At 33.9% G+C, this 57,671-nt stretch carries 50 protein-coding genes and 3 tRNA genes (1 of these 53 running past the window's edge); 24 read left to right on the top strand and 29 right to left on the bottom strand.

The window, feature by feature from the left end:
* Nucleotides 1-269: 269 nt before the first annotated feature.
* Nucleotides 270-848: a DinB family protein gene (locus AC07N0_RS09770; RefSeq protein WP_494589021.1), complete on the bottom strand. Its 579-nt coding sequence runs from the start codon at nucleotides 846-848 to the stop codon at nucleotides 270-272.
* A gap of 293 nt (nucleotides 849-1,141) precedes the next feature.
* On the opposite strand from AC07N0_RS09770, the gene AC07N0_RS09765 reads away from it, so the two are divergent.
* From AC07N0_RS09765 to AC07N0_RS09750, 4 genes are all read left to right on the top strand, one after another.
* Nucleotides 1,142-1,870 carry a hypothetical protein gene (locus tag AC07N0_RS09765; protein WP_494589020.1) on the top strand — a complete coding sequence of 243 codons (729 nt, stop codon included), beginning with the start codon at nucleotides 1,142-1,144 and terminating at the stop codon, nucleotides 1,868-1,870.
* Between the two features lie 252 nt (nucleotides 1,871-2,122).
* Nucleotides 2,123-4,387, top strand: a complete 2,265-nt coding sequence (locus tag AC07N0_RS09760; protein ID WP_494589019.1) for a peptidylprolyl isomerase — start codon at nucleotides 2,123-2,125, stop codon at nucleotides 4,385-4,387.
* Between the two features lie 209 nt (nucleotides 4,388-4,596).
* Nucleotides 4,597-5,946, top strand: coding sequence for a peptidylprolyl isomerase (locus AC07N0_RS09755; protein ID WP_494589018.1), 1,350 nt, complete (start codon nucleotides 4,597-4,599; stop codon nucleotides 5,944-5,946).
* Nucleotides 5,947-6,109: 163 nt separating this feature from the next.
* Nucleotides 6,110-7,075, top strand: a complete 966-nt coding sequence (locus AC07N0_RS09750) for an AAA family ATPase (protein WP_492802595.1) — start codon at nucleotides 6,110-6,112, stop codon at nucleotides 7,073-7,075.
* Between the two features lie 79 nt (nucleotides 7,076-7,154).
* On the opposite strand, the gene AC07N0_RS09745 is transcribed toward AC07N0_RS09750, so the two are convergent.
* The 9 genes from AC07N0_RS09745 to AC07N0_RS09705 form a co-directional block, all read right to left on the bottom strand.
* Nucleotides 7,155-7,733, bottom strand: a complete 579-nt coding sequence (locus AC07N0_RS09745; RefSeq protein WP_492802593.1) for an OmpH/Skp family outer membrane protein — start codon at nucleotides 7,731-7,733, stop codon at nucleotides 7,155-7,157.
* Nucleotides 7,734-7,757: 24 nt separating this feature from the next.
* Nucleotides 7,758-8,402, bottom strand: coding sequence for an OmpH/Skp family outer membrane protein (locus AC07N0_RS09740; protein ID WP_494589017.1), 645 nt, complete (start codon nucleotides 8,400-8,402; stop codon nucleotides 7,758-7,760).
* 144 nt (nucleotides 8,403-8,546) lie between these two features.
* Nucleotides 8,547-11,159 carry an outer membrane protein assembly factor BamA gene (gene bamA / locus AC07N0_RS09735; RefSeq protein ID WP_492803668.1) on the bottom strand — a complete coding sequence of 871 codons (2,613 nt, stop codon included), beginning with the start codon at nucleotides 11,157-11,159 and terminating at the stop codon, nucleotides 8,547-8,549.
* A 46-nt stretch (nucleotides 11,160-11,205) separates the two neighbouring features.
* A complete protein-coding gene (gene uppS / locus AC07N0_RS09730; protein ID WP_494589095.1) occupies nucleotides 11,206-11,982 on the bottom strand; it encodes an undecaprenyl pyrophosphate synthase in 777 nt (258 codons plus the stop codon).
* A 307-nt stretch (nucleotides 11,983-12,289) separates the two neighbouring features.
* The gene (gene porG / locus AC07N0_RS09725) at nucleotides 12,290-12,961 is read right to left on the bottom strand and encodes a type IX secretion system protein PorG (protein WP_494589016.1); all 672 of its coding nucleotides are present in this window, start codon (nucleotides 12,959-12,961) and stop codon (nucleotides 12,290-12,292) included.
* Between the two features lie 63 nt (nucleotides 12,962-13,024).
* Entirely contained in the window at nucleotides 13,025-14,068 is a 1,044-nt protein-coding gene (locus AC07N0_RS09720; protein ID WP_494589015.1) for a DUF6089 family protein, read from the bottom strand.
* A 190-nt stretch (nucleotides 14,069-14,258) separates the two neighbouring features.
* The gene (locus AC07N0_RS09715; protein WP_494589014.1) at nucleotides 14,259-15,149 is read right to left on the bottom strand and encodes an NAD kinase; all 891 of its coding nucleotides are present in this window, start codon (nucleotides 15,147-15,149) and stop codon (nucleotides 14,259-14,261) included.
* Nucleotides 15,150-15,391: 242 nt separating this feature from the next.
* Complete coding sequence (locus AC07N0_RS09710) at nucleotides 15,392-16,057, bottom strand: CBS domain-containing protein (protein WP_309912013.1); 666 nt, start codon at nucleotides 16,055-16,057, stop codon at nucleotides 15,392-15,394.
* A gap of 72 nt (nucleotides 16,058-16,129) precedes the next feature.
* Nucleotides 16,130-16,909 (bottom strand): alpha/beta fold hydrolase, encoded by a 780-nt coding sequence (locus AC07N0_RS09705; RefSeq protein WP_492802586.1) that lies wholly within the window; start codon nucleotides 16,907-16,909, stop codon nucleotides 16,130-16,132.
* 832 nt (nucleotides 16,910-17,741) lie between these two features.
* On the opposite strand from AC07N0_RS09705, the gene AC07N0_RS09700 reads away from it, so the two are divergent.
* The 11 genes from AC07N0_RS09700 (at nucleotide 17,742) to AC07N0_RS09650 (ending at nucleotide 31,205) form a co-directional block, all read left to right on the top strand.
* Nucleotides 17,742-19,061, top strand: coding sequence for a vanadium-dependent haloperoxidase (locus AC07N0_RS09700; RefSeq protein WP_494589013.1), 1,320 nt, complete (start codon nucleotides 17,742-17,744; stop codon nucleotides 19,059-19,061).
* A gap of 93 nt (nucleotides 19,062-19,154) precedes the next feature.
* Nucleotides 19,155-20,504 carry a methyltransferase RsmF C-terminal domain-like protein gene (locus AC07N0_RS09695; protein ID WP_494589012.1) on the top strand — a complete coding sequence of 450 codons (1,350 nt, stop codon included), beginning with the start codon at nucleotides 19,155-19,157 and terminating at the stop codon, nucleotides 20,502-20,504.
* A gap of 314 nt (nucleotides 20,505-20,818) precedes the next feature.
* Nucleotides 20,819-22,810 carry a DUF349 domain-containing protein gene (locus AC07N0_RS09690; protein ID WP_494589011.1) on the top strand — a complete coding sequence of 664 codons (1,992 nt, stop codon included), beginning with the start codon at nucleotides 20,819-20,821 and terminating at the stop codon, nucleotides 22,808-22,810.
* Between the two features lie 205 nt (nucleotides 22,811-23,015).
* Nucleotides 23,016-23,091: transfer RNA gene (locus AC07N0_RS09685), tRNA-Thr, on the top strand.
* Nucleotides 23,092-23,539: 448 nt separating this feature from the next.
* A complete protein-coding gene (locus AC07N0_RS09680) occupies nucleotides 23,540-24,136 on the top strand; it encodes a protein NO VEIN domain-containing protein (protein WP_494589010.1) in 597 nt (198 codons plus the stop codon).
* A complete protein-coding gene (locus tag AC07N0_RS09675) occupies nucleotides 24,130-24,393 on the top strand; it encodes a hypothetical protein (RefSeq protein WP_494589009.1) in 264 nt (87 codons plus the stop codon). The genes AC07N0_RS09680 and AC07N0_RS09675 overlap by 7 nt, the downstream gene beginning before the upstream one ends.
* A 151-nt stretch (nucleotides 24,394-24,544) precedes the next feature.
* On the top strand, nucleotides 24,545-24,847 hold the full coding sequence (locus AC07N0_RS09670; RefSeq protein WP_494589008.1) for a hypothetical protein: 303 nt from the start codon (nucleotides 24,545-24,547) through the stop codon (nucleotides 24,845-24,847).
* Between the two features lie 24 nt (nucleotides 24,848-24,871).
* Nucleotides 24,872-26,884 (top strand): NAD(+) synthase, encoded by a 2,013-nt coding sequence (gene nadE / locus AC07N0_RS09665; protein ID WP_494589007.1) that lies wholly within the window; start codon nucleotides 24,872-24,874, stop codon nucleotides 26,882-26,884.
* Nucleotides 26,885-26,938: 54 nt separating this feature from the next.
* A complete protein-coding gene (locus tag AC07N0_RS09660) occupies nucleotides 26,939-27,562 on the top strand; it encodes an HAD family hydrolase (RefSeq protein ID WP_494589006.1) in 624 nt (207 codons plus the stop codon).
* Between the two features lie 64 nt (nucleotides 27,563-27,626).
* Entirely contained in the window at nucleotides 27,627-28,391 is a 765-nt protein-coding gene (locus tag AC07N0_RS09655) for a type III pantothenate kinase (RefSeq protein ID WP_494589005.1), read from the top strand.
* Between the two features lie 327 nt (nucleotides 28,392-28,718).
* Nucleotides 28,719-31,205 carry a TonB-dependent receptor gene (locus AC07N0_RS09650; RefSeq protein WP_494589004.1) on the top strand — a complete coding sequence of 829 codons (2,487 nt, stop codon included), beginning with the start codon at nucleotides 28,719-28,721 and terminating at the stop codon, nucleotides 31,203-31,205.
* A gap of 104 nt (nucleotides 31,206-31,309) precedes the next feature.
* Here the strand turns inward: AC07N0_RS09650 and AC07N0_RS09645 are convergent, their stop codons facing one another.
* Both AC07N0_RS09645 and pgeF read right to left on the bottom strand, forming a co-directional pair.
* Entirely contained in the window at nucleotides 31,310-31,474 is a 165-nt protein-coding gene (locus AC07N0_RS09645; RefSeq protein WP_492802575.1) for a hypothetical protein, read from the bottom strand.
* A 198-nt stretch (nucleotides 31,475-31,672) separates the two neighbouring features.
* Entirely contained in the window at nucleotides 31,673-32,422 is a 750-nt protein-coding gene (pgeF, locus tag AC07N0_RS09640) for a peptidoglycan editing factor PgeF (protein WP_494589003.1), read from the bottom strand.
* A gap of 137 nt (nucleotides 32,423-32,559) precedes the next feature.
* Here pgeF and AC07N0_RS09635 point away from each other — a divergent pair, with 137 nt between their 5' ends.
* A complete protein-coding gene (locus tag AC07N0_RS09635) occupies nucleotides 32,560-33,345 on the top strand; it encodes a polysaccharide deacetylase family protein (RefSeq protein ID WP_494589002.1) in 786 nt (261 codons plus the stop codon).
* A gap of 37 nt (nucleotides 33,346-33,382) precedes the next feature.
* Nucleotides 33,383-34,753: a M20/M25/M40 family metallo-hydrolase gene (locus tag AC07N0_RS09630; RefSeq protein ID WP_494589001.1), complete on the top strand. Its 1,371-nt coding sequence runs from the start codon at nucleotides 33,383-33,385 to the stop codon at nucleotides 34,751-34,753.
* Nucleotides 34,754-35,120: 367 nt separating this feature from the next.
* On the opposite strand, the gene AC07N0_RS09625 is transcribed toward AC07N0_RS09630, so the two are convergent.
* The 7 genes from AC07N0_RS09625 to AC07N0_RS09595 all read right to left on the bottom strand — a co-directional run bounded on the left by AC07N0_RS09625 (nucleotide 35,121) and on the right by AC07N0_RS09595 (nucleotide 42,816).
* A complete protein-coding gene (locus tag AC07N0_RS09625; protein WP_494589000.1) occupies nucleotides 35,121-36,098 on the bottom strand; it encodes an acyl-ACP desaturase in 978 nt (325 codons plus the stop codon).
* A gap of 163 nt (nucleotides 36,099-36,261) precedes the next feature.
* Nucleotides 36,262-37,146, bottom strand: coding sequence for a carbon-nitrogen hydrolase (locus AC07N0_RS09620; RefSeq protein ID WP_494588999.1), 885 nt, complete (start codon nucleotides 37,144-37,146; stop codon nucleotides 36,262-36,264).
* Between the two features lie 152 nt (nucleotides 37,147-37,298).
* Complete coding sequence (locus tag AC07N0_RS09615; protein WP_494588998.1) at nucleotides 37,299-38,255, bottom strand: glycosyltransferase family 9 protein; 957 nt, start codon at nucleotides 38,253-38,255, stop codon at nucleotides 37,299-37,301.
* A complete protein-coding gene (gene vapC, locus AC07N0_RS09610) occupies nucleotides 38,252-38,662 on the bottom strand; it encodes a type II toxin-antitoxin system VapC family toxin (RefSeq protein WP_492802565.1) in 411 nt (136 codons plus the stop codon). Before vapC ends, AC07N0_RS09615 begins: the two co-directional genes overlap by 4 nt.
* The gene (locus AC07N0_RS09605) at nucleotides 38,659-38,853 is read right to left on the bottom strand and encodes a type II toxin-antitoxin system VapB family antitoxin (RefSeq protein ID WP_492802563.1); all 195 of its coding nucleotides are present in this window, start codon (nucleotides 38,851-38,853) and stop codon (nucleotides 38,659-38,661) included. The genes vapC and AC07N0_RS09605 overlap by 4 nt, the downstream gene beginning before the upstream one ends.
* A gap of 110 nt (nucleotides 38,854-38,963) precedes the next feature.
* Entirely contained in the window at nucleotides 38,964-40,865 is a 1,902-nt protein-coding gene (locus AC07N0_RS09600) for a hypothetical protein (RefSeq protein ID WP_494588997.1), read from the bottom strand.
* 55 nt (nucleotides 40,866-40,920) lie between these two features.
* Nucleotides 40,921-42,816: an outer membrane protein assembly factor BamB family protein gene (locus AC07N0_RS09595; RefSeq protein WP_494588996.1), complete on the bottom strand. Its 1,896-nt coding sequence runs from the start codon at nucleotides 42,814-42,816 to the stop codon at nucleotides 40,921-40,923.
* A 303-nt stretch (nucleotides 42,817-43,119) separates the two neighbouring features.
* Here AC07N0_RS09595 and AC07N0_RS09590 point away from each other — a divergent pair, with 303 nt between their 5' ends.
* Complete coding sequence (locus AC07N0_RS09590) at nucleotides 43,120-44,616, top strand: glycine--tRNA ligase (RefSeq protein ID WP_492802557.1); 1,497 nt, start codon at nucleotides 43,120-43,122, stop codon at nucleotides 44,614-44,616.
* 289 nt (nucleotides 44,617-44,905) lie between these two features.
* Nucleotides 44,906-45,802 carry a YitT family protein gene (locus AC07N0_RS09585; RefSeq protein ID WP_492802555.1) on the top strand — a complete coding sequence of 299 codons (897 nt, stop codon included), beginning with the start codon at nucleotides 44,906-44,908 and terminating at the stop codon, nucleotides 45,800-45,802.
* Nucleotides 45,803-45,935: 133 nt separating this feature from the next.
* On the opposite strand, the gene AC07N0_RS09580 is transcribed toward AC07N0_RS09585, so the two are convergent.
* The 5 genes from AC07N0_RS09580 to AC07N0_RS09560 all read right to left on the bottom strand — a co-directional run bounded on the left by AC07N0_RS09580 (nucleotide 45,936) and on the right by AC07N0_RS09560 (nucleotide 49,883).
* Entirely contained in the window at nucleotides 45,936-46,706 is a 771-nt protein-coding gene (locus AC07N0_RS09580) for a class I SAM-dependent DNA methyltransferase (RefSeq protein ID WP_494588995.1), read from the bottom strand.
* Nucleotides 46,696-47,598: a glycosyltransferase family 2 protein gene (locus tag AC07N0_RS09575; protein WP_492802552.1), complete on the bottom strand. Its 903-nt coding sequence runs from the start codon at nucleotides 47,596-47,598 to the stop codon at nucleotides 46,696-46,698. Before AC07N0_RS09575 ends, AC07N0_RS09580 begins: the two co-directional genes overlap by 11 nt.
* A gap of 13 nt (nucleotides 47,599-47,611) precedes the next feature.
* Nucleotides 47,612-48,700, bottom strand: coding sequence for a DegT/DnrJ/EryC1/StrS family aminotransferase (locus AC07N0_RS09570; protein WP_494588994.1), 1,089 nt, complete (start codon nucleotides 48,698-48,700; stop codon nucleotides 47,612-47,614).
* Complete coding sequence (locus AC07N0_RS09565; protein ID WP_492802549.1) at nucleotides 48,681-49,079, bottom strand: sugar 3,4-ketoisomerase; 399 nt, start codon at nucleotides 49,077-49,079, stop codon at nucleotides 48,681-48,683. Before AC07N0_RS09565 ends, AC07N0_RS09570 begins: the two co-directional genes overlap by 20 nt.
* Nucleotides 49,080-49,517: 438 nt before the next feature.
* Nucleotides 49,518-49,883 (bottom strand): LytR/AlgR family response regulator transcription factor, encoded by a 366-nt coding sequence (locus AC07N0_RS09560; RefSeq protein ID WP_492802547.1) that lies wholly within the window; start codon nucleotides 49,881-49,883, stop codon nucleotides 49,518-49,520.
* A 213-nt stretch (nucleotides 49,884-50,096) separates the two neighbouring features.
* Between AC07N0_RS09560 and gldG the strand changes: the two genes are divergently transcribed.
* The 3 genes from gldG to AC07N0_RS09545 all read left to right on the top strand — a co-directional run bounded on the left by gldG (nucleotide 50,097) and on the right by AC07N0_RS09545 (nucleotide 53,699).
* On the top strand, nucleotides 50,097-51,761 hold the full coding sequence (gldG, locus tag AC07N0_RS09555) for a gliding motility-associated ABC transporter substrate-binding protein GldG (RefSeq protein WP_492802546.1): 1,665 nt from the start codon (nucleotides 50,097-50,099) through the stop codon (nucleotides 51,759-51,761).
* A gap of 177 nt (nucleotides 51,762-51,938) precedes the next feature.
* Complete coding sequence (dnaN, locus tag AC07N0_RS09550) at nucleotides 51,939-53,063, top strand: DNA polymerase III subunit beta (protein ID WP_492802544.1); 1,125 nt, start codon at nucleotides 51,939-51,941, stop codon at nucleotides 53,061-53,063.
* Between the two features lie 180 nt (nucleotides 53,064-53,243).
* Complete coding sequence (locus tag AC07N0_RS09545; protein ID WP_492802542.1) at nucleotides 53,244-53,699, top strand: thioredoxin family protein; 456 nt, start codon at nucleotides 53,244-53,246, stop codon at nucleotides 53,697-53,699.
* 311 nt (nucleotides 53,700-54,010) lie between these two features.
* On the opposite strand, the gene AC07N0_RS09540 is transcribed toward AC07N0_RS09545, so the two are convergent.
* Complete coding sequence (locus tag AC07N0_RS09540) at nucleotides 54,011-54,784, bottom strand: TerC family protein (RefSeq protein WP_492802540.1); 774 nt, start codon at nucleotides 54,782-54,784, stop codon at nucleotides 54,011-54,013.
* Nucleotides 54,785-55,130: 346 nt separating this feature from the next.
* Between AC07N0_RS09540 and AC07N0_RS09535 the strand changes: the two genes are divergently transcribed.
* Nucleotides 55,131-55,208: transfer RNA gene (locus AC07N0_RS09535), tRNA-Val, on the top strand.
* A gap of 18 nt (nucleotides 55,209-55,226) precedes the next feature.
* Nucleotides 55,227-55,304 (top strand) — tRNA-Val (locus AC07N0_RS09530).
* A 150-nt stretch (nucleotides 55,305-55,454) separates the two neighbouring features.
* On the opposite strand, the gene ffh is transcribed toward AC07N0_RS09530, so the two are convergent.
* From ffh to pheT, 4 genes are all read right to left on the bottom strand, one after another.
* Nucleotides 55,455-56,789: a signal recognition particle protein gene (ffh, locus tag AC07N0_RS09525; RefSeq protein ID WP_492802538.1), complete on the bottom strand. Its 1,335-nt coding sequence runs from the start codon at nucleotides 56,787-56,789 to the stop codon at nucleotides 55,455-55,457.
* Nucleotides 56,790-56,858: 69 nt separating this feature from the next.
* Nucleotides 56,859-57,125 carry a type II toxin-antitoxin system RelE family toxin gene (locus AC07N0_RS09520; RefSeq protein WP_492802536.1) on the bottom strand — a complete coding sequence of 89 codons (267 nt, stop codon included), beginning with the start codon at nucleotides 57,123-57,125 and terminating at the stop codon, nucleotides 56,859-56,861.
* The gene (locus AC07N0_RS09515) at nucleotides 57,122-57,322 is read right to left on the bottom strand and encodes a hypothetical protein (protein ID WP_492802534.1); all 201 of its coding nucleotides are present in this window, start codon (nucleotides 57,320-57,322) and stop codon (nucleotides 57,122-57,124) included. Before AC07N0_RS09515 ends, AC07N0_RS09520 begins: the two co-directional genes overlap by 4 nt.
* A gap of 178 nt (nucleotides 57,323-57,500) precedes the next feature.
* Nucleotides 57,501-57,671 carry the end of a phenylalanine--tRNA ligase subunit beta gene (gene pheT / locus AC07N0_RS09510; protein ID WP_494588993.1) on the bottom strand. The gene runs 2,256 nt beyond the window's last position, so only the last 171 of its 2,427 coding nucleotides appear in the window; its start codon lies beyond the right edge, outside the window; it ends in the stop codon at nucleotides 57,501-57,503.

Below are 57,671 nucleotides of genomic sequence, written 5' to 3'. Positions count from 1 at the left end.
GAATTTAAAAATCATAAAAAAGCAGTCAAAATTAGGGTTTCGACTGCTTTTTTATGATTGAGGAACAACGAATTCCTACTGTTTGAGCGAAGCGAGTTTAGGAATTCTTGATTTTTTTGTTACTTTTTGCATCAAGGCAAAAAGTAAGGACGGGAATAGAACGCAAATCTTATATACTTGATATTTTACGCTAAAAAACATGAGTCATCATGAATTTTAGCGTATTTACACGCTCATATATTAAATAAGATTTAGAGGATACTGAAATTTTAGTCTTCTACAGGCTGATTGTAACTAATGTATAAATTACGTTTGGCTTGTAAAATATGGCGGTGATTATGAGCAATTAAAAATTGAAATACATCTCCTAACCTCAATCGTATAAATTTTGCAATTGAAATTGGTATACGGATGGCATTCATATCTACTTCAATACTTTGTTTTAGTAAGCTCAAAAGTTCTTCTTGTTGCGCAATGAACTCGGCTACTACGGCATAGGGGTCTAAGTCAGTTGCTGGGCTATGGTTTTTGGTAGCTTTCATTTTTATCATCTTTTCTTTTGGCTCCATCAATTGCGTAAAGTATGCTCCTAACATAGAACTCTTAAATACTAAATTGGGATGATTAGATTGTTGCGTACTCAATCCATTTTTAATACCAGGTAAATAATAGTGTCCATAACTATTTAGGTGTTCAAGGCATTGAGCAATACTCCAACCACCATTACTCGCAGGGTGTAGTAAAACACTCTCATGAAGGTTCTGAAAAAGCTCAATGCTTTCTTTTAAATGAAGCTCTATCCTATTTTCTAATTGTTCTATCAGTTGCTTATTAGCTATGCCTTTCATATCGTTATTCTTTTTGGAGGTTAAAATTATATTGCAAATTTGGGTTATCTATCCATCATAAATGTTGGTAAATACCAATATTTTATAAATTGAGTTTTTTATATATTACTCCGCTAACTTTATTGATTATTAGGCATTTTTATCAAATTAATATCTAAAATAGCTGTTGTTTTTAGGTCATTTATTAACCTCTGATTCATCCAGAAGTGTAGGCTGTAAGGATTGTAGCTAAGAAAATTTGCAAAGAAGCATAGAAATGCCCTATTTTGAATTATTAAACCATGATTTACCAAATGATAACAATATCCTTCATCAAGAACAAAATAGCCATTAATAGTAAATTTATCATCTTATTGGCTATTTGTCTATGCTTTACGGCTTGTAAAAGCAATAAAGTTGTTAGCTCCACCACTACTCAAGCACCCGTAGTGAAGAAAGATAAAATTGTAGAACTGACGATTAAATCACTTGAAGCGATTGATTTGGAAGAAGACCTCAGCTTTGCTGATGAGGTTTCTTTAACTTATGCACTTACGTTGGTAGATGAAAACAAGAAAATCTTAAAGGTTATCAATAGTTCTTGGGGTGTTGAAAGCCTAAAGAAAGGGCAAGTTGTTAAGGCGGATAAATTTAAAACGATAGAATTAGTAGTGCCAGAAAATGGCAAGTTGTTATCTTCTGTCATCTTGATGGAGATTGACGATTATGAAAAAGCAATGGCTACCATCAATAAAATCAATAATTTTGGAGGATTAGCCAAGATACCAGCTACTATCATCAACATTGCTGAATATGAAACTCCACTTGCCATCGTCTTTGCTAGCTTACAAGCCGCAGGCTTAGGATTGAAGGTAGCCGAGCGTTTTGACCAAGATGATTTATTAGGACAAAGTACCTTTGAATTGAAACTAGATTCACTTTCTACTACCCAAAATACCTATCCCGTCAACTTAGTCTTTGAAGGGGAACATTTCAAGAACACTTTCCGCTATAAACTCACTTATGAGTTAAAAATACGCTGATTTAATACAAACATTTGCTATAAACACCTAAAAAACAGCATTTTATAAAATTATGTATATTTTTTAATAAAATAGACATAATACTTTGCTGGGTTTTTATTTATATTTTTGTCATTCTCTTACAATAAACATAAGCATTTAATAGTTACATAAGGTACCATGTACTTATACGTTTTGTGTGTTGAAGCGAATAGAATCTAGGGGTATCAAAGGTTTGGAAGTAATTGCTTCAAACAATTAAGATTGAAAATAATGAATAAATCACTAACCAGAATATACAGGCTAATTGCATTAATATTGATAACGGTTACCACTGCCGAAGCTCAAAATGAGAATTATGCCCTTAAAATCGGGAATAGAACTATCAATTCAAAAGAATTCTCCCAAACTTACCAAAAGCTTACTCAAAGCGATAGTGTCAGAAAAGATAATCAGAAAGAGTTTGTTAATAATTATGTTAATTATAAGCTAATCGTATACGCTGCCGAGCGTATGGGAAAAGATACTACGCGTGCATTTCGTGAAGAAATAGAGACCTACCGTAAAGAATTGGCTAGCGCATATTTAGTAGATAAATTGATTTTAGAGAAGCTCATCCAAGAATCGTATGAAAGAATGCGTGAGGAAATAAGGGTAGCTCAGATTTTTATTCCTTTAGCCAAAAATGCTAGCCCAGCCGATACAATGGCCGCCTACAATGAATTGAAAAGTTTAAGGGCTAGGATAACTAAAGGAGAGTCTTTTGACCAATTAGCAAAAACTTATTCTAAAGATAGTTACTCAGCAGCCAAAGGCGGAGATTTAGGCTTCCTCTCGGTATTAGAAAATAATTACACTTTTGAAACGGCTGCTTATAATACTCCTAAAGGCGAAATGTCTAATCCTTTCAGAACCAACAAAGGATTTCATTTGATAAAGGTATTAGATAGACACTCGTTCAGAGGAAAAGTAAAACTAGCCCACATTCTTGTAAGTCTTTCGCCCTCTGCTTCGTCTGAAGAAGCAACAAAGGCTAAGAAAAAAATAGACGAGGCATACGAATACTTAAAAAGAAATGAACCTTTTGAAGGCGTGTGCAGAGTTTTCTCGGAAGACACCCGTACCAAAGATAATGGTGGGGTAATGAACAGATTTTGGGATGCAGGTACACTGATTGACCAAAAAATTGTTGAAACGGTTTTTGCCTTAAAGGAAAAGAACGATTATACACAACCTATTCAAACTTCATTAGGTTGGCATATTTTCAGGTTAGTTGAAAAGAAAAGTTTGCCAAAATATGATGAAATGTCCCCTTTTATTCGTCAAAAAATAACAGCTGATGCTTCTCGTAATATCATTATCAAGAATAATTTAGTAAAACGTTTGCAAAAAGATAATAACTTTCAAGAGATACTATCGGTAAAGCAAGAAGCCATTGAAAACTTCTATAAAGATAGAATCGGTACGGAAGACTATCTGGCTAAAGCACTATTCACTATCAATCAGACAAGCTCATCTGTAAAAGATTTTTATAGTTTTGTGACAAAACATCAACGCCAATTAGCCAAACTAAAAGCCCTTGATGAAAAAACACCACAAGACTGGTACGACCTTTTTGTAGAGAATCAAAATCTTAGGTACGAAGAATCAAATCTTGAGATAAAATTCCCAGAGTTCCGTGCTGACATTCAAGAATATAGAGAGGGCATCCTACAAAAACAGATGTTGAATGATAATGTCTATGAAAAATCATTGGATTCATTGGCACAGGTAAAATTCTACAATCAACACATCGACCAATATCAGTATACGCACCGAGTGTTAGCCAAAGTAATTACTAGCGACCGTAAGGAGACCTTAGAACAAGCAAAAACGCTATTGGCAAAAGGTCCTTATCCAATGAATCGCAGATTCCCTGATATTTATTTTGAAAAAGATAAGTCTGTGCTTTCTAGCGATGCTCAGAAGATGCTGTATGATTTAAATATTATTCTATTGAAAAATAGAGATTATGTAGTTGAAGTAACAGGTAATTCTGACCCTGAAGAAGCTGAAAACATTTCGGCAGAAAGAGCGAAAAAGTCTGTAAACTATCTGATTAACAATGGCATTACGCCTATGAGAATCATCGAAAAAGATGATGGAAAGTATAAGCCTATCTCGAAAACTGATAGAAGCAAAAATAGCAGAGTAGGTATTAGATTCTTATCTGATTCGATGGAAGACGTTGTTAAGCGTTTTAATGCCTTAAAACCAAATAGCCTTAGTGCTGAAGAAGGATTCTTCAAGAAAGATGAAAATGAATATTTAAGCGCTGTTGAATGGACTTTGGGTGAAAAAAGTCTAAACCTAAAAGGCAGATTTGTTTCAATCAATATCGTGAAGGTAGAAGAACCTAGAACAAAGACTTTTAAAGAAGCCCGTGGTCAAATAACCAGAGATTACCAAAAACAGTTATTAGAAAACTGGATAAATCAACTAAAAGCAAAGTATCCAGTAACAGTAAACGAAAACGAAATACAGAAAGTAATAAACTAGTAAAGAAAGTCAAAAGATGAAGTAAACGTATTTCTCTTTTGACTTTTTTTCATATTAATCTACCCATTTCTCATTTTGGTTAAATTCTTAACACTTTTTAACGGTAGTGGCATATCAAATTAGAGATTAAAAAACGTTATCTTTGTCAATCTACGTACATTTTAAAAAACCATAAAGCCCTGTACGTTTCATATTAATTCATTTTTTAGATGAAATTTTCGAAATTATTTATTTTCCTTTTCGCAATCTGTCTATTTTTTAGTCAAGTATTACAGGCACAAACGCCAGTAGTAATTGATAAAATTATTGCTAAAGTAGACAACCATTATATTTTAAAATCAGAGTTAGAGTCACAAGTACAACAATACAAACAAAGTGGACAAGCTGGTGCTCCTTCTAGTTGTCAGATTTTTGAAAGCTTGGTTGTTGGTAAAATGATGTTGGCAAAGTCTGAAATTGACTCTATTACTGTCGATGATAAAAGAGTAGAAACTGAACTTTCTTCCAGAATGGAACAAATGGAACAACAATTTGGCTCTCAGAAAAATATTGTTGAAGCTTATGGAAAAAGCATTTCTTCTTTAAAAGACGAACTTCGTTCGGCGATAAAAGAACAATTGACAACTCGTAAAATGCAAGAAAAAATTACGAGTGATGTTAAGATTACTCCTAAAGAAGTAAGACGCTTTTTTGAGAGTATTCCTACCGATTCTATTCCATATATGCCTTCAGAGGTAGAGATTGGTCATATCGTTAGGCTAGCCAAAACTACGAAGGCACAAAAGGACGAATTATACAAAAGATTAAATGACTACAAACGAAGAGCCGAAAACGGAGAGTCGTTTGAAGAAATGGCTAAATTATATTCAGAAGATTTAGGTTCAGGTAAAAGAGGTGGAGACTTAGGTTTTGCAAAACGTGGACAAATGGTTGCTCCTTTTGAATCGGCTGCGTTGAAGTTAAAGCCTAACGAATTATCTGGTGTAGTAGAGTCTGAATTTGGTTATCACTTAATTAAAATGTTGGAAGTTCGTGGACAAGAATATCACGCATTACACATTTTATTAAGACCAGACTATCAAAGATTGGATGTAGAAGAACCAACGCGTTTCTTGGATAGTATCCGAGTATTGATTCAAAGAGATAGTATCAAATTTGAACGTGCTGCCAAGGATTTCTCTGAAGATAAAGCTACACAAGATGCAGGAGGAATGATTACTGACCCTCAGACACGCTCTATCAAGATGGCTTTAGATGGTACAATGGAATCTGGTTTATATTTCACTATTGATTCAATGACAGTAGGAACTATTACGCCACCAATGCCATACAGAACAGAAGATGGACGTTCGGCAATGAGAATTTTATATTACAAGGCTAAACACCCTCCTCACTATGCAAATTTAGAAGACGATTTCCAACGAATGTCTACTTATGCCTTAAATAGGAAACGAAATACAGCTATTGAAAAATGGTTTGCTACTGCCAAAAACGATGTATTTATTTATATCGTTGATGAATACAAGGAATGTAATGTCATGAAAACGAATGATCAGTGATTTTAAGATTCATTATTCTTTGGTAAAAATCTTGTTTTAATTTAAATTGTGTCAGGTTAAATTTACAATTAGCCTGACATTTTTAATTTTAAGTACATCGCTCATAAATAGTAAGAAATATTTTGTGTTATAAAGCACAAAATCGACAAACACAATAGAAAATATGGTTCAATTCAAATCAGATGTTGAAGCAGTAGATGCTTTAAAAGAATCCTATCAAAAACTTACTTCAGAAATCGGAAAAGTTGTAATTGGTCAAGATGAAACTGTTAAAATGCTTCTTACAGCTATTTTTTGTCAGGGACATTGCTTATTGGTAGGTGTGCCGGGTTTGGCTAAAACACTTCTTATTCAAACCATTGCGGGTGCTTTAGATTTAGATTTTAATAGAATACAATTTACTCCTGATTTAATGCCTTCTGATATTGTTGGTTCTGAAACATTAGATAATGAGAGAAATTTCAGATTCGTAAAAGGACCAATATTCGCGAATATCGTATTAGCGGATGAAGTAAACAGAACTCCTCCTAAAACTCAATCAGCGCTCTTAGAAGCCATGCAGGAGTACGCTGTGACGGTAGCAGGAAAAAAATATCCTTTAGAGAAACCATTCTTCGTATTGGCGACACAAAACCCAATTGAGCAAGAAGGTACTTATCCATTGCCAGAAGCCCAATTAGACCGCTTTATGTTTATGGTAACGCTTGATTATCCGTCGTATGAAGCAGAATTAGATATTGTTAAAAATACTACTTCAGATAAGAAGTATAACGTCACTCAGCAAGTTTCTGGACAAGAGATTTTAGCTTATCAGCAATTAGTTAGAAGAGTTCCTATTGCTGACAATGTAGTTGAATATGCTGTTAAACTAGTGCATAAAACTAGACCTAATACAGCCATGGCAGATGCTATCGCTAACAAGTATTTAGAATGGGGAGCTGGACCGAGAGCATCACAAAACTTGATTTTAGCGGCCAAATGTAATGCGCTATTAAATGGCAATTATTCTCCAGATATTGAAGATGTAAAAGCCGTAGCGATGGCTGTGCTTCGCCATAGAATAGTAAGGAATTTCAAAGCAGAAGCAGAAGGCGTAACTGTTGAAAATATCATCAGTAAACTCTTATAATACCATAAAGTATAATTCATAAAAAAGCCTCAGGATTTTAAAATCTTGAGGCTTTTTTTATAAAGAAATAATGCTTTGATTATTTTTTAGGAGCTGTTGCTGCTGGAGTAGCTGGCGCTGGCGTAAATGGTTTTGGAGTAACACCCATTCTTTTTAACACTAAGTCAGAGATATTTGCATCATCTGGAGCATGTAAAACGATTGGAGTAGTTCCTTGACCTGCATCGTAGTTGAATACGAAAGCAAAACCATTTTCTTTTGCTACACCGTGCATGTTATCTTCAATTTTCTTCAACAAAGGTTGTAACAATTGTGCTTGTTTCTTCTGTAAAGAAGTAGAAGAGTTTTGACGGAATTCTTCAATGCTCGACTGCATTCCTTGTAATTCTTTCTCTCTATCAGCTTTAATTACATCTGCCATAGTAGCAGCATTTTTCTCATAATCAGCTAATTTAGTTTGGAAATCCTTCACTTTTTGCTGATACATATTGTCATATTGCGTTTTAGTAGTAGTCAATTCTGTTTCTACTTGTTTTGCTTCTGGCATTTGAGCTAAAATGTAATCTAAGCTAATATATCCGATTTTTTGTTGTGCATTTACATTAGCTGTAGCTAAAGCAAGAATTGCAAATAAAGCAATTAAAAATTTGTTTTTCATTGTTCTGTGATTCTGATTTGGTTATTACTCTTTTTTGAAGTTGCTAGTTGCTCCTTTTCTAGTTGATTTACTTTTTGTTGTATTGTCACTTTCTTTATTCTCTTCTCCTTGTTGCTTGGCCTCTTGTTCTTGTTTCTCTTTCAGTTGCTCTGTCGAAATTCCCAATTCTTCCATTACATAATCAGTATAATCATGTATCGGGTTGGTGTACAACATTGCTAATCCATCAGATGATTTATCAAACAGAAAATCAAGCTTTTTTAATCGAGCTACCTTTTCTACAGCTTTAGCTACTTCATCTAAAACTGGCTTCATGATATCTTGCTTCTTTTTGATTAGTTCTCCATCAAAACCAAAGATTCTGTTTTGTAATTCTTTAGCTTCCTTCTCTTTATCAGCAATTACTTTTAATCGCTGCACTTTCATTTCCTCCGTTAGTAACACTTCTTCAGCTCTGTAGGCTTTCTCTAACTTAGCTAATTCATCATTTTTTGTTGATACTTCCTTAATCCACTTAGTCGTTAGTTTCTCTATTTCAGCCTGAGCACTTTGGTACTCTGGCAATTTAGAAGTAACATATTCGGTATCAATATAGCCAAATTTTTGTGCTTCAATCGTTGAACACAAACATAAGAATGGCAAAATTAGTAAAAATATCCGCTTTTTCATGGCTAAGGTGGCTAATTTAGTGAATGTATTTGATTAACGCCTTGAATACTATCTTATTGCTATTCTATATTGTTTAACAAAACATTAACAATGCTTACCACTAGCCAATTTATTAATCGGCTAGTGGTAAGTTTAATATTTATATTAACGAATCTGCTGACCTATTGAGAAAGTAAATGCCTGCTGACCAAAGCTGTTGCTTGAAGTTTGTCCTGGCACTTTATCAAACGCAAAACCATAGTCAATACCAATCATACCGAATGCAGGCATGAAAATTCTAGCTCCAAACCCAGCCGACTTATATAATTTGAATGGATTGTATTCTGAATAGTTAGCAAAGTTGTTTCCACCTTCTGCAAAACCTAATAAGAAGATTGTTGCTGATGGGTTCAACGAAACTGGGTAACGCACCTCCATTACAAATTTGTTGTAGGCAACCCCACCACTAGGCAAACTACCTTGCGAACCAAATACTCTATCCTTATATCCACGCAAAGCAATGATATCACGGCTAATAACATTATAACCTGTTTGCATACCAGAGCCCCCAAGGTCAAAACGTTCAAAACGAGTAATATCTTTACTAGAATTATATGAGCCTAAGAAACCCATGTGAGTTCTCATGTGGAAGACTAACTTACTAGTAATTGGCGTAAACCATGAGGCATCAAACATCCATTTATGATACTCAATCAAGTTTTTATTATCCCCACCAAACAATGAGTATGGAGGCGTTAATGAGGCCGTCAATGAGAAACTAGACCCTGAACGAGGGAAAGTAGGGTTATCAATACTATTTCTAGAGAAGTTAGTAACAAATGAAACCGCTACTGAATTTCCTTCTGGATAACCATAATAAGGTAAGTTCTTAACATCAATCAATTGAAGCGATAATGAATTACTCAACGAGAAATAATCATCAGGAACTTTCAAACGCTTTCCTAAACTAAATGCTAAAGTAGTACTGTTAAAGTGGGCATCGTTCTGAGCAGCAGTAGCACTATCAGAAGTTGATGTATTTAATCCTGTACCGTAGCCATAACCATAGCCACTTCCGTAACCATATAAACTACTTCCATAACCTGACCCATAGCCACTCAACTGATTATATTGTTGAATTTTGTATGGATACGAAATACTTCTACTCAATGAGATTGAGAATGAATTTGGTTTCTTTCCTCCTAACCAAGGCTCAGTAAATGATAATGAATAGTTTTGGAAAGATGTACCATTCGCTTGAAAACGAACAGAAAGTTTTTGTCCGTCACCAGAAGGCAATGGTTTCCAAGCACTTAGGTTTCCGATATTTCTGGCAGAGAAGTTATTGAAGGTTACCCCTAAAGTACCCACAAAACCAATATAACCACCCCAACCACCTGAAAGCTCTATCTGGTCAGAAGGTTTTTCTTCTACGTTATATTCAATATCTACCGTTCCGTCAGCTTTTGGAATTGGGTTCGGGGTAATTTTTTCAGGGTTGAAATAACCAATCGTTGATAATTCACGAACGGTACGAATGATGGCAGATTTACTAAATTTTTGTCCCGGTAAGGTTCTAATCTCACGCATTACTACGTGGTCAGAAGTTTTAGTATTACCATTTACGATAACTTTATTGATGGTAGCTTGCTTACCTTCTGTAATTCTAAAAGTCATGTCCATCGAATCTCCAGCAACTGCAGTTTCAACGGGTTCGCATTGATAGAATAAATAACCATTATCCATATAGGCTGAACTTACGTCTTCACCCGGTTTTCCATTCAAACGTTTTTCTAAATCCTCAACGTTATAAATATCTCCTTTTTTAACGCCTAACAATTCCGTTAAAATTGAGTCAGGATAAATGTAGTTTCCTTCCCAATAGATATTTCTATAATGATACTGCTTACCTTCATCTAATTTAAGGATGATTTTAACCGTTTTTTCAGAATCTTTGAATACTGAATCAGAGATAAGTTGAGCATCTCTATAACCTTTTTTGTTATAAAATTCTATCAACTTTATCTTATCCTCCTCAAACTTTTTAGGAACGTATTTTGAAGAAGTGAATATTTTATAGAACGCCTTTTGTTTAGTACCTTTCAACTTACGACGCAGAATACTTTCTTTTATCTCAGTTCTACCAACAAATTCGATTTTTGAAATTTTAACTTTATCGCCTTTTTTGATAGCTACCTTCATCGTAGCATTATTACCACGAAGTGAATCTGTTCTTTCCGCAATTTTTATGCTTACGTTCAAATAGCCTTTATCTTGATAAAATTTCTTAATCGCTAACTCTACGTTTTTCTTAACTGTTTCAGTAACGATTTTACCCTTGTAGGCTTTAATTTTATCACTCAGTGTTTCTTGTTCTCCTTTTTTAATTCCTGTGTATTCTAGTTTATACAACCTAGGTCTTTCTTTGATAACAATATTCAGCCAAATTTTATCACCTTCAATTTTAGTAGCTTCTACCTGTACTTCTTCTAAAATTCCCTGACTCATTAATTTCTTAATGGCAGAAGTAGCGGCGTCACCCGGAACCCTGATTTTATCTCCTACTCTAAGCCCTGAAAGCGAAATCATTGAGTTGCCATCATAGAATTTAGAGCCAGTTGTGGTAATTTCAGCAATTTCATATTCTTTTGGTTCTGCATAATTCAATTCAACCGCTTTTTCAGCAATTGGCGAACGTGCTCCCATTGCACCACGCAATTGTGCTTGTGAAAGGAAAGAAATTAATAAGCATGAAAGCAGTAAAGTATATTTTTTCATTGTGCGAATAGTTCTCAATTCAGATGAGAAAGAATACATTTGTATTTTAAGCATTAATTGGGTTTTTAATTTGCTCTGAAGTTTTGCCAAATCTCCGTTCACGTTCTTGGTAATTAAGGATTGCCTCAAAAAGGTGTTCACGTCTGAAATCAGGCCAGAACAATTCTTCAAAAATATACAATTCAGCATAAGCTAATTGCCACAGCATAAAATTACTAATGCGATGGTCGCCTCCTGTCCGAATCATCAAATCAGGATTGGGAATTCCCTTAGTATCCAACGATTGTTCAAAAAGCTGTTCGTTAATATCGTCAATGGCTATTTCTCCATTTTTCACCTGCTGTGCTAATTTTTTGGCAGTGGTGATAATATCCCATTTACCGCTATAGCTCAAGGCTAAAATAACTACTACGCCTGTATTATCTTTTGTTTCTTCAATGGCACTTCTAAGTACTCTCTGCGAACTTTCAGGTAATGTATCGATAGCACCTATAGTATCTAATCGTACATTGTTTTTTTTCATGTCTTCTAGTTCGTCTTTTAACGCACTAATCAAAAGCATCATCAAAGCATCTACTTCTGCTTTCGGACGGTTCCAGTTTTCAGTTGAAAAAGCATAAAGTGTTAAATATTTGACACCTATTTCAGCACAACCCTCAATGGCCTCCTTCACTGCTTTTAAAGCATTTCTATGTCCGAAAATTCTATCAACGAAGCCTTGCTGTTTTGCCCATCGTCCGTTTCCGTCCATGATAACGGCAATATGTTTTGGTAGATTGTTAGGGTCTAATTGTTCTTTCACCGATTTAACACTTTTTAACACATAAAACTTATAATAATAGGCTTTCAAACACGCAAGAAGCAAGTTATGAGCCTTTATTTCCTAGAGTGCTTAGTTCTTCTTGTAGCTTTTAAAACTTTGTTTGTAAGTCAAAAAATGGACTAGGAGTACTTTTTGGGAATAATATGACAAATTTAACGAATTCCCTATCCTATTCAAAATCAAGAAGGGCTTATTGCGAGTAAGAATGGATTTAAAACTGCATAAAAAACAATTGAACATAAAATAATAGTAGGTTTTTAGTCCCATTATTACTTGATGTTCAATCAATAAACCTTGAATATTTTTCTTATTTAGGACAATACACCTTGATAAATTTGTAGGTCAAAGATAGAGAGGTATAGTAATACATATCTCCACGACTATAATCGTTTTGTTGGTTTTTCGGAAGTGAAGGGTTATCTCCTCCTAAATTATCTAAATAATCTGTAAATGTTTTTCTAGCGCCAAATTCCACATTAATATCCCATGGACCTTTTACATTGTATTTAATTCCTATGCCAAAAGGAGCTACTACTTGAAGTGTTTTATAATCACTCGTTTTTTCATCTCTTGGTGAAAAACTCATAAGTCCTAACCCTCCAAAAACATACGGAGTCCAGTCTTTGTGATAACGGTTATATTTGTAGTCAAAAAAGTTGTATTCTGTTACCACATTCAATTCACTGATGGATGTCTTGAAAGTCTTACCCCTGAGTTGGTTGAATGAATCATCTACTTTGCTATCATCCCCATAAATAGAACCTAATACTAGGTTAGTTCTGAATGACACTATTTTGTTAGGGTTGTATCTAAACAGAAGATTCCCCCCCAAACGAGCAAAAGCTGGGTAAAAGTTAGGAGAGATATCTCCTTTATAATTCATTGCTCCTAAACCTCCTCCTATTTCAATTTTTTGTGCAAAAGTATTCAAGCTTGTTAGGCTAAATACTACAAGGAAAAACTTTTTAGATAATGTCATAATTAATAAAAAAAGTCAGGTGAAATATACACCTGACTGTTCATGAATGTTATTCCAGATTGATTAACGGACAACTGGGCATTTAATTTTATTTGGAATATGATAAATCAATTTTACCGTAGTTAATAAATAAGAATCATTATACTTCGGGTTTCCTCTTAAGTCTGTATTGTCTGAAAAACCAGGAATCGACGTCAACGTAAAAGGGTCATAAGGCGACGCTGGGTCGTAAAAACTTTTGGCTGTTAAATAATTAATAACGCCTTGTGTACGGTCTTTACCACGGTTAGCAGCAATCCTTTCTAAGGATCTATTTCCCATTGCTGCTGCTAAGGGGCTTTGAGCTTGTAAATCTGCTGAATTGGCGAAATTGCCACTCACATCATCCAAATAATCACTTAATGTATAGCGGTAGCTAATTTCAAAGCCTAAATCCCAATTGCGATTTAATTTATATTTTACTCCAAGACCTACAGGGAATGAAACACTAATTAAAGAATAAGGCGCATTTGGATACCCCGGTAAACCTTGGCCTTCAGTATGTAATGGTTGCAAACGCACCCAATCATTACCATATAAAGAAGCTTCTGGCTTAGCTACTGGGTCATGAGCAAAAACTGCTACTCCACCAAAAATATAAGGAATAATGCCTGCTCTGCGTAAATAACTACGACTAGTGCGTACGAAATCATATTGACCAGCAATAGAAAGCTCTTTAATATCATTTCTAAAATGTAGATTTCTGATAAAGTTAGCTTCGTAACCTTTTACTCCTTCAAGATAATTATCGTCTCCAGAAAGTCTTGCATAAGTAAGTCCAAAACGTAAACCAAATGTTGGTGAAATCTGACGGGTAAAATTGAAATTGACATTCCAACGCATACCATTTACGGTAGATTGTAGAAATCTATTATACGGAGATATATCTCCATAATAGCTAGATGTACCAATTCCTAAGCTGACATTAGAGTTGGGCTCAAATAATTTGTTTTTACGTGGCTTATCTTTGCCTCCGAAAAGATTTGAAAACCTAAATTGTGCCTTTAAATCTTGTGTATTCAATGCACAAATTATCAATATCAGAAGTATTGAAGAATATTTTTTCATATTTGTCTGGTAATGGATGGAGTCAACGTGGTTAATTTATCTTTATTAGTAAAATATCTTTCTAAGCTGTGTTTGCACTATTTCTTAACGTAAAACAGGTTCATTTGTTATGAGTTAGCCTTAAATTTTGCTACGAAAATAATATATAATAGTGGAAACAAACAGTATAATTTAACTTTTGAGTAAAGTATTAATTTCTAGCATCAAATCCCCAATTAAGTTTGCTCCTAAGGGTATTCAAGAAATTACTATCACTCAATTTAATGATATTTGCTTTAAAAGCCTCTCTTTTCATCCTAATTTTCACATTACTGTCTATCACTTTAGAACGTGCATCTAAAGAAATCAAACAGCTATTGCTTCTACTTTCTACTTCAAAATCCAAGATTACATCTGTTGAAACCACTAAAGGACGTACATTTAAATTATGAGGACTCATGGGCGAAATCACAAAAATATCAGAACTTGGCATCACCAAAGGCCCGCCCACACTAAGGTTGTAGCCCGTTGACCCTGTAGCAGTAGCAATAATCAAACCATCTGCCCAGTAAGTATTTAAAAATTCTCCATTTAAATATGCCTTCAGCATAATCATGGAAGAAGTATCGGTTTTCATGATACCTAATTCATTCAGCCCAAAATTGATGCCGTTAAAAATATCAATGGGTTCATTATTAAGGCGTGTTTCAACGCTTACCAACGTACGAGGGTCTAAGGTATAATGGCTCGCAAAGATTTCATTCAAGCTTTCGGTAATTTTATCAGGAGAAACCGTTGCTAAAAAACCTAATCTTCCTGTATTAATTCCCAGAATTGGCGTTTCTCTTTTGCTAACATGCGTCACGGCATCTAGCAAAGTGCCATCTCCGCCCAAACTTAATACCAAATTGGCATCAAACAGGTCGTCTTGAGAAGTATAAAATTGAGTTGCATGATGGTTTACTCCTATCTCAGTTAAAAACTGCTGATAGACTTCAGAGATTTGAATTTCAACTCCCTTTTGAGCCAAAAAATCAAACATTTGTTGCACAAAAGGTTTGATTTCATCCTTAAAGTTTCGCCCATGAATGGCTATTTTCATTTTGTATTGTCTGTGTGGGTTGAAAGCTGTATTAAACAATCTGATAAAAACTGCTTATTTATCTATCTAAAAAACAAAAGAAGAAAGAAGATGGGGAATTGCCAAACTTTTAGGTTTGAATATTAGTATTTGTTTGTGATTTTGAGATAGAAAAACGTTTAAGCACTATTTTTTATTACTTCTGAAAAGACAAAGGTATATTTTCATAAAAAAAGCTCTTGAGAAAATCTCAAGAGCTTTTTTTATATATCTAAATATTTCATCAGCATATTGTATCGCTCTTTATCTGGCGAGGTAATCTCTTCAAAATTATAAGCCCCTACGATATCGTACTCAAAACGTTCGAGGGTAGCTATTACTCTTGAAATATCTTGTTGATTTAATTTTAATGTCAAAATATCTTTTGAATCTTCTAATCCACCACCACTTGTATAATATGAACTAATGATTTTTACATTGTTAGATTCAATTAACCTGCTAATTTCTGAAAGCGAGTAACTTCTATTTTCAACAGCTATTTCTAACACTGCCCCAATTTCCTGTGAACCTAAGCTTTTAGAAAACTGAGTAAGTAACTCTTGTACACTGATTGTTCCTGCAAAATTTTGTTCTTCATCCAATACTACAATCGCTTGTAAATTGTATTGTTGAACAATTTTTAGAATTTCAAAAGTATGTTGGTGAACATTTACAAAAACTTCTTCAAATTCTGGTTGTAGGGCCAAAAGAGGTAAGTCTTCATCGGCATCTATCAGAACATCTTGGCTAATCAAACCTTGGTATTCTTGTTCATGAATCAATGGCAATTGTCCTATTCTATATTCTTCCATCCAGTTTAACGCATCTCCTACTGTATCTGAAGATTTTAGTACTGGCAACATTGGATTAATAAAATTGTTTGCGAGCATATTGTGTTGATGAAATTTATTATAATTAAGCTAATATAGTTAATTATTGATAAATTCCAAATTTTAAGTTGATTATACCAACTCAACTACACGAATAGGAGTCTTTTCGAGCCATCCATCCAAAATTTCATTAAATCTTTCTGGACACTCCATCATAGGTGCATGACTACACTCATCTATAAAATGTAACTCAGAATTTTCAATTAAACGATTGAATTCATGACCTACTTGTGGCGGCGTTATGGTGTCGTTCAATCCCCAAACCAATAGTGTTGGTACTTTAATTTTAACAACATCTTTCGCCATATTGTTCCGCTGTGCCGACTTTGCAATAGAGATAATTCTAATTACTTTAGATGCACTGTTTGTTATTTCAAACACTTCGTCAATCAGCTCTTTTGTTGCTGTTTCTGGGCGATAAAAAGTATATTCTACCCTTTCTTTAATATACTGATAGTTTCCTCGTTTTGGATACGACCCACCCATGCCGTCTTCAAAAAGCCCCGAGCTACCTGTAAGTACTAATCTTTTTACTTTTGAAGGGTTTCTTAGTGTATATATCAAAGAAACGTGCCCCCCCAAAGAATTACCCAAAAGTGTTAATTCATCAAAACCTTTCCAATTCACAAACCCTTCAATGAATTCTGTCAATCCTTCACATCCAGCTTTGGTAATAGGCATTTCATAAATTGGCATCATTGGAATAATAACGCGGTATTTACTCTTGAAGCCTTCAATTACTCCTTCCCAGTTACTTAACGCACCGAAAAGCCCATGAAGTAAAAAAAGAATTTCTCCTTCTCCTTCGTCGATGTACTTGTAGCCATTTCCTTCGTGAATTTGATAGTTCATATCAGTATAATTTTAAAAATTGATGATGATTTTAACTTTTACAGTCTAATCAAAAAAATAGTTGTTTGTGGGTACTCCAACCCTTTAACCAATCTAAATAAAATACAATTTTCCTTAAAAATTTAATACTTCTTTTAAATAGGTTATCGGTTTAATTCAATTTTACATAGATTTTAAATGTGATGCAAAATAATAAAAAATCTCTGAAAAGTATATTAATTATATGTTATTAGTTTAAACAAATTAGATTAAGATAAATTCATTTTTATGCAAAAAATCAATCAAATACCTGATTTACAATAATTTATACATAAACATTTAAAATATAATTATTGCAATTGTTTAGATGAATGTAAATTTAATAATTTAGCTTTTTTTGTATTATTAGGAAAATAGTACATTTTTCAATATTAGAATAATTATATTTTCCTTTATTTTGTCATAATGATTTTATGTTTTTTCAAAACAACCATTAAAATGCCTTTATTAGCAATTTATTAAAATCGTCAATAAAAAGCACACAAAATCCATCAACTTAATAGTCTTTTATTTACATTTAACGTTATTTCATACCTCCAAAAAATTATTCCAACCTATTTTAATTACTAATATTTATTGATGCTTACAGAGCATAAAATACGGGTATACTATCCCATTAACAGGAGATTTGCTCATCTTTAGGTAATTATAGCAGACAAAAATTATTGAATATTTATGATTTTTATCAAAATAATTAAAAAAAATGATTAAAATCTGTCCTTTTAAAGGGATATTCCATTTTTTTGGAAATAAACTTTTGTATTTTTGCTATATCATTTAAAAAACCCTACCAATGAGCAAAAAAGTTGTATTAATATTATCGTGTATTACTCTACTGTTTAGTTGTAAAAAAGATGATGGAAGCTGGAAAAAAGCTGCTGACAACCCTGAGTTTTTAAGAAAAACTCAATTGCAAGTTACTGAGTCAATTATCCATGATATTTTTCCACCTCCTATTTCAAGCCGTATTTATAGCTATGCTTCTTTAGCAGCTTACGAAGCACTTGTGCCTGCTAATAAAGGATTGAAATCAATGGTTGGACAATTCAATGGTTTTGAAAAAGTTTATAAACCAGATCCTACCAAAGAGTATTGCTATTCATTGGCTGCCACCCGAGCATTTTTAACCATTGGTAAAAACCTGACTTTTGCACAGGATGTTTATGTAGGTTTTGAGAAAAAACTTTGGGCAGATTATAAAGCCACAGGTATTCCTGAAGAAGTGTTTGAAAACTCTATTGCCTTTGGCGATTCTGTAGCGGCTTCTATCATGAATTATTCAAAGAAAGATAATTATAAACAAACACGTGGTTTCCGTTTTACGGTTACGAACAAACCTGGTACTTGGGTGCCTACTCCTCCAGCTTATTTGGATGCCGTTGAACCTCATTGGACAAAGATTCGCTCATTTACGATGGATTCTTCTGCACAATTTCGTCCAATCCCTCCCTCAAAGTTTGACTTAACAAAAGGAAGTCAATACTATCAGGAAGTAATGGACTGCTATAATACTGTGAATAATTTAACTGACGAACAAAGAGCTATTTGTAATTTCTGGGATTGCAATCCTTTTAAAATGAATATTACTGGTCATGCGATGTTTGCGACTAAAAAGGTATCTCCAGGCGGCCACTGGATGGGAATCGTCTCGCAAGTAAGTCGTAATAAAAATGCAGATATTTATACCACTGCACGAGCATATTTAATGACATCAGTGGCTGTTTTTGATGGATTTATTTCATGTTGGACAGAAAAATACCGCACAGTTCGTATTCGTCCAGAAACGATTATCAATGCCACTATCGACAAAGATTGGCAACCCGTTTTACAGACGCCTCCCTTCCCTGAATATACTTCTGGGCACTCTGTAATATCTGGTGCGGCTTCTGTTACTTTATCTTCTGTATTAGGTGATAACGTTGCTTTTGCCGATTCAACCGAAATTCCTTATGGCTTGCCTGTGCGTAAATTTACTTCTTTTACACAAGCTGCTGACGAAGCATCAATTAGCCGTTTGTATGGTGGTATTCACTTTAGACCATCGTTAAATAACGGTTTAGTACAAGGAAGAGCCATTGGGAATTGGATTGTAGGAAAGATAAAAACGAATTAGTCAAGCTTTTCTTTACTATTTTGAATTCATGAAAAAATAAAGCAAAAAGCCAGACTATCTAATCAGTTTGGCTTTTTTGTGTAATTTCACTTTATGAAAATCCCACAATCATTAATTAGTTCATTACAAAACATTAAAGGGTTTAATGAAAATGCATTTGTTTATACGCATGAAAATGAAGCATCGCCTATTGCTGTTCGCATTAATCCTTTTAAGAAAACCGATACATTTAATCATGCTGAATCTGTAATTTGGTCGGAATATGGCAAATATTTGCCTGATAACTATCAAGTTACTTTTGACCCTCTTTTTCATGCAGGTGCTTATTGTATACAAGAAGCAAGCTCAATGTATTTAGCGCAAATATTGAAAAGTAGCGTTGATTTATCACAAGATTTGAAAGTCCTTGATTTATGTGCTGGTACTGGCGCAAACAGTACTTTGTTGGCTAGTTTATTAACGCCCGATTCTTTGTTAGTAAGCAATGATGTGCTGAAAGTACGTGCCAATGTATTGGCCGAAAATCTAACAAAATGGGGAACAATGAATACTATTGTTACTAATAATGACCCTAGAGATTTCACGCGACTTTCTGGTTTTTTTGACGTACTATTAATTGATGCTCCTTGTTCTGGCTCTGGTTTGTTTAGAAAAGACCCTAATACTATGAGAGAATGGTCGGTTGGCAATGTAGCACAACATGCATTAAGACAAAAAAGCATTATTACCGACGCTTGGGGCAGCCTGAAACAAGGGGGAGTGATGATTTATTCCACTAGTTCATATTCAAAAGCTGAAAACGAAGATATTGTTGATTGGATAGAAACACAATTTGGAGCAGAGCATCTAGTGGCAAAAAATGAGGACAAACTAGGCAATGAAGTAATTTCTGAAGGTTCGTATCGGTTTTATCCTGACCAAGTAAAGGGCGAAGGATTTTTTATTACTGCTTTTCAAAAAAGAAGTTCTGAAAAAGAAGTATTTATCCGTTCTGGAAAACCGATAAAAAATAATAATCGTAGAACTGAACGAGAAATTTTCAGAAATTGGGTAAAAAATATTGATGAACATACATGGTTTGGGAAAAATGACGACTTTTTTCTCATTAATCCATTACATGAACACATCATACATTTAATTCAGCTTAATTTTAACCTTAGAAAGGTGGGAGTTAGCATGGGTAAACTTTCAAGTAAAGATTTAGTTCCTGAACATGAATTAGCGATGAGCTTATTTTTATCAGAAAAAATAAACAAAGTAGAACTTTCACAACAAGAAGCTATCAAGTATTTAAAAAGAGAAGAGTTTGCGCTAGAGCAAGCTGTAAAAGGCTGGTCATTAATGACTTTTCAAGGCTTTGGTCTGGGCTGGGCTAAAATTTTGCCTAACAGAATCAACAATTACTACCCAAAAGAGCAAAGAATTTTAGGCAAAGAATCGTAATGAGGCTAAAAAAGCACAAGGATTAATCGAAAAGATTATTATTGAGCATTGTTTGTAAGTATTTTACTTATTTTTGTACCAAATTCATTATTAAGTATCAACCAAGCAGTTAAAAGTAAAACTAAGGGAGAGAATTTAGTATTTTCTTTTTTTTAATGATTGAATCTTTAATTCATTATTTTTAGTAATAAATTTAAACCGGCAATAATTTACTGTCTGTCAGCAGGTAAAAAACCTGATTGTTAAATGTCTATCTCAAATGTAACAGTAAACTCTAATGAAACGTATATTTTAGTGAGCTGTCAAAAGAACGCATGATTAACGAAGAAGCAAAAGAAATTAAAGAAGAAATCGAGGCACAAGCTATCGAAGTAACAGAATCCGCAACAGACCCAAAAGCGGAAGACGTCTCTATTAGTGAGGTTGCAGAAACCTCTGAACCAATTGAAACAATCTCTGAAGTACTACCTGAGCCTATTCTTGTATCAACGATACTTGAAACTAGTGAAGAACCAGAAACAATTGAAAATCAATCAATTGATTATTCTAATTTTCAAAAATCAGACTTTATCACTACTTTAGAAAAAGTACTTGCTGATGTAAAAGAAAATCCTTCAATTGGCATTTTCAGGAAATCTGAAGATACTTTGAAAGAAGTTCGCCCCTTGTTTGAACAAATAAAAAGTGCTGAAAAAAACGAAGCACTTGCCAAGTTCAAAGAAGCCAATGATGGGTCTGAAGATGGTTTCGAATTTAAGCCTGATACTTTAAGTGAACAGTTCGACAAGCTTTTCAAAGCCATCAAAGAGGAACGTTCTAAGTATTTTGCCAACATTGAGAAGGAAAAAGACAAAAATTTTAGCCAGAAAACAGTACTAATTAATCGTCTTAGAACGCTTGTTGAAGGGGAAGATAGCAACGATCCTGCTCATATTAAATCTGGATTTAATGAATTCAAGAAAATTCAGGAAGAATGGAAAAGTGCTGGAAATGTAAACTCACCCCATAATAATACGCTTTGGCAAACATTCCATGCATTAGTTGATAGATTTTACAGCAATCGCAGTATATATTTTGAATTATTAGAATTAGACCGTAAGCGTAATTTACAGCACAAAATAGAGTTGTGTAGTAAGATTGAGAGAATTGCTGAAACGTCTAAGACTGAAAATGTTACTGGCAAAATGTTAGATGAAGCCGTAGCAACTTTTGAAGAATACAAGCACATAGGGCCTGCTCCGAAAGAAGAAAACGAACTTATCTGGCAAAGAGTAAAAGATGCTTTAGATATTATTTATGGCAAACGCCGTGAGCAATTAGAAGCGTCAAAAGCAGAAGCAGAACAAGTATTTGGCTTAAAGTCATCTATTGCAGAATTAATTCAACCTTTTGCAAGCTTCAACTCAGCCTCTATTACAGAATGGAACGACCGCACAAAGGCACTTTTAGCTTTACAAGACCAATGGAATAATATCAAAGGTTTTATGCCTAAAGAAAAAGGCAAAGAATTGAGTGATAAATTTTGGTCAGATATTAAAACGTTCTTCCGTAACAAAACAGAATTTTTCCGTTTGTTAGAAATCAAAAGAGAAGAAAATTTAAAAGCTAAGAATGCTATTATTGAAGAAGTAGAGGCATTGTTGACTAATGAAGATGAATCTCAAGAAGCGGCCAATACAGTTATTCGTTTGCAAAAAGAATTCCGTGAGATTGGTCATGTTCCTGAAAAAGACAAAGACATTATCTATACGAAATTCAAAACTGTTTGTGATGCCTTCTTTAATGCTAAAAGAGCCAAAAACCAAAGCATAGAAAAAGAGTTTGAAGCAAATTTGGTGAAGAAAACGGCACTTTGTGAACAAATAGAGAAAGAAGCCGTAGAAGGAGCTGATACAGCTAGATTAGCTGAATTCAAATCGCAATGGGCATCAATTGGGTTTGTTCCTAAAAAGGAGATGCAAAATATCGGAAAACGTTATATCAATGCCATCAACAAGTATGTAAGTGCAATGGCAAAACTTTCTGGTAGAGAACGTGAGCAACTAAGTTTACAGAATGAAGTTGAAATGGTGAAATCTCATGGAGAATCGCCAAAAGATTTAATTCGTAAAGAAAACGATATCCGTCGCAAAATGCAGACGATAGAAAATGATATAGCTGTTTACAGAAATAACTTAGAGTTTTTTGCAAAATCTAAAAATGCAGACAAGCTTCGTCAAGACGTTGAAGCAAAAATTCAAAAAGCTTCAAAAGAATTATCAGATTTGAAACATCAAATTAAGATAATCAGAGAAGCAGAAAAGTAAAAATCACTAAAACAGGGCTAAATTCAACATTAGCCCTGTTTTTTTTTATTTTTTTTTTCAAGCTTAATCTTTTGAGATTCAGAAACTTGCAAAAAAGTTTAACAAAATGTTAAAAATTTATTCTCAAAACGTTTGGAGAGTATTACAAAACCTACTAATTTTGCATCACGATAAACGAAGAACATCTCGCTAATCGTTGAGAAAAGCCTTCTTAGCTCAGCTGGTAGAGCAACTGACTTGTAATCAGTAGGTCATTGGTTCGATCCCGATAGAAGGCTCCAAAAGTTACAAAAACCCTTCATGCATGGCGTATGAAGGGTTTTTTGCTATAGAAATATTGCTCCGTTTGGAATTGCTCTAAAAGTCTCCTATCTTATTGGTTATAACAAACAATTACGATTAATTTAATTCATAGTAATCATAATTCAAATAAACCTTATTGAATTACACTCATAAAATCATTCCCTTCTACGATGTCATTAGAATGACATCAAAATATCTGTTTAAAAATAATCATAAGATTTCACTATCTACTAAGCTTTAATATCGGGAAATGGAACAAAAGGGCAACAAACATAAAAACTATGAAATTCTAAACTTATTAGGTTACGGATTATCAAAATTTGACAATGCTTTTGTAGAGGAATTTGGGTTTACAACAAAGAGTAGTTTCTTTAATTATTTTGTTGAAATTGGAATTGTTGAAACAGGAAGTGTATCAAAAATAGGATGGATTTATTTGACCCATTTTTTCCTAATAATGAGCGAAAAGGTTGGTGGCAAAAAGGTGATGTCTATATTCACAGAAAACATTTAATTGATAGCCTTTTTGGAAATGAAAATGTAAAAGGCTATTCAAATATTGTTAAATTGTATTTGAAAGAAAACTATAGTATAAAAGAGCTTTTGGTTGAAGTAAAACCAATTATCAAATCAAGATTTAAAAAATTACAAGAAACAGGGTTAGAAGCTGAATTGTATTTTATCAATAATTTTCATTCGATAGCTACATTTAATAATGGAGTCTTAGAAGATGCAAGGCTATATGGTGATGGTTATGATTTTCAAATTAATGTTAATGAAAAATCTTATCTATCGGAAGTCAAAGGGATTAGAGAAAAGAAAGGGAAGTTTAGATTGACTGAAAAAGAATTTCTGATGGCATCAGCATATCAAAATGATTACATTATTACTTTAGTTTTAAATCTGAATGACTCACCTAGATTTATAAATATTGAAAATCCAGTCAATCAATTAGATTTCAAAGAAATAACAATAGTGTCAAAAAAAATCAAAGAATATCATCTATTAAAAGATATATGTTAAGCTTTAATGATAAAATAACCTACTTCGAAAACTGTTTGAATAAACCTGAAGCAAATTATGCTGATAGTTTCAAAACAGAAATTATTTTTTTCTTCAATGAATTGAATGATAAAAATCCTATTCTAAATTTTCTGAATGATTGTAATTCATTTTCAGAAATTGAGGAATGGATTAATAAATTGACTTCTAGAATCGTTATGAGAGAAGAAGATTTAGAGGTTAATGAAATTATTAATGATTATTTAGAACTTGGATAATCTTAAACGTTTTGGGTATTAATCTGTTTACCTTCTATTAAGAATTGTCAGAATATAAATATTTAATTATCCTTTGTCTCCTCCAAATCTTCCCTCCTTTTTTTCGATATGTTTTAAAATGGTGTATTTTTGTTGTGCAAACTCAATGTTGATGAAATATAATCCTCAATTTTATTTATTTCTTTTCTTACTTTCATGCTTTACACTGTCGGGATGCATTTGGGCAAGGCGCTGTCCTGAAAAGACTTGTCGCGTAGCCACTGAACATAAACACGAAGGGGGAACTTTTCGTCCCCGTGCTGCATTCTCTTGGACAACGACCAAAAAACATTGGCCGTGGAATCCTGTTAAAGGAAGCAAGAAGTTCAATGGTAAAAAAGATAAGAAATCGGGCAAGACTAAATTTAAATATACCCTTCCTGGGGAAAGAGTCGATTTCGACAAAAAGAATTAGTCTCAGCTATTCAACATACAACACATGAATCTAATTAAAGTATCTGCTGGAGTGGTTAATCAAACTCCTTTAGCATGGGAAAGTAATAAAAACAATATCATTGCTTGTATTGAAGAGGCAAAAAAACAAGAAATTAGCCTTTTGTGTTTACCTGAGCTTTGTATTACTGGCTATGGTTGCGAAGATATGTTTTTTGCACAAAGCACTTGTGATACTGCTTTAGAGATATTAGAAGACATCGTTTTGCATACTTCTAGTATAGCCGTATGTGTAGGATTGCCTATCCGTATTAATAATCACATTTATAATGCAGCTTGTTTGATTGTCAATAAGCAAATCAGAGGTTTTGCTTGCAAAAAGACGCTTGCTAATAATGGTATTCATTATGAAACGCGTTGGTTTCAGCATTGGCCAGTCGGTGAGAAAACAGAATTAAGAATTGGAGAGTTTACTTATCCTGTAGGCGATTTACTGTTTGAAGTAGGTGGTGTAAAAATCGGCTTTGAAATTTGTGAAGATGCTTGGATTGCCAATCGCCCAGGAAGAGAACATTATTTAAAGGGTTGTGATATCATTCTTAACCCCACAGCTTCGCACTTTGCCTTCTTTAAGACCCAAACCCGCGAACGCCTCGTTCAAGATGGTTCTCGTGCTTTTGGTGTGGCTTATATTTATGCTAATTTACTAGGCAATGAAGCTGGTAGAGCCATTTTCGATGGCGATGCTATGATTGCCCAAGCTGGTGAAATGTTGGTATCTGGTACAAGGTTTTCGTACAAAGATTATTATTTGACCACGGCAGTAATCGATTTAGATAAAATTCGGTTAGAACAAAGCCAGAATTTATTCCACTTCAAGGCTTCAAATGCTATTCAAGTGCTTTTTGATTATCCAGACATCCCTCCTTTCAAAAACCATTATGCAATGGAACATTGGGAAGCCAATGGTTTTCAAAAAGAAGAAGAATTTGCAAGAGCTATCGCTTTGGCATTGTTCGATTACCTCCGCAAATCTCGTTCAAATGGCTGGGTAATTTCGCTTTCTGGTGGTGCAGACTCCTCTGCCATTACCGCTCTTTGCTATTTAGCGATTGAATTATCAGTAAAGGAATTAGGCTTGGATGGTTTCAAACAAAAATTAGGATACATTAAAGCGATTCAATCATGTAATTCTGTTGCTGAATTATCGGCGGCTTTGATTACTAACGTATATCAAGGCACACAGAATAGCTCTTCAGATACGCGCCATTCGGCTACTTCTTTAGCGAAAGATTTGAATACTACTTTCTATGATATTGATATTAATGGTTTGGTAGAAACTTACAAAGGATTAATTCAAGGGGCTATCGGAAGAGATTTATCTTGGCAAACGGATGATATTGCCCTCCAAAATATTCAAGCGAGGGTGCGGAGCCCAAGCGCTTGGTTATTGGCAAATATCAATAATGCATTGTTGTTATCTACTTCCAATCGCTCGGAAGCATCTGTTGGCTATGCTACCATGGACGGTGATACTTCTGGATCAATTTCGCCCATTGCAGGTATCGATAAGCATTGGTTGCGTCACTGGTTACGTTGGTTAGAAAACACTGGTTTGGGAGGAACACTCAACATCAATGGCTTGAATGCGATGAATAATTTGCAACCAACTGCCGAATTACGTCCGCTTGAAGCCAAGCAAATAGACGAAGAGGATTTAATGCCTTATGATTTATTAAATGCCATTGAAACTTCTGCTATTCGTGATAAGAAATCTCCGACAGATTGCTTTAAAATCATGGAAGTAGAATTTGAGGGTATTTATACACGAGAGCAACTAATTACATCTATCGAAAGGTTCTTTAAACTATTTGCTAGAAATCAATGGAAACGTGAGCGTTATGCTCCAAGTTTTCATGTGGACGACCGCAACTTAGACCCTAGAAGCTGGTTAAGATTTCCGATTTTATCAGGTGGTTTTGAAAGAGAAATTGCTGAAATGCTAGAATATGCTAATAATGCTGGGAAAGGAAAAAGACGAGGAAAAATTGGTTTTTAATAATTTCTCAGATTAAATACAGCAACTAGCAGCTATCCAATAACAACATTCAACATGTCACAACAAATAAATACTTTAATATTTGATTTAGGCGGTGTATTAATCGATTGGAATCCGCTTTATGTTTTTAACCACGTTATTCCAGACGAAGAAAGAAGAAACTACTTCTTTGAACACGTATGCCCATATCATTGGAATGAACAACAAGACGCTGGAACGCCAATTGCACAGGCTACTGCTGAAAGAATTGCACTTTTTCCTGACTGGGAACACGAAATTTCGGCTTATTATGGACAATGGGTAAAAATGTTGGGCGACCCTTTTCATGGTACAGTTGAAATTCTGAGAAAAGCGATTGATTCACCCAATTATCGAGTATACGCCCTTACTAACTGGTCGGCTGAGACTTTACCGATTGCTAGGTCACTTGAACGTTTTGAGTTTTTGAATTGGTTTGAAGGTATTTTAGTTTCTGGAGAAGAATTTATGTTAAAACCACATCCTGAAATTTATGAAACTATTCTGACTAGGTATAACATTGATAGAACCAAAGCTGTTTTTATAGATGATAACATCAAAAATATTGCTGGTTCAAAGGCTGTAGGTTTAGAGGCTATCCATTTTCAGTCTCCTAAATCTTTAGCAGAAGAATTTATTAAATTAGGCATTAACTTATAATATATTTTAAATCAATATAAAATACCTCTTCGCGATAAACCACGTCGTGTTTAATTATTAAAATATGCTACTAGCCATAGACATTGGTAATACCGACGTAGTTTTCGGAATTCACAATCAACAAGCATGGATTTATCAATTTAGGATTCCTTCGGATTCATCTCGTCGTTCTTCTGATTTTGAAGCAAAGCTTCGCTTGTTTTTCTTAGAAAATGGTTTAAAAATAAGTGAAATCAATCGCTCAATTATTAGTTGTGTGGTGCCTGATTTGAAAAGTACACTAAAAGAAATGGTACAAGAAATGATAGGCATCGACCCTATTATTATTGGTCCAGAAATGTATGACCAGTTGAAGATGGAGATTTTGAGTCCTTATGAAATTGGTACAGATTTAGTTTGTAATGCTACTTATGCTTATTATACTTATAAAAAAGCCTGTCTGATTGTAGATTTCGGCACTGCCCTTACTTTCACAGTAGTGTCTGGTGAAGGTAAAATATTGGGGGTTTCCATTGCTCCTGGGTTAAAAACAGCGGTAAAATCTTTATTCTCTAATACAGCTCAGTTACCCGAAGTACCCTTAGTCATGCCAGAATCTGCCATTGGTAAAAATACCGTTCATGCCATTCAAGCAGGTATCCTGTGGGGGTATGTAGGAATGGTTCGTGAGATGATTATGCAAATCAAAAAAGAAGTTGGTCAAGATTGTCTAGTTTTAGCCACTGGAGGGCTTTCATCCATTCTAACACCACTACGTGACGAATTTGATGAGGTAGATAAACTACTTACGCTGAATGGACTAAAAATCATTTCAGAAATTGTAAAATAGCTTAAAAAATATTTTCCTCAATAGGCGGCTTGATTTAATATCAAGTTGCCTATTTTTTTAACTAAGAAAATCTTTTTTATTTTTTTCAAATTTGCCTGCAACCTTTTTCTTTCACCCTGCATCTTAGTTACAAATTACTTCTTTTATCGTTCCCTTTTTTTAGTCATGATATTGTTTCAACCATTTATCCTTTAGGGAAGCCGATTAAGTAGTTTGCATAACAAGGTAGTAGGTATAAAATTAATTTTGTTTCAATAATCATCCAAGATAATTTCAGTTTAAGCAAAAGTTTAGCCGATAAATCTAAAAACCTAAAATTCATTCATCATGAAAACAATTTTTTACACATTCCTTATCTTATTTAGTTTATCTACTATTAAGGTACAAGCTCAGGGGAAAATCTCTGGACAAATTACTGACGATAAAAGTAAAATTGTAGAATTTGCTACTATTACATTGTTGAATGCCAAAGACTCATCACTTGTAAAAGGGGCTCTGGGTGATGTAAATGGCACTTTTGAATTCGAGAAGATAAATTATGGTACTTATATCATTAATATCTCGCAATTGGGCTATAAAAAATATTATACGCCAAAATTCATTCTTTCGGCTGAGACTTCGAATATCAAATTATCAAAAATAGTATTATCAGAAGATTCTAAGCAACTAGGTGAAGTACAGGTAACGGCTAAAAAACCATTTATCGAACAACAAATTGACAAAACAGTCGTGAATGTTGAAAATTCAATTGTGTCGGCTGGTAATACTGCTATTGAAGTTTTAGAGAAATCGCCAGGTGTTACGGTGGACAAAGACGGAAACATTTCGTTGAAAGGAAAGCAAAATGTGATGGTAATGTTAGATGGCAAGCCAACGTATATGTCTGCTAGTGACCTAGCTAATATGCTTCGCAACATGCAAGCTACTCAGTTAGATAAGATTGAAATCATGACAAACCCTCCTGCTAAATATGATGCCGCAGGTAATGCAGGGGTAATTAATATCCGTTTGAAGAAAAATCAGAATACTGGCTTAAATGGTTCGGCGAATATTGGTTTGGGGTATGGTCCTTATAAATCTTTACCAAAAGAAAGCGCTGGTTTAAACCTAAACTACAGAAATGGTAAAGTGAATGTATTTGGTAACTTCTCTGCTAATGATAGAAAAAGCTTCCAATATCAAACAATCAACCGTAAGTTTTTTGAAAATGGAAAAGTGATTTCTGGTTTCGACCAAGTGGGTGACAATGATAGAAGAAACAACTCTTTCTCTTACAAAATGGGTGCTGATTATTTCCTTGACAAAAAAAATACTATCGGATTTTTGTTCAATGGAATGAACGGTACTTGGAAAGAAGACTTAAACAATGAGACTTTAATCAAAAATGCAACTGCTCAGTTAGATACTACATCAAGAACATTAGGAGCAATCAACAACAATTGGGGTAATTATTCAACCAATATTAACTTCAAACATGTGATTGATTCTACAGGTAGAGAAATAACTGCTGACTTAGATTATGCACGATATGATGCCAACAATTCGATGAAGTATCGTACTTCAAAATATGATACGCAGAATATTTTACGCCAGACTAGAAATGAAGATGGTTTGACTGCCTCTAAAATTAATATTTATTCTGCTAAGGTAGATTTAACATACCCTATTAACAAAACATCAAAGTTTGAAACAGGATTAAAATCAAGCTATGTACACTCTGGAAATGATATGAGTTTTGTGTTCTTAGTAGGTGATTTAAATACGCCTGTGCTTGACCCAACACGTACTCGTGACTTTGTTTACAAAGAAAATATCAATGCTGGCTATATCAATTACTCAAAAGAGTTCAAAAAGGTAAGCATGCAATTAGGTTTGAGAGTTGAGAATACAAATGGACAAGGTACTTTATTAGGAAAAGAATTATTAAACAGACATTATACCAACGTTTTCCCAAGTGTATTTTTCCGTCAGAAATTAGCAAAAGACCATCAATTAGGTTATTCGTTCAGTCGTAGAATAGACCGCCCTAGCTACGAAGATTTAAACCCATTCTTATTCTTTCTTGATCCTTATACTTTCCAGAGAGGTAATGAATTGTTGCAACCACAATATACGAATGCATTTGAAGTATCGCATACCTATAAAGATGCCATTACAACAACTTTAAATTTCAGTAGAACTAATGGTGTAATGACTGAAATTTTGGAACAAAATAATGCCTTGAAAACAACAAACGTAACTAAAATTAATATTGGTTATGTAGAAAACATGGGTATTTCGTTCTCAGTGCCTGTACCAATTACAAAATGGTGGTTTAGTAATACTTACTTGAATTTGTATAACAATCATTACGTAGGTGATATTCCTAAAACGACTATTAGCTCAGATGGTACGTCATCGACTGTCCTTCAGCCTTTGGATGCTCGTGCTACTACTTATCAAGCTAATATGACGCACCAATTTACTTTACCTAAAAAATACTCTTTAGAGTTAAGCGGTTGGTATCAGTCACCTTTTGTTGAAGGACAATTAGCTGGTCGTCCAATGGGAGCCATGTCATTCGGTATTCAGAAAAAATTCATGAACGACAAAGCTACTTTGAAATTGAATGTTAACGATGTGTTCTGGTCTAATCAATTCAGAGGTTCATTCATCTTCAATGACATTGATGTACAAGTAACAAATAAATGGGAAAGCAGAGTGATTCGTTTGAATTTCTCTTACCGTTTCGGAAATAGTAAAGTAGCTGCTGCTCGTCAACGTAGAACTGGATTAGAAGACGAAAAAGGACGTGTAAAAAACAGTGGTAACTAAAAATGATTTTTCATTACAGTGAAAAATAACTCGAAATCTATTGACTATTGAAAATTAAAAAAGGATGCCGTAATGGGCATCCTTTTTTAATAATGTATAATTCGCTACTTTTTCGCAACGTAAATGTTAGATGGCGTTAAGAAATCAAAAAAACGCTCTAACCAGCCTTTATCTGCATCATAAGAATTGATAGATGATGCTTTTAGATTTGTCTTAGGGCTTCTTGATTCATCCAGAACCATCTCAGCCAATAAAGGGTAAGATTTCATAAATTTGTGTTTTTTAATGTGACACGGTTAAATGATTATTGGTACTCTAAACGGAGGTTCACTTAAAAAGTGATAATCTTTAAACTCGAGTTAATTATTTAATTGACACAAAGTTACAAATAATAGTTTTAAAAATTGCAAAAAATATTGTTTTTGAAATACATTTTCTTGAAATAGTATAACTAATTTAACATTCCCTTAATAATCAGTCGCTTTTATCCCAATTATTGCTAACATTCTTCCTGTCTTTCCTTTTTCTTTTCTGTGCGAAAAATAGCTGTCATTATCTAAAACAGTAGAGAATTTTGACAACGCTATTTGACTAGCGGGCACTCCCACTGCTAACAATTGTGCCTGATTAGCTTTCTTCAAATCAACAAAATACTTTGCTTTTTCTGGATCAAATCTTTTGAATTGGCTATCAAAATTTTGGGCTACCTCCTCGCCTACTTCAAAAGAACATTCATCAATACAAGTGCCTACATAGGCAAAACAATCTTTCGGATTGGTGTCAAATGCTATGGTCATTTGTGTAATTGTTTTACCTACAATATCTAAAACAGTTCCTCGCCACCCTGCATGAATGGCCGCTACTACTTTTTGCTTAGCATCATATATTAAAATAGGCGTACAGTCGGCTATAGTAACAGCTACATATACATCGGCTTGGTTGGTAATTAGGGCATCGAAACCATCATAAGAACCTGCCTTCGTTACTGTTAATACTTTATCTTCGTGGACTTGATAAGAAAAAGCTACCTTTTCAGCAGAAAAACCCAAAGCTTCATAGAATTTATCTCTATTTTTATGCACATTTTCGAGCGAATCACCAGAATACAGTCCTAAGTTTAAGGAATTGTAAGGAGCCTCGCTAAAACCATTTTTACGAGTACTTTCAGCAGCTACCAGTGCTGTAAATTGTTCAAATATCTGAGGTCGGGTAAACATTTTTATGTTTTTTGGATTTGGAGACTAGAGGACTTTAGGACTGAAAGATTTTAGGAACTTTAGACTGGAGTTCATACCCTAAAATCCTTCATCTTAAAGTCCTAAAGTCTAATATTCCTATAATCCTACAATCAACAATGAAACTAATTTATATACTATTCTTTTTACTATTAATAAGTTGTCAAGAAGAAAAAAAAGCTACACAGCCTGCTGGTATAGCACTTTCTTTTGATGACCGATTTATTAAAGAATGGTATGAATTAAGGCCACTTTTTAAAAAATACAACGCAAAAGTAACATTTTACGTTACACAACCCGATAGTCTTTCTAAAGAAGAAATTATCATGCTACGTCAATTACAAGCAGATGGGCATGAAATTGGTTGTCATGGAGCTATGCACGTAGGCTCTATCAGATATGTTTGGGAACATTCTATGAATGAATACATGGAAAAAGAAGTTTTTCAAGCCCTTAGGACGATGAAGCGACAAGGATTTAATCCTACAACTTTTGCTCATCCAGGGGGCTCTCAAATTTGGTATATCGATAAAGAGTTATTAAAACACTTTAAATTGCTGAGAGACGTAGCGATAAAAGAAAGAAAAATAGCAGGTTTTACTTATAAACGAGCCGTTGAAAATATGGATGAAATATATCATCAATACGACGATAGCCCAAAGGTAAATGCCTTGTTGATTGACGTGGGGAATAATACGACGATAGAAGATATAAAAAAGGGATTAGCAAGAGCCCAGCAGGAAAACAGTGTTATGATGCTTTTTGGGCATCGTCCTTTGCGTATAATCACTCATAAACCAGAAGAATATGGCTTTGATATACATTTTTTAGAGCAAATCTTGGCAGAAAGTGCTAAATTGAAGCTTCAATATTTTACAATGAACGAACTTCATTCAGGTCTATGAATTAACACTCATCCCCTACATTAACACAAAATTTTCAATGAAAAAACAAACTACCTTCATCACTACCATCCTTTTATCATTATCATTATCCACTTTTGCCCAAGATAATGATTCCACTGTCATCCGTAAATTCTTTGATGAATCCCTAGCTCGTGGTAAATCTTACGAATGGCTTCGCGATTTAACCGCTAATGTTGGTCCACGACTAAGTGGGTCTGAAGGAGCTAAAAAAGCCGTGCAATGGGGAAAAGCATTATTAGAAACAGGCGGTTACGACCGTGTTTTCTTACAAGACGTAATGGTGCCACACTGGGTACGTGGTGCAAAAGAAGAAGGTTATATTTTAAACGGCAAACAAAAAACAGCAGTGCCTTTAGTAGCCTTAGGAGGGTCAATCGCTACGCCTAAAAAAGGAATCACGGCTGAGGTAATTGAAGTAAAGAACTTTCAGGAATTGAGAGCATTAGGGAAAGAAAAATGCGCAGGCAAAATAGTTTTCTTTAATCGCCCGATGGATCCTACCAAAATCAATACTTTTGAAGCGTATGGACAAGCAGGCGACCAACGTCGTAGTGGTGCTAACGAAGCCTCAAAATTAGGGGCTATCGGTGTAATTATTCGTTCGTTGAGTAGTACAGAAAACGATTATCCACATACAGGTTCAATGACGTATGGAACGGGTGTTCCGTTGATTCCTGCGGCAGCATTAAGTACAAAAGCCGCTACTTTATTGAGTAATACCTTAAAGGAAAACCCTGCGACAAAGTTTTACTTTAAACAATCTTGTGAAACCCTTCCAGATGCTCCTTCCCATAATGTGGTTGCTGAAATTAAAGGTAGTGAACATCCAGAAGAAATTATTGTAGTAGGCGGACACCTAGATTCTTGGGATTTAGCTCAGGGTGCTCATGATGATGGTACAGGCATTGTACAATCAATTGAAGTAGCACGTTTGTTTAAAACTTTAAACATTAAGCCAAAGCATACTATCAGAATTGTATTATTCATGAACGAAGAAAACGGAACTCGTGGAGGAATTAAATATGCAGAGTTGGCGAAACAAAATAATGAAAAACACATTTTTGCTTTAGAATCAGATAATGGAGGTTTTACACCTCGTGGTTTTGGGGTTCAAGGTGCTTCAGCAGAGTTATTAACTAAAATCCAGTCGTACCGTACTTTGCTAGCACCTTATGGCCTACATGAAATTGAGCGTGGTGGTGGCGGTGTTGATATTGGTCCATTAGCTCCACAAGGAACGGTATTAGTAGGTTTTAAACCAGATGCTCAGCGTTATTTTGAATATCATCATGCTTCAAATGATACTTTCGAAACCGTTAACCAACGTGAATTAGAATTAGGTGCTGCTTCGATGGCAAGTTTAATTTACTTATTGGATAAATTGTAGTAGGGTTTTAGCTTTGAGTGATGAGCTTTGAGCTTTTTTTGCATTGAAGGTTTCAGAGCTTAATGATTATCCACATCTTTAAAAGATATAATTATTGATCAAAGCAATTGAAATTTCAAGCCTTATCGCTAGCGAGGGACTTGAGTCCCTCGCTAGCGATAAAACATTGATTATCAAATATTTGACAAATTTAGATTTTAAAGCCATATAAATAAAAAATGCCTCAATCCAAAAATTGAGGCATTTTTTATTTATCATGAAGGAAGCGTTAAGTAATGATTTAAAACTACATTATTGAAATAACTAATTTACTGATAATGAAATCATTACTCACTAAATCACTCATTCATTAAATCACTCAATTACATTACTGAATCCAGCTAAATTTATATTCTAATTCAGGAACTTTGATACGGTCTGTTAAACGTGTCAGACGTTCTGGTAAACGCATCAAATAGTCTTGTGCTTTCGCGGCAGTACCATTTAATCCAGTCATTGTTGATACATTCCAATCGTTCAATAAAATCTCTGTGATTTCGATATAGTCTTTTCCTGTATAAACCCCTAAACGTTGAGCAGCATCTGAAAAGTGACCATACACACCACTTTTCTCACCATTCATTTCACGTAAAAAGTGAGCAGGCATTACAATTTTTTGTTTCATCATATCAGCAAAAGCAATCATCATTTCTGATGGATCAATTTCAAAAATACTACTGATAAAACTCTTGTAAGCTTTATGGTGACGCATCTCGTCGGCAGCAATCATTGCACACATTTTTGACAATGAATTATTACCATGCTTTTTAGCCAAAGAAGCCGTACGACGGTGAGAAATATTAGTTGCTAACTCTTGGAAAGAAGTATAAACAAACGTCTTATATGGATCATCATCTGTTTTAATATCAAAGCCATCAGCAATTAAATACTGCGTTGAAATTTCAACCGCTTTCATATTTACACGTCCAGAAAGGTATACATATTTGTTCAGTAAATCTCCATGACGGTTCTCTTCTGCTGTCCAAGCACGTGTCCACCTTGCCCAACCTTGAGGTTCATGAACCATATCTACACCTTGTACTACCATAATTGATGATTCGTAAGTAGGCAAAGCTTCTTCAGTAATCATATCTCCAATCAACACTGCCCAATAATCATAAGGTAGTTCACGTGCAGCCTGCTGAATTTCTTTTACTTCATCAAAAAAAGTTTCTTTGCTAGCATCTGGTAAAAAATCAGAAGGTTGCCAGTTGGTATCTATAGGAATGAGGTACTTGTTCACGATGTCGTCCATATTAACGGCAAGGTGATTCATTACTTCAATTCTTTCATTTCGCTTTTCCATTTAATTGTTGTGGTTTGTGGACTAAGAGTATCGGTCAAAAGTTTTTTATCATCACAAAAATAGTTCCATTTTCGCTATAGAATTTTACAAAGATACTGAATAATATATAAATGCTAGAATGATAATTATCATTATTACCCTATATAATTTGGTATTATTCAGATTAATCTATAAATCTTTTAGTAATTGGATGATAGCTGTCTACTCTTCTATCCCGTAAATAAGGCCAAGTTGAGCGATAATATTCCGTTTTAGCTAAATCTACTTCTTGAACATGCACTTCTTCTTGCTCGTGTGAACCTAAGTAAAGTAACGTCCCGAAAGGGTTCGCCACAAAACTTCCTCCCCAAAATTGTTGGTCAGACTCACGCCCTACTCTATTAACAGACACCACATGAACGCCATTTGCTACAGCATGAGAACGCTGTATAGTTTGCCAAGCATTATATTGCTCACGATTAGTATTAGCATCGGTTTCATTTGTATCCCAACCAATCGCTGTTGGGTAAAACAAGACCTCTGCCCCCATTAAAGCCGTGATTCTTGAAGCTTCAGGATACCACTGATCCCAACAAATTAATACACCAATTTTTGCAAATTTTGTTTGAAAAACTTTATATCCTGAATCTTCCGAAGAAGCATCTCCAGGCGTAAAGTAAAATTTCTCGTAATATCCTGGATCATCAGGAATATGCATTTTTCTATATTTTCCTAAATAAGCCCCATCAGCATCTAATACCGCTGTTGTATTATGATACAAACCAGCTGCACGTTTCTCAAACAATGAGGCAATTATTACTACGCCCAATTCTTTGGCAACTCCTGAAAGTGTTTCTGTTGATGGGCCAGGAATTGGTTCTGCCAAACTAAAATTAGCATGGTCTTCAACATCACAGAAATATAATGAGGTAAATAACTCTTGCAAACAAACTATATTAGCACCTTTTTGGGCTGCCTCACGAATGCCTTTAATTGCTTTTTGCATATTCTCTTGTACATTTTCTGTACAAGACATTTGGACAAGTCCTATGTTTACTTTTTTGGTCATTGATACTTATCTTTGGTAATTGAGTGATTGAATGAATAGGTGATTTAGTGATTGTACTTTCATTATCATTGAATTACTCTTTTTAATTATATCGTTTAATTTTACTCCATTATTCCTTATCAAAACTAGAAGATAATGTTTGCCATCTAAAATTACTGAAATTCCAATTCATTCATACATTTAAAATGTCCTAATGGGCATTTCTCATACCCAATTTTAGAACATGGTCTACACGCTAAATCTTTTACTTCAAATGCTACAAAATTAGTTTGATACGGATACATTCCAAACTCAGGCACTGTATTTCCCCAGATTGAAACAACTTTTTTCTTCAATGCAGCCGCTACGTGCATCATTCCTGTATCATGCGTATATACAATGCTTGCTCTTTTAATCAACGAAGCAGATTGGTTTAAAGTACATTTACCACAGGTATTTAAGATTTGTTTTTCTACTTTATTTTCAAAGGCAAGCATCAATTTTTCTGCTTGGTCTGCATCCTCTTTTCCCCCAATCAACACAAGTGGTAAATCTATCTTCTCACACAATTCTATCATCTTAGGCAATGGTAGCTTTTTGGTTTCATGTTGTCCGCCAATGGCATATATAGCATAAGAATCTCTAAAGCTTTCAGGTAACCATTCAACTGGTAATTCGTCTTTTGCTGGAATAAAATAGTCTAATCCAGCATTATCATTCTTAATCCCTAAAGTTTCAACTGTTTTTAAATTTCTATCAACGATATGGACATTCGGCATGACATTTTTCTTAAACTTTACCAAAAGCCATTTCTGAAAATTTAATTTATTATAACTAAATGATTTTATGCCAAGCCTAAATTTGATAATCCTTGTCCTTAGATTATTATGCAAATCTATTACATAATCATAGCGTTCTGCTTTGAGTTGTTTTATCAAATCATTAAGGCTAGTATCCAACAAGTGATACTTATCAATGTAAATATTAGTTTCAACTAATGTTTTATAAGATTTCTTCGTCACAAAATGTACTTCGGCATCAGGATATTGTTTTTTCAAACAGCGAATAACTGGAGTAGTTAAAATAATATCACCAATAGAAGAAAAACGAAGAATGAGGAATTTGGTCATGCAAATTGGGTGATTTTCAAAGAAGAATGTTCTGCAATTAAGTCGAAATCTGAATCTTGATGACAAATCTCGACCTTAAAATGAATGGCATAAGCCGCAATGAGGCAATCATTGGCTTTACGAATGGTTACTCCTTTTTGTCTTAGAGAACGATAAAGGTTGGCGGATTCAATCGCTATATCAATGGGATTCAATACCAAACATTTAAAACTCAACAAAGAAGCTTTCAATCTTTCAAACTCTTGTTGGCTTTTTGTGCCTTGCAGAATCTCTTGTAAAATTGTTGGCGTTAACCATAAAGGTTGGTTATCAGTAATATATTCTCTTAACAATAATGCTTGTGATGTTGTTTTGTGTTGTATCAATTGAATCCAAACCGAAGTATCAAAAATAATAGCATGTTTCATTGACTTCTCCATTGTTCTAAATTGCCTTCCCAATCAATCCCTTTATCAATTAATGTTAATAAGTCAACACGTTTCAAATACATTAAATACTCTTTCAAAGCAAGATTGACAATTTCTTTTTTAGAAGAAGCTGGTTTAAGTTGGCTAATCTCACGTAAGATTTCGTCATTTATTTCAATATTTGTTCTCATGATTTTCGGCTTTTTATATACAAAAATAACGATTTTTTAAGGCAAAGCCTTTAAAACATTTATTTCAATCAAAAAAATTGGGATGTTAGTTTTCCTAACACCCCAATTTATTATTTAAATCCTCCTGAATAAACCTCTTTGACAAAAATTCTATTAGCAAAACCTGAATTAATTTCAATCTTTTCGATTTGTTCTTGGTAAAAAGTTTCTCCGTAATAATCTTCAATTTGATACAAAATACGATGTGGTATCGCTCCACTATTAAGACTGATTAATTCTCGATAATCCTGAAAAATCTTTCGTTCAAATGATAACTTTTTGCCATCTTCAAATGCTGTCTTTTCAGAAGAAATCACCCTAAATGTCTCTTTGTCAATATACACATGAGATTCTGTTTTAGGAACAGAACGATTTTTTGAATTAAGCGTTTTCTCAGTATAGGTTAGATGATAACACAACCGTTCATCTATTGTGACATCATCTGATAGCTCATAATTTTCCCATAAGTCTAAACGAAATGAAGTAAGTAAATAGAGTGGGTCAAGATTAAGGAAAGTCTCCCAATAATCATCAGTATCTATTTTTTTCCATTTTTCACCTCTTATTCGGTCATCATGCTGCCACCCTTCTGCTTGATTTACCACCTTATAAAACAAATCTGGGTTTTTCTTTTTTAAGAGATAATTGGTAAAAGCACTCTCCCATTTCTCTTCATAAAAAGGCACATTGCTATCTTCAAAAGATAATTTTGAAAGTGTATGTACTTTTTCAATCCCTTTTATAATTTGTCCTCCGCCAAACCCTAGTATTACTTTTTCTAAAATTTTAGCATTATTTTGACTCGCCAGTGAATCAAGCACATTATTTCGTTTAGCTTTTGTCTTTTCTAAATATGCTAATCGATTATTTTTCTCTTGTTCCCAGTCGGCAATATCTCTCTCAATTTTTTCAAAAAAGGCAAGTCTGGTTTCTTCTTTTTCATTAATTTCATCTTGCTGAATCTCAAATCCTAGCTTTTTTAATTCACTAAAACGAGGCGTATGGGTACGTTTCTTTTTATCAACAAAAAAGCTATTATTGGTTCTCACAACTAGCTCGCGTCCCCATACTTTCCGCATATCATTTTTAATTAACAAGTCAGCGTAAAACAAAGCTTTTTCACGATTTTCAAGTAAGAAATACAACTGACTCAAATTGTTAGTGACGATAAATCTTATTTTAGTGTTTTCATCTGATTGCGGATATTTTACTAGAAGGCTTTCTAAATAGGCTAAATGGGGTTGCGTTGCTTGTTCATCAATGCCCGACGCTAAGGTAACTTTTTTTAATTGTGCCGTTATTTCCTTTTCAAATTCAAGCATTTGCTTGTACTCTGGATGTTCTACAGAAGTTAAAAATACAAAGGTCTCCTTACTTACTTGGGTATAATAGCCTAGTTTTTCATTCAGTTTTACTTGAATCTTTTCCAAAGCAATATGTATTGCCTTTTCTATTTCATCACCATATTCGTTGTTTACTTCAATTTTATTTAAGCCTTTTTTTAAATCTTCTAATGTTGCAAAAGGATCTGATGTAACTATTTCGTTCGTATTGAATTCCTCTTTATAAATAGTTTGCGATTGACACTTCACTTCTACTTTAGCAATCACCTTAAAGCTTGAATAAGGAACATAAGAAAACTTTAGTGTTTTTTTATTGAATATAGTATCTATTCTACTTTTTTGATATTCAGGAACAGGAATTGTCACAAAAATTTTAAGTTGCCCATTGTCTGCTTCCTTGATATAACCTTTTATGTTGAAAAAGCTTTTCTTCAAACTTGGCTCTGAAACTGGTAAACGATTCCCTAATTGATAAAAAGTAGATTGTGTAAGCATATTATCCAAACAACTATATTCTGAAGGGACAATGCTTGGAATAATAAAGTTTTTTTTAGTAAACTTCACTTTGTCTTGTGAGAATCCGCTAATAAAACTAAAAAAAAGGACGATAAAGAGTATAGTTCTTTTCATAAGACAAAAAAAGAGTCCATCAAACTTATTTTGATGGACTCTCCTGTTTATTGGTTTATTTTTTAGCATCAAAAATCTGTACCGTATTATTCAAAATATAGAATACATTTTGAGTAGCTGGGTCAATTTCATAAACTGGTCTATCGTTTTTGAAAATTAATTTATCCACTTCTACGCCATCAATTTTTCTTACTTTTACCAATACTTTCTCACCTGTTTCTTCTTTCGCATAAATATACGAGAAATCTCTGTTTTGTTTCATCGCATTAAAACGAGAACCGTATCTTGATGCCAATTGGCTTAAAGCATTTGCACCCATTGCTGATGCATCCGCCATTGCCATTTTGCCCTTATCAGCTTCTCTAACAACCCCAAGGTCTCTCAAAACGCCATTTTCATCGCGCTGATACATTCTAATTTCCCCTCCTTCTAACACATTTTTAGCAGAGTTAACTCCAAGTGCGAAGCTACCTACCATTGAAGCTCCTTTGATCAACTGTCTGTTGCCTTCACCCGGTTGTTTGTACACTTTATGATATTTCACTTTACCATCTAGTCCTACACCCATTACCTCTACTGGGCCTGACAAAACAACACCCCAAGGGAACAATTCTATACTATTTAGTTCTTTTTCATTTTTGATGTTAACTTCTGCAAAAGGTTCTGGTTTGTCCGCTATTGATGGGTCAAACTTATACAGCTTTTCGTCATTATAAACGATATAGGCGTTGGCAGCTTCATCATAATATGGTAAAACAGGTCTTTTTTCATTGAATTTGATGTTTCTTTTCCATAGTTTACGTCCACTTTTGTAATCCACCATGTTACCATAAGTACCCGTCAAATACATTACTTTATCACCAACTTTACCTAAGTAATAAATAGGATCTTCTTTTTCATCAGCAATTTCAATAAAGCTCTTCCAAAGTTTTTCTCCTTCTTTATTTATCAACATCATTTCGTTTTCAGCTACATAAAGGAAGTCTTTATCAATAGGAATAACACGCTTTAAACCATCACCACGAGCATCTTTTTTCCAGATTTTTTCACCCGTCTTCAAATCAAAAAAGTTGAATCCACTATTATGAGCAATCAATAATTTTGTACCCCAGTCTTCTAAATATACTATTCTTTTTGTCTTGATTGATTCTTCCCAAATACTTTTTCCAGTTTCAGTATTCAATACATTCAAATACTCTTTAGCAGACATCAATCCTTTGCTATTTACTACCACGATATTTTTATCGTTTTGAGTAGGGAAAAATCTAGTATATTCTTCTTCAGCAGTCCAGTTTAGTTTCCCTGTTGTTTTATTAAAAGAATACAATTTGCCATAAAGCAAATAGTAAATCGTTTCTCCGTTGATTTTAGCAATGTTAGTGTTAACAGATTCTTTCAAAGATATACTAAAAAAAGACTTTGCTTTACTTACTACTGAATTCCATTTCAATGTTCCTGTTTTGGTATCCAATAGGGCAATCGACATATTATCGCCATTTTTTAATGTCAATAAATATTCGTCAGACTCAGGAATAAAATCAGATTGAAAAACGAAGAAAGATTCTTTAGAAGAATTGTAAACTATTTTACCAGTTTCAGTATTGACAACCATGTATTTAGAATTAATAAAAGCCTCTACATACGGGCTATTAGCAACACTAGTAAGTTCTTTTTTCTCTTTGAAAAATTTACCAAATTCAGGGTCTGTCAAAATATCTTTTACAGAAGTTGCCCCAAAATCATCTTTGGTTAAAGTCCATACGATTTTTTTACTTTCTGCATCAATTCCTTTTAAAGTAGCACCTTCTTTGATGACGATAATACCAGTAATTTCATTTTGTACTAAATCTTGGATGTTACCTTCTGTTTGAAGAATGTGGTCGAATGTACGTTGGGCAAATGTGCCAAAAGAGCATAGCACGAGTAGAAAGGCAAATAAAAACTGTTTCATTAGTAGTAGTTGTTTAAAATATTATGAAAAATTTATGGGATTAGAGTAGTACTTTCCACAATTCTCTCCTAATGGTTTTTAAACAAATAGATGATATTAAAGTGTAGATACTACTGAGAAACAAATATAAATAAAAACCTAAAAAATTCTAAATGAAAATCAATATTTAACTTTGCGATGATTATTCTAAACTTGGTAACAGACAATTCAAGGCAAATTTGATAACTTTGTTAATATTTTTACAAAAAACAAGTAAAATGCTAATTACAGTTGACGAGCGATTGTTAACTGACCATTAAAATCATGGCTGAACAAAAACAACAAGATACTGCTTCCACGCTAAAAGAAATCATTTCACATGCCAAAGAATATGGCTTTGTATTTCCTTCTTCTGAAATTTATGATGGGCTACAAGCCGTTTATGATTATGGTCAGAACGGTGTAGAGTTGAAAAACAATCTTAAAACTTTGTGGTGGAAAGCCATGACGATGCTCAACGATAATGTTGTTGGGATTGATGCAGCCATTTTTATGCACCCGCTTACATGGAAGGCTTCAGGACACGTTGATTCGTTCAACGACCCAATGATTGATAACAAAGATTCTAAAAAACGTTATCGTGCTGACCAATTATTAGAAGCCAAAGCTGAACTTTATGAAGCTGAAGGAACGCCTGAAAAAGGAAAAGCATTATTGCAGGAAATGGCACGTTTGTTAGATGCTGGTGAATTGGACGGCGTTCGTCAATTAATTATTGATGAAAACATTAAATGTCCAATATCTGGAACAACTAACTGGACAGAAGTACGCCAATTCAATTTGATGTTTTCTACCCAAGTAGGTGCAGTCTCTGAAGATGCTTCGTTGATTTATCTTCGTCCAGAAACAGCACAAGGAATTTTTGTAAACTTCTTGAATGTTCAGAAATCTGGCCGTATGAAAATTCCGTTTGGTATTGCCCAAATCGGTAAAGCTTTTCGTAATGAAATCGTTGCGCGTAACTTCATTTTCCGTATGCGTGAATTTGAACAAATGGAGATGCAGTTTTTCTGTCGCCCTGGTACAGAAATGCAATGGTATAATTCATGGAAAGAAACTCGTCTGAAATTCCACCAAGCAATTGGTCTACCTGTTGAAAAATTAAAATTCCACGACCACGAAAAGCTGGCTCACTATGCCAATGCTGCCGTGGATATTGAATACCAATTCCCTTTCGGATTTAAAGAAATGGAAGGGATACACTCAAGAACTGCGTTTGACTTGACCGCTCACCAAACGCTTTCGAAGAAAAAGCAACAGTATTTTGATGCTGAACTTGACGAAAATGGAAAACCTTATGGAAACTATATTCCTTATGTTGTAGAAACCTCTGTAGGAGCCGACCGTCTGTTCTTAGCTGTCCTTTGTAATGCTTATACTGAAGAAACTGTTGGTGAAGGCGATGCTGAAAAACAACGTACTTATCTAAAATTCCATCCATCGGTTGCTCCTATCAAAGCTGCTGTTTTACCTTTGGTGAAAAAAGATGGTTTAGCTGAAAAAGCACAAGAAATTTTCCATTCATTAAAACGTTCGTTTAACACAACTTATGATGATGGTGGTGCTATCGGAAAACGTTATACTCGTCAAGATTTAATTGGTACTCCTTATTGTATCGCCGTAGATTATCAAACTATGGAAGACGAAACCGTAACGATTCGTCATCGTGATTCAATGGAACAAGAAAGAGTAAAAATTTCTGAATTACGAGACAAAATTGGCTATGCCATCAGCATGGAAAGAGTATTTGAGCAATTATAATAATTATTTAATAATCATTTTTTTGAAAGGCTTTTGAGAAATCAGAAGCCTTTTTTATTTGGATATTCTGCAATAAAAAACATAGCTATACGTTATCTGAGTACATTTTCCATGAAGAAACTGATTTCAAACTCTTCTTACTTCAACTCCAGAATACATCTCTTGTGTTTCTCTTTTAGCACAAAACATTCTACTTTACAGTAAGTAATAATTGGCAAGAAGTAATATTTTTCGTTGTTTTCTTCGTATTTTTCATAAGCATTATTTGCTCATTAAACCCCTTTACATTATGATCCAACCAATTCTACAAAACACTTCGCAACAAAAAAATGTAGTCCTTCAATATGGTAAAGATGCCTTGCTTGTAATAGTTGGTGTACTATCAGCTAGCTTTGGACTTAAAGGCTTTTTACTTCCAAACGATTTCCTAGACGGAGGTGTTACGGGTATTTCACTGTTAATCAATATATTAACAGACATCAACCTACCTTCATTGATTATTATAGTTAACCTTCCTTTTATATGGCTGGCCTATTCGCAAGTATCTAAAATTTTTGCTTTTAAAACCTTGTTAGCCATTGGAGTGCTTGCCCTAAGCTTAACTTTTATCACGTTTCCGATTGTTACTACCGACAAGCTTCTGATTGCGGTATTTGGTGGTTTCTTTCTTGGTGCGGGCATCGGGCTTTGTATTCGTGGTGGTTGTGTATTAGATGGTACAGAGGTCTTAGCCTTGTTTATTAGCCGTAAAACAGTATTGAGTGTAGGTGACGTTATCATTGTTATCAACGTGATTATCTTCTCTGCAGCAGCTATTTTAATCAGTGTAGAAACTGCCATGTACGCTATGCTTACTTATTTAGGTGCTTCTAAAACCATCGATTTCTTAATTCATGGTCTTGAAGAATTTACAGGCGTAACCATCATTACAGAACAAAGCGAAGCTGTTAGAAAAGTAATTATTGAGAAATTAGGACGCGGTGTTACTATTTTTAATGGTAAAAGAGGATTTGGTAAGAGAGGACAATTAAATGAAGATTTAGAGATAATCTATACTGTAGTTACTCGATTAGAAATTCAAAAATTGACCGATGAAGTAGCCAATATCGATAAATCGGCTTTTATTATACAGCAAAGTATCAATGACGTAAAAGGTGGAATGATTAAAAAATTACCTTTGCATTAAAATAATTTGAAAATTTGAGGACTTGAAGATTTGAAAATACATTAATCAATAATATCAAATGAATTAAAAATAATTTAAAAATGTATTAATCAATAACATCAAGTGAATCAAAAAGGGTTTAATCTGTACTAGATTAAACCCTTTTTGATATTTTCATAAATAAAGAACTCCCAAAGAACCCTTTATAAAATATTTTTTCTTCTAATTTCACTAACTGATAACAGCAATTATTCACAAAATCAGAAGGGACTTCAACATCAGAAACTACATTATCTGTTTTAATGAATCCTAAGTTTATTCCAAATCGTTGGCTCAATCTTATTAGGAGTACCAAAGGAGACAAAAGCCATGTCCAATAAGAGAAGTAATCAATAGTCAGTAAACTGCGAGGTATCAATGCCTCAAAATCGTTTATTGTAAACCTGTGTTTTCCTCCTACTGCAATATCATGCGTCCCCCAAAAAATATCAAAAGCATTATTATTTGAAATAAATATTCCGTCGGTATTCAATAAGGAATAAATCGTTTCAAAAGTCTTATGAATTACCTTCTTTTGTAGACAATAAAATACATCGTTACAAACGATTACATCAAATTTTTTGAGTGTCGTAAGCTCGTCTAAATGCTCAATATTTAGTCGCTGTACATTTAATTTTCTTTCTTTACAAAAGAAAATAGCAGCTTCTGAATAATCTATGCCTTGAATATTTTGAAAGCCCTTTTTCATCAAAAAACTCATTAATCCCCCCGTACCACAACCAATATCCAAAATACTGATATTATCATTGTTAGGATATTTTTTGATTATTTCAGCTAATACTTTTTCATGTAAGATTCTATACCACCAAAGTTTCTCTTCGGCATCATACATCATTTTGTATTCTTCAACACTACTATTTAGCATGATTTAGTACTTTATATTTTACTGAATATTGTGGATAATTGTTTTGTGTTAAAAACATTCTCCCCATGTATTCCCCAATAATACCCAATGACATCAACTGTACTCCTCCAAAAAACATGAAAACAGTAATAGAATATTCAGACAATACACCCCATATATCTAACCCAAAAAGCAATAGAGAAACTACGGTAAGGAAAAAGCCTGAGAGTAAAATAAATCTTGCTGGTAGAATCGAGTAACCAAAAATTATCGTCAGAAAAAGTACAGATAGTTTACTAAAGGTATAATTAGAATGCCCTTCTTCTCTTTCTGAATGTTCCACATGCACACTACCTACTTGGGAAACGACACTAAAAATAATGCCGTCGATATAAGGAAATGGACCTTTGTACTGACAAATTTCATCAACAATATCTTTCTTAATTAGTTTAAAACTTGAAAGATAAAGCCCTTTGGGTTTATTTAATAGATGGGTCGCTAATTGATTAACCAACCAACTTCCAAAATTTCTAAAAATACTATGTTTTTTGTCTGAATAATACGTATAAATTACCTCAAGTCCTGTTTTTTGTGCTTCTTCGAGTAGTTTAATAATTTCTGAGGGCGGATTTTGAAAATCATCATCAATCATCACGGCATATTCTCCTCTAACATGATTTAAACCACACATTACTGCATTAAATTCTCCAAAGTTTTTTCTGAGTGATACAAATGTAATATTGCTGTATTTTTTGGATAGTTGTAAACAAACTTCCTCTGAGTTGTCGGGGCTACCGTCGTTGACTAATACAATTTCAAAGTCATATTGATGTAATTCTTCATGAAGTTTTTCAATCAATTTACCAATGGTCTTTGCACCTTTGTAAACTGGAATGACAACCGATAATAACATAAAAAAATGGGGATTAGAAAATATTTATAGTTTCAATGATATATGTGATTTCGTTTTCAGTCAGTGAGGTGTTTAGAGGAATGCTAACAACCTCTTTATGTATTTTTTCTGTGATAGGTAATGATACTCCGTTCCATTCTGCAAAAGCTTTTTGCTGATGCGGAGGGATAGGATAGTGAATATCAGTACCTATTCCTTTTGATAACATATATTTTACAAAATCGTCCCTTTGTGCTGTGCGTATGACAAACAAATGCCACACATCATCGTCAAGCGTATCATTAGCGGGTAAAATAATTTTATCATTCTTGATATTACTAAGATATAAAGAAGCTATTTTTCGTCTATAATGATTATCATCCTCCAATTTTTGTAGTTTCAAGCTTAATATTGCTGCCTGAATCTCATCGAGTCTACTATTTATACCTTGATAATCAAATACGTATTTTTTGCTAGAGCCATAATTTCTTAAAGCGATTATTTTTTCAGCCAACGCATCATCATTAGTAGTAATAGCGCCAGCATCGCCTAATGCTCCTAAGTTTTTAGAAGGATAAAAACTAAAGCCAGCTCCATCTGACAGATTTCCTGCTAGTTTTTCGTTGTATTTAGCTCCATGAGCCTGCGCAGCATCTTCAAATACGCGTAGATGATGCTTTTTGGCTATCACATTAATAGCTTCCATATTACAGCATTTTCCATAAAGATGCGTAACCAGAATAGCACTTGTTTTAGATGTTATTTTTTCCTCAATATTAGCTGGGTCAATTAAATATGTTTCTAAAGAAGGTTCCACTAAAACGGGAACATAGCCAGCATGTTTAATGGCTAGAATAGTAGCAATATAAGTATTAGAGGCAACTAAAATTTCTGCTTTTTCAGGAAAGTCACAAGCCTTTAGGAGGATTGTTAAAGCATCCAAACCATTTGCTACTCCCAAACAATATTTTACATTACAAAATTGAGCAAAGGCTTCTTCAAAAGCCTTTCCCTTCTCTCCTAGTATATACCATCCCTTCTTTAAAACTTCATCAAAAACTTCTTTGATTTCTAGCTCAAAAGGCTTGTTTATTGCCTTTAAATTAAGAAAAGGTATTTGCATTTGCTTTTTGCGTTATTTCATAAGGTTCGTCGATATAATCACTAGCATCGTATAGCTCGTTGGCTAAGACTAATAGAATACATGACTCCGAAAAAGAATCCATAATATGCCAGTCCTCAGGTTGAAGGATGATGCACTGATTAGGAGAACTTAAAAAATATTCTTTTTCACTCTTCCCATCATTAATATAAATTCTACAAGTACCTGTCAAACAGGTAATTGCCTGCCAAGTTTTCTTATGGCGATGCCCGCCCCTCACCTTGCCTTCTCCACAGTGAATATAAAAAACCCTTTTTATACTGCCGGGAAGATGTTTTTCAAAGACGGTTAGAGAGCCTGATTCAGAATCAAAACATTGTAATTCAAGAAATTTACTCATTGAAATTTTGTTTTCCACCCAAAACCCTCGGAAATTATGTAGAATAAAATCCGATTGCGTTGATGATTTGATTAATAATATTCTGAATTGGATAAAAGTGATGTGATAATTGTTTTTAGTTTATAATATCCTAAAAACGGTTTTCATGGTTTGTATAAAATTTATTTTTTATACCTAAAAGCAGTTAATTCAAAGATAAACCTCAAAACTTAATTTTCCAAAATCCAGCATCAATTGAAAAATGAAATTGTTAACAACAATTTAGCTTTTAGAGGTCACGATGTTGTCTGCTTAAATAAGTTAAAACTAAAAATATATGCTGTTTATTGTATAGAATGCCTTATTCCGTTACTATTTTACCATACATAAGAAAGCAGTAACCCTATCAAAAGGACTACTGCTTAATAAAAATATAATATATAGATTTAGAGATTTTTTTTACTTGATATATTTCCCCACAATTTTTCTGATAGAGGAGGATTTAATCATATTCATTTTTCGCCTAGCGATAGGTGCATACAAATTATTATCCATGATGATGGTATTGTCTTTACTAATATATTTCACAACGTATTTAGGATTGATGATATATGATTTGTGTACTCTTAAAAATCCTTGAGCATTCAATTCTTCCTCGAAAGTATTAATACACTTAGCAAACAATGGATTTGATCCGTCTTTCAAATGTATTAGCGTATAATTTCCGCTAGCTTCCAACATAATAATTCTATCTATTCCGATGAATATCTTTCTTTTTAAATCAACGGTTAGTTGTATTTTTGGGCGAGGTATTAAAACTGACATATGCTATCTATAGTTGGTGGTTAGAAAAACTATTCAAGTTCCTATCAGTTTAGTCGTACAAAGGGGTGTTGATGGTAACAAAACCTTTTATTTTTTTATTTATGAATACCGTTTTGTTTCAACCTTCGTTTAAAATGAATTAATAAAAGATAAATACTAATTTTGTAAGCTCGTCTTATTAAAAACAGTGGAAAGAAAATTTTCAAAAATTAAATGAAAAATAAAAGTATTCAATTTATAATCATTTTTATAGCAGTAATTGGCGTTAATCTATTGGCTAGCCATTTCTTTTTTCGGTTAGATTTAACCCAAGAAAAACGATATACAATTGCTGATGCTACCAAGAATTTATTACAAAACCTTGATGATGAAGTATATATAAAAGTATATTTAACAGGCAAAGGGATTCCTGCTGGATTTAAGCGCTTAGAAAATGCGGTTAAAGAAACGCTAGATGAATTTAGGATTTATGGTGGCTCAAACGTGAAATACACCTTTGTTGATTTGAATGCTGAATATAGAGACGAGAAAATAAGAAACGAGAGAATAGCGGCTATCGCTAAAAAAGGCATTACTCCTACCAATGTTTATAATAATGAAGATGGGAAAAAAACGCAAAGTTTGATTCTACCAGGTGCAATTATTACTTATAAAGGCAAAGAAATTGCTACGTTATTATTAAAAGGAAACAAATTATCCTCTCCGCAAGATATTTTGAATCAGTCTTACGAAGGAGTCGAATATCAGTTAGCTTCGGCTATTAAAAGAGTAACAGCTACTGAAAAAAAGAAAATTGGCTTTTTTATTAATTATACATCACTTCCTGCGGTCAATCAGCTAGACTTAATTGGTGCTTTAAAGCCCAACTATGAATTATATCCTGTTGATTTGAGGAATTCGCCAACGTTGGATGGGTTAGATGCTATTTTTGTGTTAAAGCCCGACCAGCTTTTCAACGATGATGATAAATACAAAATTGACCAATTTATTATGAACGGAGGCAAGGCAGTTTTCTTTGTTGATGCAGTAAAGGTAGACTCTGTTGCTCGTGAAGGAAATATGGCTCAAATTCAAAATGTTGGGTTAGAAGATTTATTGTTTAAATATGGTGTTCGTTTAAACCCTAATTTAATTAAGGATGCTCAGATGAGTGCTGCTATTCCTTTGGATATTGGAAACTTTGGCGACCGTTCTAATATTCAGCTTGTTCAATGGCAATATTACCCTTTAATCAACACTTTCGGGAAGTCGCCTATTGTAAGAAATCTGGATGCTATTTATACTAAATATGTAGGTTCATTAGATACCGTTCGTGCTGATGGCATTACTAAAGTACCATTGTTAATGACATCCCAATACACACAGTTATTGCACGCCCCAGCGATTATGAGCTATAATTTCGCTAGTAAAGATTTGAATGCAAATCAATACAAAGGCGGTGTTCAAACAGTGGGGGTATTACTTGAAGGTAAATTCGAATCTTTATTTAAAAATAGAATTTTACCTAGCGACCCTCGTTTTGCTACGTTTAAGGCAGAGGGGAAGGATTCTAAAATAATCGTTTGTTCAGATGGAGACATTCCTGTGAATGATTTTGATCAAAAACATAATACTCCCCTACCACTTGGCTTTGATAAATACTCTGGAAATACATTTGCCAACAAAGATTTTGTATTAAATGCTATCGATTATTTATTGGATGATAATGGCGTAATAGTAGCTCGAAACAAAGAAATAAAATTAAGACCTTTAGACAAAGCTGCCTTGCAAGATGAAAGAACCTATTGGCAATCAATCAATTTAATTGTTCCAGTAATCATTTTAGTGGTTCTTGGACTTGCCAGAAACTTTTGGAGACAAAGAAAATATACGCGATAATATATTTTCAACTACAAAAAACGCTTTCTTCTTAGTGAATTTTGGTGAAAAATAATTAAAAGTCGGGGCTTATTCGTAGTTTTGTAGTAATTTTTAAAAATATAGTACTCAATATCAAAACCCGATGCGTTTTGATAATGTAATAGTCATTCTCAACTAAAAATATTCCTCAAGATAATGAAATTCGTCGTATCCTCATCAGTTTTATTGAAACAACTATCGACAGTTAATGGCGTTATTGCTAATAATCCGATTGTACCTATTTTGGAAAACTTCTTATTCCAAATCGATCAAACTCAACTGACAGTTACTGCTTCTGATTTACAGACGGTAATGATTACGACGCTAGCAATTGAATCTTCAGATAACGGAGCAATCGCTATTCCTGCTCGTTTATTGTTGGATACGCTCAGAGGGTTACCTGATCAACCGATTACTTTCAAAGTTGACAAAGATACTTTTGGTACTGAAATCATCACTGAAAATGGTCGTTATAAGCTATCAGGCGAAAACCCAATCGATTTCCCTAAAGTGCCACAAGTGACAAAGAGTTTGTCAGTACAAATATCTGCTGAAATACTAAGCGCAGCCATTTCAAATACTATTTTTGCTGTATCAAATGATGACTTACGCCCAGCGATGACAGGCGTTTATGTACAACTGTCACCTGAATATACCAATTTTGTAGCAACAGATGGCCACCGTTTGATTCGCTATAAAAGAAGCGATGTAAAGTCTGAGTATGATTCTACGATGATTATTCCTCGTAAAGCATTGAATCTATTAAAATCATCTTTGCCTTCTGATGACACCACCGTTACTTCAGATTTTAGTACCTCAAATGCTTTTTTCAGTTTCAATAATGTTAGAATGATTTGTCGTTTAATCGACGAGCGTTTCCCTGATTATGAAAATGCTATTCCTAAAAATAATCCAAATGTTTTGACAATCAACCGTTCTGAGTTTTTAGGTTCTTTGAAACGTATTTCAATTTATTCAAACAAAACAACTCACCAAATTCGTTTGAAACTATCAAATAACGATTTAGTGATTTCGGCTGAGGATTTAGATTATTCTAACGAAGCCAATGAAAGATTGATGTGTGATTATGAAGGTGATGAAATGGAAATTGGCTTTAATGCTAAGTTTATGATTGAAATGCTGGGTAACCTTACTTCAAACATGATTTCACTAGAAATGTCTCAGCCAAACCGTGCTGGTTTGATTATTCCTGCTGACAAAAAAGCTGACGAAGATATTTTAATGTTAGTAATGCCAGTTATGCTTAATACTTATGCATAATTAAAATTATAATAGACAAAAGGCGTGAGAGTTTTATTCTTACGCCTTTTTGATTTTAAAATGTTAATGATTGTTAATGGCAAACTTTGTTATTCTATTAACAGTTAAAAAGTTATTCATCGGTTAAACTATTATAACCAATTTAAACGTTTTGTATCAAACTTAATCAATCTTAATGAAATGTTAAAAACTAGAATTTTATCTGCTTTATTAATCCTTTTTGCTATCGGTGTAAATGCTAAACCAATTCCTTCAAAAGACCCAGTTGCGGCTACAGGCATTCAATTCTTCAAAGGTACTTTTCAACAAGCTTTAGCAAAAGCCAAAAAAGAAAACAAAATGATTATGATGGATTGCTACACTACTTGGTGTGGACCATGCAAAATTTTGAAAAATCAAGTATTTACTGATAAGGCTTTGGGAGACTACATGAACCAAAAATATATTTGTGTAGCCATGGATTATGAGAATGGTGAAGGCCCAGCAGTTGCTCAAAAATATCCAGTTGATGCTTATCCGTCTATCTACTTTATTGATAGCAACGGAAAGCCTAAAACGATTATGGTAGGTGTTCCTAATCCTATTCCGAATGCTGCCAATGTAATTTTAGCACAAGCGAAAAAATTTGTAAAGTAATATTTTTGAGAAATTAACTCGGATTTTAGAATTAAAAAGCGGTCAGAAAACTAATTTCTGACCGCTTTTTTGTGATTGAGGGACATCGAATTCCTACTGTTTGAGCGAAGCGAGTTTAGGAATTCTTGATTTTCTTTTGTTACTTTTCTTTCATCAAGGAAAGAAAAGTAAGGACAAGACGATAATAAATATAAAACTTCCCAAACTCATTATTTTAATGAAAATTTGGGATGACTTTTGTTTTTGTTGATAGCGTGAAGCATTTATAAACCCTATCGTACGATTCATCAAATCGGTCGATAGCATAAAATTTATTTAACAACTTCCTGTTTTGTCCTCATTTTAATATTCAGCACTTCCACCAACAATGAGAAGGCAATAGCAAAGTATAAATATCCTTTTGGTACTTCGCCTACCTCTGACCCAAACAGAGAAACATTAGCATCATGAGCTGCCTGAGCGATTAGCATAAAGCCAATCATAATCAAAAATGCCATACCTAACATTTGAATAGAAGGGTGACGGTTCACAAAATCACCAACTGGTCCAGAAAAGCCCATCATAATAGCAATTGATAGTACTACTGAAATAATCATGATTGGTAAATTATGTGTCAAACCAATAGCAGTAAGGATAGAGTCTATCGAGAATACGATGTTAATCAGTGCGATTTGAATAACAACCGCCGTAAGTTTATCAGCCGCCGAACCTTTGGGTACTTTTACCTCATGCTCATCGCCTACTTCAAGTTTCTCATGAATCTCTGAAGTAGCTTTAAATAGTAAAAATAATCCTCCGACAAATAAAATTAAGCTTTGTCCAGAAATACCAGCATTAAACCAACCTAATTGGATGTAAGTAAAAGGTTCTTGTAATGAAATAATGAATGAAATACCGAATAATAAGGTAATTCTAAAAAGCATTGCTAATAATAAACCTATGTTTCTAGCTTTTGCTTGGTCTTTCTTGGCTAATTTATTGGCTGCAATTGAAATAAAAATGATGTTATCTATTCCAAGAACGATTTCTAAAAAAGTAAGTGTAAGTAAACTTATAATACCCCCTGCTGTAAATAATTCTGACATTTTAGTTTTGGTTTAAATAATTTGATTACACAAATTTATTCAGTTTAGTCAATAAACAAAACCTCAATTGTTATGAAAGGTTAAAAACATTTACAACTTATCTCAAATATGGCATGAATGATTTATGTACCTAGCTTTACTTTTAACATCATTTATGATGGTTTTGAGGGCGGCCTAAACTTGAATTGGAATTCCAGAAAAATATAGAAATTTTCTTATAATTTAACTTATTGATAATAAAACACTTATCATTTTTTACAAAAAAAGTATTGATTTTTTCTTTGTTGAGATTTGCACAGTAAGGAAATAAAGCGTAATTTTGCACCACCTTAAAAGAAAGGGATTTGGTTTCATAGCTCAGCTGGTTCAGAGCACCTGCCTTACAAGCAGGGGGTCCTAGGTTCGAATCCTAGTGGGACCACCAAATTACAACAACAATCTCGGTTTCATAGCTCAGCTGGTTCAGAGCACCTGCCTTACAAGCAGGGGGTCCTAGGTTCGAATCCTAGTGGGACCACCATCAAACAAGACAAGTCTTAACATTTCAAGATGTTAAGACTTTTTTATTGGCTTTATATTGATATCAAACAAAAAGGGTTAAAAAGACAAAATCTTCTTAACCCTTTTCTATTACTAAAGCTCAAAGCTAATTACTCAAAGCTGAGCGCTACTATTTACGCATCATATTGGCCATGTTAGGCATTTTCATTTTGCCATCTTGCACATTGTTCATCATTCTCATCATTTTACGCATTCCATCAAACTGTTTGATTAAATTATTAATCTCAGTGACAGACGTACCCGAACCAGCAGCAATACGCTTCTTACGAGACATATCTAAAAGCTCTGGTTTCTGACGTTCCTTCGGTGTCATTGATTGAATGATGGCTTCGATAGATTTAAACGCATCATCAGGAATATCTACGTCTTTCACTGCTTGCGACATTCCCGGAACCATACCCATCAAGTCTTTGAGGTTACCCATTTTCTTGATTTGTTGTAATTGCGAATAGAAATCTTCAAAACTAAATTGGTTCTGACGGATTTTCTTGTTGATACGCTCAGATTCTTCTTCATCAAAGGCATTTTGTGCTCTTTCAACCAAAGAAAGTACGTCACCCATACCCAAGATACGGCTAGCCATACGATCAGGATAGAATTGGTCAAGAGCATCCATTTTCTCGCCTGTAGAAATAAACTTAATTGGTTTATCTACAATATGACGAATAGAAAGCGCAGCACCACCACGAGCATCACCATCTAATTTAGTCAATACAACACCATCAAAATTCAGGCGTTCGTTGAATGTTTTAGCAGTATTTACAGCATCTTGCCCAGTCATCGAATCCACGACAAAAAGGATTTCTGCAGGCTTGATAGCATCTTTAACCGCTGCAATTTCATTCATCATTGCCTCATCTACTGCCAAACGACCAGCAGTATCGACAATGATTACTCTTTTACCCATTTTACGTCCATAAGAAATGGCATTTTGTGCAATCTCAACGGCGTTTTTATTCTCAGGTTCAGCATATACATCTACGCCTACTTGCTCCCCTAATACTTTCAATTGGTCGATAGCCGCAGGACGATAAATATCACACGCAACTAACAACACATTTCTACCACTCTTTTTAAGGTATTGAGCTAATTTACCCGAGAAAGTAGTCTTCCCAGAACCTTGTAAACCTGCAATTAAAATAACGGCTGGGTCTGGCTTTAAATTAATCGCCTGTACCGACGAACCCATCAATTTAACGAGCTCTTCGTGAACAATTTTCACCAACATCTGTCCAGGGTCAACCGCAATAAGGATTTTTTGTCCCATTGCTTCTTCCTTGATACGGTCAGTGATTTCTTTAGCTACTTTATAGTTAACGTCGGCATCCATCAAAGCCTTGCGGATTTCCTTGACAGTACTTGCTACATTGACATCCGTGATACGTCCCTTACCTTTCAGGGTACGCATTGCGGTGGTTATTTTACTGCTTAAATTCTCAAACATTTTTATCTATTGCTTCTAATTTTTCTTGTATAATTTTTAATATTTCACATTGAAAGATATACGTTCGATTTAAGGAAAGACTTTATATATATCTTTACGGTGTACTATTCTCGCTAACTCTATCACTCCATTTTCATAAAAAAATCCAATCCTATATTTGCCTAACTTAATTCTATAAACATTCTTAAACCCAACTAATTTTTTAATATTTTGTAGCTCATTAATATTTTTGGCAGACTCTATTTCTAAAATTAATTCCTCTACAGAACTTAACACAGATATATCTAAAATTTTGTCAAGGTCTTTACTAAATTTTGATAAAAATTCTATCTTCATTTTTTCCGAAGCTTCATCATAATACTCTCTCTTGAAGTTTTCTCTGAACGATTAACTTCCTCCATCATTTTCATCAAACCTAAATCTTCTTTCGTTTCCTCAGAAATTAATTGAGTTTCAACCTGCATTTTTTTTAATAAATCAGAAAGTAATTTCATCTCAGATTTATTCTTGGGGGTTATTAGCATTGAAGTCATTTTCCTACAATTTTGAGTTACAGTACAAAGGTACAAAATTCTTAATAAACGTTTGTCGATGAGTTTGATATAATAAAATTATCAATAGTTTCAATGCATAAAAACTAATCGTTCTCTAAACCAAATGCCACAAGAATTATAAATCCTTGTGGCATTAAAATCTATTAACTAATTAAGTCTATTTTCTAATCACCGCTCCGATTTCTTTTTCAAAAGCTGTCATTAGTTTCTCCATGGTTTTATCAATTACTTTATCTGTCAATGTCTGTTCGTAATCTTGAAGGATAAAACTTACTGAGTATGATTTTTTATCTGCCCCTAAATTTTCGCCTTGATACACATCAAAAAC

The sequence above is a fragment of the Arcicella sp. GW821-FHT09D11 genome, assembly GCF_059416265.1.
This window is presented reverse-complemented; position numbering and strand designations above follow the sequence as displayed.

Coding starts and splice junctions, on each gene's coding strand:
- AC07N0_RS09770 (WP_494589021.1), bottom strand. CDS start 848: ATGAAAGGCATAGCTAATAAGCAACTGATAGAACAATTAGAAAATAGG.
- AC07N0_RS09765 (WP_494589020.1), top strand. CDS start 1,142: ATGATAACAATATCCTTCATCAAGAACAAAATAGCCATTAATAGTAAA.
- AC07N0_RS09760 (WP_494589019.1), top strand. CDS start 2,123: ATGAATAAATCACTAACCAGAATATACAGGCTAATTGCATTAATATTG.
- AC07N0_RS09755 (WP_494589018.1), top strand. CDS start 4,597: ATGAAATTTTCGAAATTATTTATTTTCCTTTTCGCAATCTGTCTATTT.
- AC07N0_RS09750 (WP_492802595.1), top strand. CDS start 6,110: ATGGTTCAATTCAAATCAGATGTTGAAGCAGTAGATGCTTTAAAAGAA.
- AC07N0_RS09745 (WP_492802593.1), bottom strand. CDS start 7,733: ATGAAAAACAAATTTTTAATTGCTTTATTTGCAATTCTTGCTTTAGCT.
- AC07N0_RS09740 (WP_494589017.1), bottom strand. CDS start 8,402: ATGAAAAAGCGGATATTTTTACTAATTTTGCCATTCTTATGTTTGTGT.
- bamA (WP_492803668.1), bottom strand. CDS start 11,159: ATGAAAAAATATACTTTACTGCTTTCATGCTTATTAATTTCTTTCCTT.
- porG (WP_494589016.1), bottom strand. CDS start 12,961: ATGACATTATCTAAAAAGTTTTTCCTTGTAGTATTTAGCCTAACAAGC.
- AC07N0_RS09720 (WP_494589015.1), bottom strand. CDS start 14,068: ATGAAAAAATATTCTTCAATACTTCTGATATTGATAATTTGTGCATTG.
- AC07N0_RS09715 (WP_494589014.1), bottom strand. CDS start 15,149: ATGAAAATAGCCATTCATGGGCGAAACTTTAAGGATGAAATCAAACCT.
- AC07N0_RS09710 (WP_309912013.1), bottom strand. CDS start 16,057: ATGCTCGCAAACAATTTTATTAATCCAATGTTGCCAGTACTAAAATCT.
- AC07N0_RS09705 (WP_492802586.1), bottom strand. CDS start 16,909: ATGAACTATCAAATTCACGAAGGAAATGGCTACAAGTACATCGACGAA.
- AC07N0_RS09700 (WP_494589013.1), top strand. CDS start 17,742: ATGAGCAAAAAAGTTGTATTAATATTATCGTGTATTACTCTACTGTTT.
- AC07N0_RS09695 (WP_494589012.1), top strand. CDS start 19,155: ATGAAAATCCCACAATCATTAATTAGTTCATTACAAAACATTAAAGGG.
- AC07N0_RS09690 (WP_494589011.1), top strand. CDS start 20,819: ATGATTAACGAAGAAGCAAAAGAAATTAAAGAAGAAATCGAGGCACAA.
- AC07N0_RS09680 (WP_494589010.1), top strand. CDS start 23,540: ATGGATTTATTTGACCCATTTTTTCCTAATAATGAGCGAAAAGGTTGG.
- AC07N0_RS09675 (WP_494589009.1), top strand. CDS start 24,130: ATGTTAAGCTTTAATGATAAAATAACCTACTTCGAAAACTGTTTGAAT.
- AC07N0_RS09670 (WP_494589008.1), top strand. CDS start 24,545: ATGAAATATAATCCTCAATTTTATTTATTTCTTTTCTTACTTTCATGC.
- nadE (WP_494589007.1), top strand. CDS start 24,872: ATGAATCTAATTAAAGTATCTGCTGGAGTGGTTAATCAAACTCCTTTA.
- AC07N0_RS09660 (WP_494589006.1), top strand. CDS start 26,939: ATGTCACAACAAATAAATACTTTAATATTTGATTTAGGCGGTGTATTA.
- AC07N0_RS09655 (WP_494589005.1), top strand. CDS start 27,627: ATGCTACTAGCCATAGACATTGGTAATACCGACGTAGTTTTCGGAATT.
- AC07N0_RS09650 (WP_494589004.1), top strand. CDS start 28,719: ATGAAAACAATTTTTTACACATTCCTTATCTTATTTAGTTTATCTACT.
- AC07N0_RS09645 (WP_492802575.1), bottom strand. CDS start 31,474: ATGAAATCTTACCCTTTATTGGCTGAGATGGTTCTGGATGAATCAAGA.
- pgeF (WP_494589003.1), bottom strand. CDS start 32,422: ATGTTTACCCGACCTCAGATATTTGAACAATTTACAGCACTGGTAGCT.
- AC07N0_RS09635 (WP_494589002.1), top strand. CDS start 32,560: ATGAAACTAATTTATATACTATTCTTTTTACTATTAATAAGTTGTCAA.
- AC07N0_RS09630 (WP_494589001.1), top strand. CDS start 33,383: ATGAAAAAACAAACTACCTTCATCACTACCATCCTTTTATCATTATCA.
- AC07N0_RS09625 (WP_494589000.1), bottom strand. CDS start 36,098: ATGGAAAAGCGAAATGAAAGAATTGAAGTAATGAATCACCTTGCCGTT.
- AC07N0_RS09620 (WP_494588999.1), bottom strand. CDS start 37,146: ATGACCAAAAAAGTAAACATAGGACTTGTCCAAATGTCTTGTACAGAA.
- AC07N0_RS09615 (WP_494588998.1), bottom strand. CDS start 38,255: ATGACCAAATTCCTCATTCTTCGTTTTTCTTCTATTGGTGATATTATT.
- vapC (WP_492802565.1), bottom strand. CDS start 38,662: ATGAAACATGCTATTATTTTTGATACTTCGGTTTGGATTCAATTGATA.
- AC07N0_RS09605 (WP_492802563.1), bottom strand. CDS start 38,853: ATGAGAACAAATATTGAAATAAATGACGAAATCTTACGTGAGATTAGC.
- AC07N0_RS09600 (WP_494588997.1), bottom strand. CDS start 40,865: ATGAAAAGAACTATACTCTTTATCGTCCTTTTTTTTAGTTTTATTAGC.
- AC07N0_RS09595 (WP_494588996.1), bottom strand. CDS start 42,816: ATGAAACAGTTTTTATTTGCCTTTCTACTCGTGCTATGCTCTTTTGGC.
- AC07N0_RS09590 (WP_492802557.1), top strand. CDS start 43,120: ATGGCTGAACAAAAACAACAAGATACTGCTTCCACGCTAAAAGAAATC.
- AC07N0_RS09585 (WP_492802555.1), top strand. CDS start 44,906: ATGATCCAACCAATTCTACAAAACACTTCGCAACAAAAAAATGTAGTC.
- AC07N0_RS09580 (WP_494588995.1), bottom strand. CDS start 46,706: ATGCTAAATAGTAGTGTTGAAGAATACAAAATGATGTATGATGCCGAA.
- AC07N0_RS09575 (WP_492802552.1), bottom strand. CDS start 47,598: ATGTTATTATCGGTTGTCATTCCAGTTTACAAAGGTGCAAAGACCATT.
- AC07N0_RS09570 (WP_494588994.1), bottom strand. CDS start 48,700: ATGCAAATACCTTTTCTTAATTTAAAGGCAATAAACAAGCCTTTTGAG.
- AC07N0_RS09565 (WP_492802549.1), bottom strand. CDS start 49,079: ATGAGTAAATTTCTTGAATTACAATGTTTTGATTCTGAATCAGGCTCT.
- AC07N0_RS09560 (WP_492802547.1), bottom strand. CDS start 49,883: ATGTCAGTTTTAATACCTCGCCCAAAAATACAACTAACCGTTGATTTA.
- gldG (WP_492802546.1), top strand. CDS start 50,097: ATGAAAAATAAAAGTATTCAATTTATAATCATTTTTATAGCAGTAATT.
- dnaN (WP_492802544.1), top strand. CDS start 51,939: ATGAAATTCGTCGTATCCTCATCAGTTTTATTGAAACAACTATCGACA.
- AC07N0_RS09545 (WP_492802542.1), top strand. CDS start 53,244: ATGTTAAAAACTAGAATTTTATCTGCTTTATTAATCCTTTTTGCTATC.
- AC07N0_RS09540 (WP_492802540.1), bottom strand. CDS start 54,784: ATGTCAGAATTATTTACAGCAGGGGGTATTATAAGTTTACTTACACTT.
- ffh (WP_492802538.1), bottom strand. CDS start 56,789: ATGTTTGAGAATTTAAGCAGTAAAATAACCACCGCAATGCGTACCCTG.
- AC07N0_RS09520 (WP_492802536.1), bottom strand. CDS start 57,125: ATGAAGATAGAATTTTTATCAAAATTTAGTAAAGACCTTGACAAAATT.
- AC07N0_RS09515 (WP_492802534.1), bottom strand. CDS start 57,322: ATGACTTCAATGCTAATAACCCCCAAGAATAAATCTGAGATGAAATTA.